63 protein-coding genes, 1 tRNA gene and 1 riboswitch (2 of these 65 cut by a window edge) are annotated in these 54,242 nt (G+C 57.1%); of the genes, 33 read left to right on the top strand and 31 right to left on the bottom strand.

Annotated features, from left to right (window positions below):
* Positions 1–373: the 3' portion of a hypothetical protein gene (locus ACXADZ_RS10780; protein ID WP_475196217.1), read on the top strand. Its footprint begins 305 nt before the window's first position; the window shows 373 of its 678 coding nt (coding positions 306–678); the start codon falls outside the window, past its left edge; the stop codon is at positions 371–373.
* Between the two features lie 356 nt (positions 374–729).
* Here the strand turns inward: ACXADZ_RS10780 and folE2 are convergent, their stop codons facing one another.
* Positions 730–1,833, bottom strand: coding sequence for a GTP cyclohydrolase FolE2 (gene folE2, locus ACXADZ_RS10785; protein ID WP_171669604.1), 1,104 nt, complete (start codon positions 1,831–1,833; stop codon positions 730–732).
* A 255-nt stretch (positions 1,834–2,088) separates the two neighbouring features.
* Positions 2,089–3,279, bottom strand: coding sequence for an O-succinylhomoserine sulfhydrylase (gene metZ / locus ACXADZ_RS10790; protein WP_475196219.1), 1,191 nt, complete (start codon positions 3,277–3,279; stop codon positions 2,089–2,091).
* Between the two features lie 61 nt (positions 3,280–3,340).
* Positions 3,341–3,418, bottom strand: a riboswitch (SAM riboswitch).
* A 196-nt stretch (positions 3,419–3,614) separates the two neighbouring features.
* On the opposite strand from metZ, the gene ACXADZ_RS10795 reads away from it, so the two are divergent.
* Positions 3,615–4,304 (top strand): glutathione S-transferase N-terminal domain-containing protein, encoded by a 690-nt coding sequence (locus ACXADZ_RS10795; RefSeq protein ID WP_171089352.1) that lies wholly within the window; start codon positions 3,615–3,617, stop codon positions 4,302–4,304.
* A 78-nt stretch (positions 4,305–4,382) separates the two neighbouring features.
* On the opposite strand, the gene ACXADZ_RS10800 is transcribed toward ACXADZ_RS10795, so the two are convergent.
* The 3 genes from ACXADZ_RS10800 to ACXADZ_RS10810 form a co-directional block, all read right to left on the bottom strand.
* Positions 4,383–4,859: a hypothetical protein gene (locus ACXADZ_RS10800; protein WP_475196223.1), complete on the bottom strand. Its 477-nt coding sequence runs from the start codon at positions 4,857–4,859 to the stop codon at positions 4,383–4,385.
* A gap of 265 nt (positions 4,860–5,124) precedes the next feature.
* Positions 5,125–6,153 carry a VOC family protein gene (locus tag ACXADZ_RS10805; protein ID WP_475196226.1) on the bottom strand — a complete coding sequence of 343 codons (1,029 nt, stop codon included), beginning with the start codon at positions 6,151–6,153 and terminating at the stop codon, positions 5,125–5,127.
* Between the two features lie 85 nt (positions 6,154–6,238).
* On the bottom strand, positions 6,239–6,613 hold the full coding sequence (locus ACXADZ_RS10810; RefSeq protein WP_171669609.1) for an OB-fold nucleic acid binding domain-containing protein: 375 nt from the start codon (positions 6,611–6,613) through the stop codon (positions 6,239–6,241).
* 126 nt (positions 6,614–6,739) lie between these two features.
* Here ACXADZ_RS10810 and ACXADZ_RS10815 point away from each other — a divergent pair, with 126 nt between their 5' ends.
* Together ACXADZ_RS10815 and ACXADZ_RS10820 are read left to right on the top strand one after the other, a co-directional pair.
* Positions 6,740–7,063 (top strand): 2Fe-2S iron-sulfur cluster-binding protein, encoded by a 324-nt coding sequence (locus ACXADZ_RS10815; protein ID WP_170715918.1) that lies wholly within the window; start codon positions 6,740–6,742, stop codon positions 7,061–7,063.
* Positions 7,063–7,824 (top strand): FG-GAP repeat domain-containing protein, encoded by a 762-nt coding sequence (locus tag ACXADZ_RS10820; protein ID WP_475196228.1) that lies wholly within the window; start codon positions 7,063–7,065, stop codon positions 7,822–7,824. The genes ACXADZ_RS10815 and ACXADZ_RS10820 overlap by 1 nt, the downstream gene beginning before the upstream one ends.
* Before the next feature lie 73 nt (positions 7,825–7,897).
* Here the strand turns inward: ACXADZ_RS10820 and purD are convergent, their stop codons facing one another.
* Complete coding sequence (gene purD, locus ACXADZ_RS10825; protein ID WP_475196229.1) at positions 7,898–9,166, bottom strand: phosphoribosylamine--glycine ligase; 1,269 nt, start codon at positions 9,164–9,166, stop codon at positions 7,898–7,900.
* 75 nt (positions 9,167–9,241) lie between these two features.
* On the opposite strand from purD, the gene xseA reads away from it, so the two are divergent.
* Entirely contained in the window at positions 9,242–10,726 is a 1,485-nt protein-coding gene (gene xseA, locus ACXADZ_RS10830; protein WP_475196230.1) for an exodeoxyribonuclease VII large subunit, read from the top strand.
* A 70-nt stretch (positions 10,727–10,796) separates the two neighbouring features.
* On the opposite strand, the gene ACXADZ_RS10835 is transcribed toward xseA, so the two are convergent.
* Positions 10,797–11,177, bottom strand: a complete 381-nt coding sequence (locus tag ACXADZ_RS10835) for a hypothetical protein (protein ID WP_475198561.1) — start codon at positions 11,175–11,177, stop codon at positions 10,797–10,799.
* Between the two features lie 155 nt (positions 11,178–11,332).
* Between ACXADZ_RS10835 and ACXADZ_RS10840 the strand changes: the two genes are divergently transcribed.
* From ACXADZ_RS10840 to ACXADZ_RS10860, 5 genes are all read left to right on the top strand, one after another.
* Positions 11,333–11,971 (top strand): lysoplasmalogenase, encoded by a 639-nt coding sequence (locus ACXADZ_RS10840; protein WP_475196232.1) that lies wholly within the window; start codon positions 11,333–11,335, stop codon positions 11,969–11,971.
* A 58-nt stretch (positions 11,972–12,029) separates the two neighbouring features.
* Entirely contained in the window at positions 12,030–13,172 is a 1,143-nt protein-coding gene (ftsY, locus tag ACXADZ_RS10845; protein ID WP_475196235.1) for a signal recognition particle-docking protein FtsY, read from the top strand.
* A gap of 87 nt (positions 13,173–13,259) precedes the next feature.
* Entirely contained in the window at positions 13,260–14,162 is a 903-nt protein-coding gene (locus ACXADZ_RS10850; RefSeq protein ID WP_171646774.1) for an EamA family transporter, read from the top strand.
* A 16-nt stretch (positions 14,163–14,178) separates the two neighbouring features.
* Positions 14,179–14,784: an inner membrane-spanning protein YciB gene (locus ACXADZ_RS10855; RefSeq protein ID WP_475196237.1), complete on the top strand. Its 606-nt coding sequence runs from the start codon at positions 14,179–14,181 to the stop codon at positions 14,782–14,784.
* Positions 14,785–14,899: 115 nt separating this feature from the next.
* The gene (locus ACXADZ_RS10860; protein WP_475196239.1) at positions 14,900–15,568 is read left to right on the top strand and encodes a Crp/Fnr family transcriptional regulator; all 669 of its coding nucleotides are present in this window, start codon (positions 14,900–14,902) and stop codon (positions 15,566–15,568) included.
* Positions 15,569–15,788: 220 nt separating this feature from the next.
* Here ACXADZ_RS10860 and ACXADZ_RS10865 read toward each other — a convergent pair whose 3' ends face one another.
* The 6 genes from ACXADZ_RS10865 to rpiA all read right to left on the bottom strand — a co-directional run bounded on the left by ACXADZ_RS10865 (position 15,789) and on the right by rpiA (position 21,974).
* Positions 15,789–17,279 (bottom strand): Do family serine endopeptidase, encoded by a 1,491-nt coding sequence (locus ACXADZ_RS10865; RefSeq protein ID WP_475196241.1) that lies wholly within the window; start codon positions 17,277–17,279, stop codon positions 15,789–15,791.
* 131 nt (positions 17,280–17,410) lie between these two features.
* Positions 17,411–17,605: a DUF2065 domain-containing protein gene (locus ACXADZ_RS10870; protein WP_171182673.1), complete on the bottom strand. Its 195-nt coding sequence runs from the start codon at positions 17,603–17,605 to the stop codon at positions 17,411–17,413.
* Positions 17,605–18,483 carry a protease modulator HflC gene (gene hflC / locus ACXADZ_RS10875; protein WP_171105184.1) on the bottom strand — a complete coding sequence of 293 codons (879 nt, stop codon included), beginning with the start codon at positions 18,481–18,483 and terminating at the stop codon, positions 17,605–17,607. The genes ACXADZ_RS10870 and hflC overlap by 1 nt, the downstream gene beginning before the upstream one ends.
* Positions 18,483–19,628 (bottom strand): FtsH protease activity modulator HflK, encoded by a 1,146-nt coding sequence (gene hflK / locus ACXADZ_RS10880; RefSeq protein WP_171182671.1) that lies wholly within the window; start codon positions 19,626–19,628, stop codon positions 18,483–18,485. Before hflK ends, hflC begins: the two co-directional genes overlap by 1 nt.
* Positions 19,629–19,700: 72 nt before the next feature.
* On the bottom strand, positions 19,701–21,059 hold the full coding sequence (gene gor, locus ACXADZ_RS10885; RefSeq protein ID WP_475196245.1) for a glutathione-disulfide reductase: 1,359 nt from the start codon (positions 21,057–21,059) through the stop codon (positions 19,701–19,703).
* 126 nt (positions 21,060–21,185) lie between these two features.
* Positions 21,186–21,974 (bottom strand): ribose-5-phosphate isomerase RpiA, encoded by a 789-nt coding sequence (rpiA, locus tag ACXADZ_RS10890; RefSeq protein WP_171089315.1) that lies wholly within the window; start codon positions 21,972–21,974, stop codon positions 21,186–21,188.
* Between the two features lie 167 nt (positions 21,975–22,141).
* Between rpiA and ACXADZ_RS10895 the strand changes: the two genes are divergently transcribed.
* From ACXADZ_RS10895 to ACXADZ_RS10910, 4 genes are read left to right on the top strand one after another with little or no spacing between them, the layout of a single operon-like run.
* A complete protein-coding gene (locus tag ACXADZ_RS10895; protein ID WP_475196250.1) occupies positions 22,142–22,843 on the top strand; it encodes a glutathione S-transferase family protein in 702 nt (233 codons plus the stop codon).
* A gap of 1 nt (position 22,844) precedes the next feature.
* A complete protein-coding gene (locus ACXADZ_RS10900; protein ID WP_475196252.1) occupies positions 22,845–24,218 on the top strand; it encodes an L-serine ammonia-lyase in 1,374 nt (457 codons plus the stop codon).
* Positions 24,219–24,239: 21 nt separating this feature from the next.
* Entirely contained in the window at positions 24,240–24,656 is a 417-nt protein-coding gene (locus ACXADZ_RS10905; protein WP_171669621.1) for a GFA family protein, read from the top strand.
* A gap of 45 nt (positions 24,657–24,701) precedes the next feature.
* Complete coding sequence (locus ACXADZ_RS10910; protein ID WP_475196255.1) at positions 24,702–25,616, top strand: DMT family transporter; 915 nt, start codon at positions 24,702–24,704, stop codon at positions 25,614–25,616.
* Here the strand turns inward: ACXADZ_RS10910 and ACXADZ_RS10915 are convergent.
* The gene (locus ACXADZ_RS10915; RefSeq protein WP_475196257.1) at positions 25,561–26,268 is read right to left on the bottom strand and encodes a thiamine diphosphokinase; all 708 of its coding nucleotides are present in this window, start codon (positions 26,266–26,268) and stop codon (positions 25,561–25,563) included. The genes ACXADZ_RS10910 and ACXADZ_RS10915 overlap by 56 nt on opposite strands.
* 123 nt (positions 26,269–26,391) lie before the next feature.
* Between ACXADZ_RS10915 and ACXADZ_RS10920 the strand changes: the two genes are divergently transcribed.
* Both ACXADZ_RS10920 and ACXADZ_RS10925 read left to right on the top strand, forming a co-directional pair.
* Entirely contained in the window at positions 26,392–28,134 is a 1,743-nt protein-coding gene (locus tag ACXADZ_RS10920; RefSeq protein ID WP_475196259.1) for a hypothetical protein, read from the top strand.
* Between the two features lie 184 nt (positions 28,135–28,318).
* Positions 28,319–28,891, top strand: coding sequence for an N-acetyltransferase family protein (locus ACXADZ_RS10925; RefSeq protein WP_475196261.1), 573 nt, complete (start codon positions 28,319–28,321; stop codon positions 28,889–28,891).
* Here ACXADZ_RS10925 and ACXADZ_RS10930 read toward each other — a convergent pair.
* From ACXADZ_RS10930 to nthA, 5 genes are all read right to left on the bottom strand, one after another.
* Positions 28,882–29,118, bottom strand: a complete 237-nt coding sequence (locus ACXADZ_RS10930) for a DUF2842 domain-containing protein (protein WP_171089298.1) — start codon at positions 29,116–29,118, stop codon at positions 28,882–28,884. The genes ACXADZ_RS10925 and ACXADZ_RS10930 overlap by 10 nt on opposite strands.
* Complete coding sequence (locus ACXADZ_RS10935; RefSeq protein ID WP_171669627.1) at positions 29,118–30,413, bottom strand: adenylosuccinate synthase; 1,296 nt, start codon at positions 30,411–30,413, stop codon at positions 29,118–29,120. The genes ACXADZ_RS10930 and ACXADZ_RS10935 overlap by 1 nt, the downstream gene beginning before the upstream one ends.
* A gap of 224 nt (positions 30,414–30,637) precedes the next feature.
* Complete coding sequence (locus tag ACXADZ_RS10940; protein WP_475196266.1) at positions 30,638–30,967, bottom strand: nitrile hydratase accessory protein; 330 nt, start codon at positions 30,965–30,967, stop codon at positions 30,638–30,640.
* A complete protein-coding gene (gene nthB / locus ACXADZ_RS10945) occupies positions 30,964–31,641 on the bottom strand; it encodes a nitrile hydratase subunit beta (RefSeq protein WP_475196269.1) in 678 nt (225 codons plus the stop codon). The genes ACXADZ_RS10940 and nthB overlap by 4 nt, the downstream gene beginning before the upstream one ends.
* Positions 31,638–32,252: a nitrile hydratase subunit alpha gene (gene nthA / locus ACXADZ_RS10950; RefSeq protein ID WP_475196272.1), complete on the bottom strand. Its 615-nt coding sequence runs from the start codon at positions 32,250–32,252 to the stop codon at positions 31,638–31,640. The genes nthB and nthA overlap by 4 nt, the downstream gene beginning before the upstream one ends.
* Before the next feature lie 151 nt (positions 32,253–32,403).
* Between nthA and secG the strand changes: the two genes are divergently transcribed.
* From secG to ACXADZ_RS11005, 11 genes are all read left to right on the top strand, one after another.
* Positions 32,404–32,769 (top strand): preprotein translocase subunit SecG, encoded by a 366-nt coding sequence (gene secG / locus ACXADZ_RS10955; protein ID WP_171174800.1) that lies wholly within the window; start codon positions 32,404–32,406, stop codon positions 32,767–32,769.
* Positions 32,770–32,929: 160 nt separating this feature from the next.
* The gene (locus tag ACXADZ_RS10960; RefSeq protein WP_475196275.1) at positions 32,930–34,573 is read left to right on the top strand and encodes a CTP synthase; all 1,644 of its coding nucleotides are present in this window, start codon (positions 32,930–32,932) and stop codon (positions 34,571–34,573) included.
* A 123-nt stretch (positions 34,574–34,696) separates the two neighbouring features.
* Positions 34,697–35,179 (top strand): bacterioferritin, encoded by a 483-nt coding sequence (locus ACXADZ_RS10965; protein WP_171089284.1) that lies wholly within the window; start codon positions 34,697–34,699, stop codon positions 35,177–35,179.
* Positions 35,180–35,343: 164 nt separating this feature from the next.
* Positions 35,344–36,120 (top strand): isocitrate lyase/PEP mutase family protein, encoded by a 777-nt coding sequence (locus tag ACXADZ_RS10970; protein WP_475196279.1) that lies wholly within the window; start codon positions 35,344–35,346, stop codon positions 36,118–36,120.
* Between the two features lie 181 nt (positions 36,121–36,301).
* A complete protein-coding gene (locus ACXADZ_RS10975; RefSeq protein WP_171089280.1) occupies positions 36,302–36,751 on the top strand; it encodes a tellurite resistance TerB family protein in 450 nt (149 codons plus the stop codon).
* A gap of 20 nt (positions 36,752–36,771) precedes the next feature.
* Positions 36,772–37,209 carry a tellurite resistance TerB family protein gene (locus ACXADZ_RS10980; RefSeq protein ID WP_475196283.1) on the top strand — a complete coding sequence of 146 codons (438 nt, stop codon included), beginning with the start codon at positions 36,772–36,774 and terminating at the stop codon, positions 37,207–37,209.
* Positions 37,206–37,958 carry a phosphate/phosphite/phosphonate ABC transporter substrate-binding protein gene (locus ACXADZ_RS10985; RefSeq protein ID WP_475196286.1) on the top strand — a complete coding sequence of 251 codons (753 nt, stop codon included), beginning with the start codon at positions 37,206–37,208 and terminating at the stop codon, positions 37,956–37,958. Before ACXADZ_RS10980 ends, ACXADZ_RS10985 begins: the two co-directional genes overlap by 4 nt.
* Before the next feature lie 125 nt (positions 37,959–38,083).
* Positions 38,084–38,860 carry an ABC transporter ATP-binding protein gene (locus ACXADZ_RS10990; RefSeq protein ID WP_475196288.1) on the top strand — a complete coding sequence of 259 codons (777 nt, stop codon included), beginning with the start codon at positions 38,084–38,086 and terminating at the stop codon, positions 38,858–38,860.
* A 33-nt stretch (positions 38,861–38,893) separates the two neighbouring features.
* Positions 38,894–39,643, top strand: a complete 750-nt coding sequence (locus tag ACXADZ_RS10995; protein ID WP_475196291.1) for a transporter substrate-binding domain-containing protein — start codon at positions 38,894–38,896, stop codon at positions 39,641–39,643.
* An 81-nt stretch (positions 39,644–39,724) separates the two neighbouring features.
* Entirely contained in the window at positions 39,725–40,612 is an 888-nt protein-coding gene (locus ACXADZ_RS11000; protein WP_171089270.1) for an ABC transporter permease, read from the top strand.
* Positions 40,609–41,415 (top strand): ABC transporter permease, encoded by an 807-nt coding sequence (locus ACXADZ_RS11005; protein WP_171619349.1) that lies wholly within the window; start codon positions 40,609–40,611, stop codon positions 41,413–41,415. The genes ACXADZ_RS11000 and ACXADZ_RS11005 overlap by 4 nt, the downstream gene beginning before the upstream one ends.
* Before the next feature lie 90 nt (positions 41,416–41,505).
* Here the strand turns inward: ACXADZ_RS11005 and ACXADZ_RS11010 are convergent.
* Together ACXADZ_RS11010 and ACXADZ_RS11015 are read right to left on the bottom strand one after the other, a co-directional pair.
* Positions 41,506–41,582: transfer RNA gene (locus ACXADZ_RS11010), tRNA-His, on the bottom strand.
* 47 nt (positions 41,583–41,629) lie between these two features.
* Positions 41,630–42,112 (bottom strand): N-acetyltransferase family protein, encoded by a 483-nt coding sequence (locus ACXADZ_RS11015; RefSeq protein WP_475196295.1) that lies wholly within the window; start codon positions 42,110–42,112, stop codon positions 41,630–41,632.
* A 77-nt stretch (positions 42,113–42,189) separates the two neighbouring features.
* Here ACXADZ_RS11015 and ACXADZ_RS11020 point away from each other — a divergent pair, with 77 nt between their 5' ends.
* Positions 42,190–42,378, top strand: a complete 189-nt coding sequence (locus ACXADZ_RS11020; protein WP_171089264.1) for a DUF6324 family protein — start codon at positions 42,190–42,192, stop codon at positions 42,376–42,378.
* A gap of 2 nt (positions 42,379–42,380) precedes the next feature.
* On the opposite strand, the gene ACXADZ_RS11025 is transcribed toward ACXADZ_RS11020, so the two are convergent.
* The gene (locus ACXADZ_RS11025; RefSeq protein WP_475196298.1) at positions 42,381–42,812 is read right to left on the bottom strand and encodes an MmcB family DNA repair protein; all 432 of its coding nucleotides are present in this window, start codon (positions 42,810–42,812) and stop codon (positions 42,381–42,383) included.
* A gap of 114 nt (positions 42,813–42,926) precedes the next feature.
* On the opposite strand from ACXADZ_RS11025, the gene ACXADZ_RS11030 reads away from it, so the two are divergent.
* Both ACXADZ_RS11030 and ACXADZ_RS11035 read left to right on the top strand, forming a co-directional pair.
* Entirely contained in the window at positions 42,927–43,247 is a 321-nt protein-coding gene (locus ACXADZ_RS11030) for an ArsR/SmtB family transcription factor (RefSeq protein ID WP_171174839.1), read from the top strand.
* Positions 43,244–43,669, top strand: coding sequence for an SRPBCC family protein (locus tag ACXADZ_RS11035; protein ID WP_171182631.1), 426 nt, complete (start codon positions 43,244–43,246; stop codon positions 43,667–43,669). Before ACXADZ_RS11030 ends, ACXADZ_RS11035 begins: the two co-directional genes overlap by 4 nt.
* 214 nt (positions 43,670–43,883) lie before the next feature.
* On the opposite strand, the gene ACXADZ_RS11040 is transcribed toward ACXADZ_RS11035, so the two are convergent.
* The 5 genes from ACXADZ_RS11040 to ACXADZ_RS11060 form a co-directional block, all read right to left on the bottom strand.
* Positions 43,884–44,189: a hypothetical protein gene (locus ACXADZ_RS11040; protein ID WP_171089256.1), complete on the bottom strand. Its 306-nt coding sequence runs from the start codon at positions 44,187–44,189 to the stop codon at positions 43,884–43,886.
* Positions 44,190–44,248: 59 nt separating this feature from the next.
* A complete protein-coding gene (gene nusB, locus ACXADZ_RS11045; protein ID WP_171089254.1) occupies positions 44,249–44,731 on the bottom strand; it encodes a transcription antitermination factor NusB in 483 nt (160 codons plus the stop codon).
* A complete protein-coding gene (locus tag ACXADZ_RS11050; protein WP_475196300.1) occupies positions 44,728–45,279 on the bottom strand; it encodes a 6,7-dimethyl-8-ribityllumazine synthase in 552 nt (183 codons plus the stop codon). Before ACXADZ_RS11050 ends, nusB begins: the two co-directional genes overlap by 4 nt.
* Before the next feature lie 2 nt (positions 45,280–45,281).
* Positions 45,282–46,403 (bottom strand): 3,4-dihydroxy-2-butanone-4-phosphate synthase, encoded by a 1,122-nt coding sequence (gene ribB, locus ACXADZ_RS11055; protein ID WP_171182626.1) that lies wholly within the window; start codon positions 46,401–46,403, stop codon positions 45,282–45,284.
* A gap of 99 nt (positions 46,404–46,502) precedes the next feature.
* Positions 46,503–47,090 (bottom strand): riboflavin synthase, encoded by a 588-nt coding sequence (locus ACXADZ_RS11060; protein ID WP_171089247.1) that lies wholly within the window; start codon positions 47,088–47,090, stop codon positions 46,503–46,505.
* A 140-nt stretch (positions 47,091–47,230) separates the two neighbouring features.
* On the opposite strand from ACXADZ_RS11060, the gene ACXADZ_RS11065 reads away from it, so the two are divergent.
* The 3 genes from ACXADZ_RS11065 to ACXADZ_RS11075 are packed head-to-tail and all read left to right on the top strand — an operon-like array spanning position 47,231 to position 51,748.
* Positions 47,231–48,556, top strand: a complete 1,326-nt coding sequence (locus tag ACXADZ_RS11065; RefSeq protein ID WP_475196304.1) for a capsule biosynthesis protein — start codon at positions 47,231–47,233, stop codon at positions 48,554–48,556.
* Positions 48,557–48,610: 54 nt separating this feature from the next.
* Positions 48,611–49,744, top strand: coding sequence for a polysaccharide biosynthesis/export family protein (locus ACXADZ_RS11070; RefSeq protein ID WP_475196307.1), 1,134 nt, complete (start codon positions 48,611–48,613; stop codon positions 49,742–49,744).
* 3 nt (positions 49,745–49,747) lie between these two features.
* Positions 49,748–51,748 carry a capsular polysaccharide biosynthesis protein gene (locus tag ACXADZ_RS11075; RefSeq protein ID WP_475196310.1) on the top strand — a complete coding sequence of 667 codons (2,001 nt, stop codon included), beginning with the start codon at positions 49,748–49,750 and terminating at the stop codon, positions 51,746–51,748.
* A gap of 2 nt (positions 51,749–51,750) precedes the next feature.
* Here the strand turns inward: ACXADZ_RS11075 and ribD are convergent, their stop codons facing one another.
* The 4 genes from ribD to ACXADZ_RS11095 all read right to left on the bottom strand — a co-directional run.
* The gene (gene ribD / locus ACXADZ_RS11080) at positions 51,751–52,851 is read right to left on the bottom strand and encodes a bifunctional diaminohydroxyphosphoribosylaminopyrimidine deaminase/5-amino-6-(5-phosphoribosylamino)uracil reductase RibD (protein WP_475196313.1); all 1,101 of its coding nucleotides are present in this window, start codon (positions 52,849–52,851) and stop codon (positions 51,751–51,753) included.
* Positions 52,848–53,318 carry a transcriptional regulator NrdR gene (nrdR, locus tag ACXADZ_RS11085; RefSeq protein WP_050602693.1) on the bottom strand — a complete coding sequence of 157 codons (471 nt, stop codon included), beginning with the start codon at positions 53,316–53,318 and terminating at the stop codon, positions 52,848–52,850. Before nrdR ends, ribD begins: the two co-directional genes overlap by 4 nt.
* 120 nt (positions 53,319–53,438) lie before the next feature.
* The gene (locus ACXADZ_RS11090) at positions 53,439–53,852 is read right to left on the bottom strand and encodes a secondary thiamine-phosphate synthase enzyme YjbQ (RefSeq protein ID WP_171089239.1); all 414 of its coding nucleotides are present in this window, start codon (positions 53,850–53,852) and stop codon (positions 53,439–53,441) included.
* Between the two features lie 156 nt (positions 53,853–54,008).
* On the bottom strand, positions 54,009–54,242 hold the 3' portion of the coding sequence (locus ACXADZ_RS11095; RefSeq protein WP_475196317.1) for a hypothetical protein. It continues 36 nt past the right edge of the window; only the last 234 of its 270 coding nucleotides appear in the window; its start codon lies off the right edge, out of view; it ends in the stop codon at positions 54,009–54,011.

A 54,242-nucleotide genomic window follows, 5' to 3' on the forward strand; every position in this document is an offset into this window, starting at 1 on the left:
GGCAGGTTTTTCTTCTGTTTTGGCCTGCGGGGCTGGTTTTGGCGCGGGCTTGGCCTTCACGACCGGCTCAACCTTTGCCACAGCGGCAGCGCGCGGCTTGGCGGAAAACTCAACCGGTTTTGTTTTGGGCGCAGCCGCCACAACCTTCTTTACTGGTTTTTTCGCAACCGTGGCCTTTTTGGTCGCTGGTTTTTGCACACGCGAAGCAGCAGGTTTGGCCTTAGAAGCAGCAGGTTCGGCCTTCACCGTCGGTTTTCTGACTGGCTTTTCAGCGACCGGCGCCGGAGCTGATGCGGCCGCATGCAGTGCTTGCACAGGTGCCATCGGCAATTCGAACGCTGAACGAGCTACGATTTGCATGATCTTCATTTGATTGACCACGGCATAGCCCGCCAATCGAAACGCCGCAGCCTGAAGCTCCAACGGTTGGGTAATCGGATTCATTACATGTTTCTCCTGTAATAACGATGCAGCCCGAATTTTTTGGGTAAGGTGCCCTGCCCGCACCGATGTATCGGGCGGTGATCTAGATCTTGCAGTCCAAGGCGTGTCACGTCTCGGTTTCCTTTCGGGGACGCACACCTTCCCGAAGGCAGGCATACGTCTGCTGCATTCCCTTCGAATATACAGGCAAAGAATGCGCAAGTGCAGCATTTTTGCTGCATTGCGGCGAAAGAACGCTTGCGGCCAGAAACTCTGATTAAATTCTAGCCGCTTACACGGCGCGATTCACCCAACATGAAACAGGGTTGTGAACAATCTGGGGTCCAGGCTGGATGCCTCAAACGTTGGGCCCTCGGTCAGAATCGACACGGCGTCATGGCTGTGCAAGCTTTCTTGGTGACTGGCGACAACGCGGAAATCGCCCACATGGTGATCCGCCAACAGCTCAGCGCAGAAAAGGCGCGCAGCGTCTTCGACAAAGATGGGGTTTGCGGCGTTCAGCTCGGCAAAGGCCTGTTCGTCCTCACGTTTGACCATGACTTGCGTCTCGGTCGGAACAGCACGACGACACAGCGCAATCAGATCTTCGAACCACAGGCAATCTGCATCGCAGTCCACCACAACGGAAACCCGCGCGACCGAGCGCTGAGAATGCGGCGTTGCAAGCTGCCCGCGCATCGAACGAGCGTGTTCGCTCAGTTCCAGCGAGCACGGACATGTCGAAGAATACACATAGTCCAGATGCATAATCTTCTGGCGCACACCGTTTTGCTCGACCAATTCCAGGGCAATATCGTAATATTGGTAGCCTTCCAAACCCGAGCGCAAGCTCATTACCTTGTCCGGGTAAGAAAACCGCATCTGAATCCGGGCATCGAAACTGTCCAGATCTGTCATGTAGTCATCAAGCGCCGCTTCCATGACCTCGAAGCTGAACGTACGTTCTGCATGTTTGTAAAACGACCGCATGATCCGGGACATGTTGATGCCCTTTTTCTCGGCCTCCAGACTGACAGTACCTGTGATCGAAGTCTCAAGCGTCAGGTCATCGCCCTCTTTCCGATGGAAACGGATCGGCAGGCGGAAGTTCGAAATGCCCACATGCTGGATTTGCTGCTTGGCCCCACGGATCAGGCTGGACGGGCCATTCTGCAAATCTGGCAGTGACGCGCGATACGCGGCATCGACTGCAAAATCCTCAGGATACTCGCGAGAAAGAGATGGGTAATTCACGGAGGTCAACCCGGGCACCAACCTGGCCACAGCCGGGTCCAATTGGCTGATCTCGGATGCAGACGCCGACTGAGCCCATTGCCGGAGAACTTTAAGTGCCTCGGCGGCCTTTTCCCGATCCGGAGTTTCATCAATGTCGCGCGGGTGAACGTTCATCGGCTGCGGTTCCTCGATTGATCGTCGGACTATATACGACTGATGTTCATTTTCCAGTCTACCCCGATACGTGGCCAATAGCAGTCCGGATCGAAAAAAGCGGTGCAAAACCGTCAATTCGCAACGATTTGCGCCCTTTGATGGTGCAATCAGCAGGAAACAGCGCAACAGGCAATCCGTACGGACACACAATCACGCTGCAGTTTGACGTCAAGTCACGCCCCGGCACGATAAAGACGCCCGGGGCGCGGCAGATTACTTTTGCGAGACCTCCAAAGCCTGCCGGATATCGGACAGCAGGTCATCAGCGTCTTCCAGACCAACAGAGAACCGAATGAGGCCGGGTGTGATACCCAATTCGTCTTTCTGCGCGTCACTCAGCCGTTGGTGCGTCGTTGTAGCCGGGTGCGTTGCGATGGATTTGGCATCGCCCAGATTGTTGGAAATCACTGGGATCGTCATCGCATTCAGGAACGCAAAGGCCGCATCCTTGCCACCCTTGATGTCCAGAGACAAAACCGTGCCGCCCTTGCCGCCAAGCTGCGTCTGAACCAGCGCGTTCTGCGCATGGGTTTTCAGGCCGGGATACAGGGTACGCTCAAGCGCCGGGTGCCCTTCCAGTGCCTCAGCAATCTTTTGCGCGCTTTCAGCCTGCGCATTGACCCGCAGAGCCATGGTTTCCAGACCTTTCAGCATGACCCAAGCGTTGAACGGGCTAAGCGCGCCGCCGGTGTGCTTCAGGTACGGCTCGACCGTTCCGCGGATGAAGTCACGAGTACTGATAATCACGCCGCCCAGCGCGCGACCTTGGCCGTCAATGTGCTTGGTCGCCGAATAGATCACAACATCTGCACCCTGCGCGATCGCGCGCGAAAACACCGGGGTCGAGAACACGTTGTCCACCACAACAAGGGCACCGACAGCGTGGGCCAGTTCGGCCACAGACGCGATATCGATCACCTCCAAAGTCGGGTTCGACATGGATTCGAAGAACACCGCTTTGGTGTCGGGCCGGATTGCGGCCTTCCATTGCTCAAGATCAGTGCCATCAACAAAGGTCACATCCACACCAAAGCGGGTCAGGATGTTTTCGACGATGTACAAACAGGATCCAAACAAGGCTTTGGCAGAGACGATATGATCGCCTGCCTTCAACATCGAGGTCAACGCACCGTTGACAGCGGCCATACCCGATGCCGTTGCAAAGGCGTCTTCGGCCCCTTCCAACGCTGCGATACGCTGTTCGAACATGGATACAGTTGGGTTGCCGTAACGGGCATAGATGAACTCGTCAGGTCCGCACTCCAGAAACCGGGCTTCGGCCTGTTCTGCGTTTTCGTAAACGAAGCCCTGCGTCAGGAAAATCGCCTCGCTCACCTCGTTATACTGACTACGGCGGATGCCGCCATGGACGGCTTGGGTGCGTTTGTTCCAGTTCTCGCTCATCTCAATCCTTTCAGCCTCTGGCAGAGGCAAACAAAAAACCCCAGACGCGGCCAAGCGAAAGGGGTCTTTCATCCTGACCTTTTAGCGGTGTTGTTTAGCGTGGCCCGCAATCCGGTAACAAATCGCCACGTGGTCTGTGATGTTGGCCTTACGCCGCACATGCAGAGTCGTCAACCCCGACAAACCCGCCGTCACAGATCTGTAATCAAAGGTTCGACGGGCCTTCCCCTGCGATGGCATCGCCCGAAGTCACAGCTTTTTGCGCTTCGCCTGCCGCAAGCCCTCTTGCCGATTGCTCAGAAACCCTCATGATCTCTTTAACCTGAGGAGAGACCATGATCGATCTGTATTTCTGGCCCACGCCAAACGGCTGGAAAGTGTCCATCGCCCTGGAAGAGATGGAGCTGCCCTACAAGACTCACCTGATCAATATCGGCAAAGGCGATCAGTTCGACCCGGAGTTCCTGAAGATCGCCCCCAACAACCGGATGCCAGCCATTGTTGATCCCGACGGTCCTGATGGTGAACCCGTTTCCGTGTTCGAAAGCGGTGCGATCCTGATGTATCTGGCCCGCAAGACCGGGCGGTTCTATGGCAAGACCGAGCGTGACCGGATTGCTGTTGAGGAATGGCTGATGTGGCAGATGGGCGGCGTCGGACCCATGGCCGGTCAAGCGCATCACTTTTTGAAATACGCCCCTCAACTGGACCCACCACAGGACCTGCCCTATGCAAAGGACCGCTATCGCACCGAGGTCGCCCGCCTTTATGGCGTGCTGGATCGTCGACTGGCGGATAATGAGTACGTTGCGGGCGATTTCTACTCCATCGCAGATATGTCGATTTGGGGTTGGGCCAGCCTTTGGGAAGGTCAGCAGCATGTACTGGACAACACACCCCATTTCGCGCGCTGGCTTGAAACCGTAAGCGCCCGTCCTGGCGTTCAGGCTGGTCGCGCATTACACGCCGAATTGCGTGGGGATCACAGGGACAAGCAGTCGCAAGGGGTTTTGTTCAAGCGATAAACCCCAATCACAGCAAGCACATGATTTCTTGGTGATGTTCGATGTTGGGCATGAACAAAATGGCCGCAGCACAGTGCATCAGCGAAACTTGAATTCTGGCTCTGCGGGAAAGCGCATTGGTTTGCCTGCCCATTGCTGACCACGCAACGCTGTAACCTTCCTGCTTTCGACACGCATCCCGGCTGTCAGGACAAAAGCTCTTTGCCCCTGCGGTTTAACTGATAGATGTGCAATGTCGGAATGGAAGCATTCCGGTTTCCTGGACCGCCTCGACCTAAAACTCGGACCTCCGCGTTGCTTCAAATCCAAGTTTTCCGGCGAGCGGGTCGTCTCAAAACCCGTCAAGTTCAGTAACTCGGTGCGGTATGCTTCAGCGGCTGCAAGATGCTGGCTCTCGAAAGCGTATGCTTTCTGAGCTTCTTCTATCATTCTTGCGGCATGCATATACCCTTTTGACCGGCTGAGCACTGAAAGCTCTGCAAGACGGTCTAATATTTGATCTTCATCCAGACCGACGTTTTTTTTGAACGATCCGTGCTGTGTAACGTTTGGCATCCCGATTGACTCTGAGAAGACGTTGAGTGATGCGCGACCAAGCCCACCCCCGGGGCCTCGGCTGACGCAAAAAGACATGAGCAAATACCCACCCGGTGTCGGAGAGTCGACCAACAGTCGCCAAATTGGCAGAAAAGCGCCTTTTGCTCACTCTTGGTTGATGCAAACATGTCCATGCGACGGTTCCCAAACGAGCGGAATCGGACACCAAGCTGCTGAAAAAACGTTTGATTTGTAATGAGCGCTTAGCTTCCTTCGCACAAAATCACCAGCCACCGAAAACCGACGCAATGATCACCCAAGAGCTAAGCACGATCCACGTTCCGGTGATAAGCCAGAACATCCAAGGTCGAGTCGCCCGATCAATCGGCTCCACAAAATCGGCGCGCCCGGATCTTAGTGCCAGCCATGTCCAGATCAGGAACAGCACGCCCCAAAACACCTGTAAATCCATGATCACGGCAAGCCATACGCAAACCAACGCGATCAGCGACTTCCAGGCCACTCCCACAGGCGTGCTTTTGGCGCTTGAATCCGATCTTTCGTCGACAGCAGTACCGTTTGGATCCACAGTCTGGATCATAAAATGAGCCCCTTGCCGGTCTGATACCAATACGCGGCCCTCCGGCAGGTCATTGTGGTGCTGCCCGGACCGCGCTTCGATTTGCCGTAGGGTATCGCCGACCGATTTGACGCCAAAACATGGCATCCAATAGCGAAACTTTCCACGTATCGCCTCGGGCACCTCTTCGGCCCAGGCAACAACTGTTCCGTCGGGATGGCGTATATCATAACGCGGCCATGGGCTTGCTGAGCTTTTCTCAAAGCGCCACCCGAACAGGTCCGCATAGAATGGCGCGATCAGCGCTATGTCAGGAACGTGGTGAAAGCGGCCTATGACCTTACCAGCGCCTGGGGCGCCGGTCTGGATGTCAGGTCCTTCGTACATCGTAAACCCTGCGCCGGACGGGTCCCGAACCAACGCGATACGGGCCGCTTCACTGAAGGGTTGGGGCTCAACTTCGATGATGACCCCCTCGTGTGTCCGAGCTTGTTCGACCTTCGCGTCCAGATCATCAACATGGATGTAGGACATCCAAAATGACGGCATGTTCATTTTCGCCAAACGATCCGGCATCGGGAAGATTGCTGCAACCTCCTGACCGCCGATGTTGGCAAAGTCATACGCCTGTTCTTTGCCAAAGGACCAATTGAAAAATTCAGCATAGTCCGTTCTGGCAGTGCGCATGTCGTAGGTGGACAGGTCCGTCCACAGAAAATGTCCGTTTGCCATCGCGCCCTCTGACCCGTTTCAATACCTATCCGAGCTATGACCGGGGCAGCGCCCTGTCCAGAGGCAGCACTATACGCAGATTGCTTTATTGCCCTTCCCCCCGCACCAGCACATCCAACATGCCCGAGATATCTTCGATCTCTTCCGCGATCACATGAGTCACCGAATGCGCCCGCTGCATCCGACCTGTCACCTTCAGCAAACGCCCTGAAATCACCGCGCGACGGAATTGTTCGTAGATTTTGCGCCACACCACCACATTCACGATCCCGGTCTCATCCTCAAGCGTCAGAAAGATCACCCCCTTGGCCGTCCCCGGCCTCTGTCGCAGGATCACCAGCCCGGCCACGGCCACCCGCGCGCCCTCGGGCGGTGCAGTTAACTGGTTTGAGGGCAAACAGGATGGCGGGCGCGGCCAGCCCTGGTTTGGCGCGACAGTGCGAACAGGAGCAACAAGCATGAGAACAAAAATAGAACAAACGCAAGGAAAGTCCAGACACGGCGCGATGAGTCGCAAATGAGGCTGGAAAGACCTAAATGCCTTGACTAAGGAAGATTCGAACATCGAAAAAGGAAGACGCACGCAATGGCAAAGATCACCTATGTCGAGCACGGCGGTACCGAACACACTGTCGAGGTCGCCAACGGACTGACCGTCATGGAAGGGGCCCGTGACAACAACATTCCCGGCATCGAGGCCGATTGCGGCGGCGCATGCGCCTGCTCGACCTGCCATGTCTATGTCCATCCCGACTGGGTCGAGAAAATCCCGGGCAAAGATGACATGGAAGAAGACATGCTGGACTTTGCCTATGAGCCCGACCCGGCGCGCTCGCGCCTGACCTGCCAGATCAAGGTCACAGACGCGCTGGACGGTCTGGTCGTACAGATGCCTGAAAAGCAGATCTGATGCATTCCAAAGCGCCGCGCACGCCCGCTCGCATTTGGCAAGGCCGGGCGCGCGGCGCACTGACATCTCTGTGCCTTTGGGGATCGACCTTTGGCGCAGCAACTGCTGCCGACCAAATTAAAGCGGCCAAGTTTACAGAACCCACTACACGCTATGCGCATGGGGTCTTGGGCGACGCTGTTGAATACGGTGCATTGGAACTCCGCGTTCAAAACGCCGACTCAAACCCAAAGACCGTGACCGTTCGTCTGCCCAAAGACCGCGTCTTCGAAGACCTCTCACCACGGCTTATCGATATTGATGCTGACGGAACTCTCGAAGCGATTGTCGTCGAATCTCAGGATCAACAAGGCGCACAGCTCGCCATTTATAACGCAAGCGGCACAAAAATCGCCGCCACACCATATATCGGCACCCGCTTCCGCTGGCTCGCCCCAATTGGCGCAGCCGACCTGGACAGTGACGGCCATATCGAAATCGCCTATATCGACCGCCCGCACCTTGCCAAAACACTGCGTGTCTGGCGCTACAAAGACAACGCCCTGGCAGAGATCGCTTCGATACCCGGCTTGACCAACCACAAGATCGGTGAAGATTTTATCTCAGGCGGCCTGCGCACCTGCGGCGACCGCCCAGAGCTGATCGTAGCCAGCGCCGACTGGTCACGGATCGTCAGCGTTTCCTACGACAATGGCTGGACCAAAACCGATCTCGGCCCATTCAAAGGCTCAAACAGCCTCGCCCAAGCCTTGAACTGCTGATCCGTCTCTTCATCTGGCTAAAAATACCTTGGGGGTGAGGCCGCAGGCCGAGGGGGCAAAGCCCCCTGCCCGATCAACCATCCAAAGCACGCCACCCGATATCGCGCCGGTAAAATCCTTCGGGCCATTCCACCCCATCAACCATCTGGTACGCCCGGTCCCGCGCCTCTTGCAACGAGTCTCCACGCGCCGTTACGTTCAACACACGCCCACCTGCGGCCTGCACCTGACCCTCGACAGCCTTGGTCCCCGCATGGAACACCATGTTGCTGCTGTCCTCGGGCAAGGCGTTCAACCCCTTGATGACTGAACCCTTTTCATAGGAACCTGGATAGCCCTTGGCCGCCATGACAACCGTCATCGCGTGATCATCCGCCCAATTCACTCGCATCTCGCCCAGTCGCCCCTCGGCAGCGGCATGCATCAAATCCATCGCCTGCGCACCAAGGCGCATCATCAGCACCTGACATTCAGGATCGCCAAAACGCACATTGTATTCCACCAGACGCGGCTGACCGTCCTTGATCATCAACCCAGCGTAGAGAACCCCCTGAAACGGCGTACCCCGACGCTTCATCTCGGCAATGGTCGGCCGCACAATTTCTTCCATCGCACGTGCTTCAACCTCTGCACTCAACACCGGTGCGGGAGAATACGCACCCATACCGCCCGTGTTCAGCCCGGTATCGCCCTCACCAACCCGTTTGTGGTCCTGAGCAGTCCCTATGGATAAGATGTCCTCACCATCACACAGAACAAAAAGCGAGGCTTCCTCGCCTTCCATGAACTCTTCGATGACAACTTCCGCGCCGGCACCGCCAAAAGCGCCGCCGAACATGTCGTCAATTGCGTCCAGTGCGGTCTGTTCGTCCATCGCGACGATCACGCCTTTGCCTGCAGCCAGACCGTCAGCCTTCACCACAATCGGCGCGCCTTGGTCGCGGATATAGGCCTTGGCAGGCTCGGCTTCGGTGAACCTGGCATAAGCTGCTGTGGGGGCTTTGGCTGCGTCGCAGATTTCCTTGGTGAAGCTTTTCGACGCTTCCAGCTTCGCCGCCTCGGCGGAGGGACCAAAAACCAGAACTCCGGCCTCGCACAAGCGATCAGCCACGCCAGCCGCCAAAGGTGCCTCGGGCCCGACAATCACAAAATCAATCGCGTTTTCTTCGGCAAAGCTGACTACAGCCCCGCCATTTTCAATATCCAGCGCCGCACAATCCGCGATTTGAGCGATCCCGGCATTGCCCGGAGCCACGATCAGACGGTCGCATTTTGGGTTTTGCAACACCGCCCAGGCGAGACTGTGTTCGCGCCCGCCGCTGCCGAGAATGAGGATGTTCATGAATGCTCTCCGATCTGCTTGGCCTTGCCTGCGCGGCGTTCTAAGCTGGCCCGGCATTTGAAACAAGGCGCTGAAATGTCCGATCTGCTCGATGACCCGATTCCGGGCCAAAATACCCCCGAATACACCGTTTCCGAGATCTCGGGAGAGGTGAAACGGACGCTCGAAGGCTCTTTCGGGCAAATCCGAGTGCGGGGTGAGGTCGGGCGCGTGTTCAAAGCGCGTTCGGGGCATTTGTACTATGACATCAAAGAGGACCGGAACGTTCTGGCCTGCACCACATGGAAAGGACAGATTTCCGGCCTTTCTGTTGTGCCGGAAGAAGGGTTGGAGGTTGTCGTCACGGGCCGCCTGACCGCATTTGGTGCGCAATCGAAATACAATCTGAATGTCGATGAGGTATCCGTCGCCGGTCAAGGCGCGCTGATGGCGTTGCTGGAAAAGCGCAAGAAACAACTTGAGGCCGAAGGTTTGTTCGCGGCAGAGCGAAAGAAGCCGCTGCCCTACCTGCCGCAGATCATTGGTGTCGTGACATCGCCTTCGGGTGCCGTGATCCGCGATATTCTGCACCGACTAAGGGATCGGTTCCCGCGCAAGGTGCTGATCTGGCCCGTAGCCGTTCAAGGTGCGAACTGTGCGCCCGAAGTGGCCCGTGCAATTGAAGGGTTCAACCAATTGACGCCTGGCGGAGCCTTGCCCCGCCCCGACTTGATCATCGTAGCCCGCGGTGGCGGGTCTATCGAAGACCTCTGGGGCTTTAACGAAGAGGTCGTCGCCCGCGCCGCAGCTGCATCAGAAATTCCGCTGATTTCAGCCGTCGGGCACGAAACCGATACAACGCTGATCGACTTTGTCTCGGATCGCCGCGCGCCCACACCCACTGCCGCAGCAGAGCTTGCCGTGCCGGTCCGCATGGAGCTGCTTGCATGGACCGGAGAGCAAGGTGCGCGGCTATCCCGTGCGGCAACGGATGCAGTTCAACGCCGAACGCAAAGGCTGCGCGATCTGTCCCGCGCCTTGCCGCGCCCAGACAGCTTGTTGAACTCCCCACGCCAACGTCTTGATTTGATTGCGGATCGCCTGACACCCGCCTTGACCCGCGGCGTGCAAAACCGCCGTCTGCAAGTTGTCGAACTGTCCGCCCACCTACGCCCCTCGACCCTACGTGGTTTGGTAACAACACGTCAGGAATCGCTGCGAAACCTGTCGTCGCGCCTGTCTCTGCGCCCGATTCAGCGCGAAATCGACCAGCAGCGGCAGAGCCTTGCCCGGCTCAACGATCGAATGAACACCGCTCAGACCACGCGTCTGGAACGCCTTCAGCAACAACTTGAGGCCACCGACCGCCTACGCGAAACGCTCAGTTACAAAGCAACTTTGGAACGGGGATATGCGGTCGTCCGTGCGGACGGTGACGTGATCACCACCAAAGCCCAGGCGGCCACACATGCGGCGCTTGAGATCGAGTTCGCAGATGGCGTTCTGAGCACTGGCACAGCCGCAAAACCGACGCCCAAAAAACCCAAACCGGACGCCCCGGATCAGGGATCACTGTTCTAATTGATACTGACAGTCTGCGGAGCAAAACATCATGAAATTAAAAAGTTATGAGGTGTTGCGCTTGCTTTGATCAAACGCCAACCTCTGGCCCGTAACACAACATTTCCTCGCCTAGTTCTTCGGCCTCATACAGCTCTGTCGCCTCTGGGTTGCCTTCAAACTGCGCAACCAGCCCGCCGCCAGATTGCGTAAAAACCCAGCATTGAGGGTCGAGCCTGTCTTCGTAGACAAAGCAGATCTGCTCGTCCCGCTGATACCAGACACCTTCCTTGCAATTGCCATCCAGAAAAGACCAGATCACACGCCGGTTCGGCAGATACCGCTCGACCCCGTAAACCTGCCCGTCGAACCCGTAGAACAAGGTTTTACCTTGCGTGTATCTGTCGAACTCCGTGCCAGATAAAGGCGTCTGGGCCGCAACGGTCTGCGCGGCAAAGCTTGCGAGAATCATCCAGTATCTAAGCATAAGTACATTCTGCCAGAAGCGCTTAAGCTGTGCCATTCACCCTTTGCCTGTGGGTTCATCACAGGACCCTTAACTCAACGTAAGCGCTTGATTTAAAATTCCACCTCGGATGAACTCGTTTGGAAACTGTCGGGGGACCCATGACCAACGTACTCTTTTGGATCGCTCTCGGCTGCGCCCTTGTCTATCTGCCGCTGACAGCGCGCCCGGCCTCGGCCTTGCGAACGGTATTCAAGACCACCTCGGTTGCCGCTTTGGCCGTTGCAGCCCTTGTACAAGGCGGGCCATGGTTACTTGTTGTTGCGCTCATTCTTTGTGCGACAGGCGATGCATTGTTGTCTCACGAAACGGATGCCACGTTTATGGTGGGGATTGCTTCCTTCGCTGGCGGACATCTGGCCTATATCGCGCTATTCCTGACCTATCCGACCAGTAACGCTGATCTGATTTGGAACGCGCCCGCGACGGTGTGGTCTCTGGTTATTCTGGGCATCGTCATGGCCACCTTGCTGGCGCCACGCGCGGCTGATCTGAAAGGCCCTGTTCTGGCCTACATACCCATCATCCTGGGAATGGGTATAGCTGTTATGGCACTGCCGGAAACAGGTGCATTGCGCTGGGCCTTTCCTGCCGCCATCGCCTTCATCGCGTCCGATCTGATCCTTGCGACCGAGAAATTTTTACTGCCTCCAAACCATCCGGCACTCAAGGCAACGCCCTATCTCGTCTGGCCCCTATACTGGGGCGCACAGCTTGGCTTTGTCCTTGCATTCGCGTGACCCTTTGCAACTGCCGCAAATCCGCATTAGGTGAAGGGAACACCTGCGGAGACACTACATGGCGTTTTTCTCAAAGCTAAAGGACAAGCTGTTCAAATCCTCCTCTCGTCTGGAAGAGGGGCTGGAAGCCATCGTCGAAGATGGCGGCGAGGAAACGGCCGCGCCTGACCCGGTGATCCCAGAACCACAGCCCAAACCGGAACCGGTCCCGGAAATCCCGGATCCAGCCCCGGCACCACTACCTACTGAACCGCCCGCCCCGATCCCCGCTGATCCAACTCCGGTCGCTCCTCCACCCGAAATCCATGAATCGAAGGGCATTCTGAACCGCCTGTTCAATCGCGGCGGCGGCACGACGGAAATGCGCCGCACCTTGGACGATGACATGCTGGAGCAACTCGAAGAGCTGCTGATCGCCTCCGACATGGGTGTCGACACGGCCTTGCGCGTCACCTCGAACATGGCCGAGGGGCGCTTTGGCCGCAAACTTTCAACACGTGAAATCAAGCAATTGCTGGCACAAGAGGTGGCCCGCGTGATGGAGCCGGTGGCCAAGCCCCTGCCGATCTATCCCAAACGCCCGCAAGTGGTGCTGGTCGTCGGGGTCAACGGCTCGGGCAAGACCACCACAATCGGTAAGCTAGCCAGCCAGTTCAAAGAAGCGGGCAAGAAAGTTGTCATCGCCGCCGGTGACACCTTCCGCGCCGCGGCCGTTGAACAACTGCAAGTCTGGGGCGATCGGGCCGGGGTTTCGGTGCTGACCGCGCCAGAAGGCTCGGACCCAGCGAGCCTGGCATTCGACGCCCTGACCCGCGCACAAGCCGAAGGTGCAGATCTACTAATGATCGACACCGCAGGCCGTTTGCAAAACCGTGCCGACCTGATGGAAGAGCTGGCCAAGATTGTCCGCGTCATCCGCAAAGTCGACGATACCGCCCCGCACAACACCCTGTTGGTCCTCGACGCAACAACAGGCCAGAACGCGCTTAGCCAGGTGGAAACCTTCCGCAAGCTGGCTGACGTCTCGGGCCTTGTCATGACCAAACTGGACGGCACCGCCAAAGGCGGCGTTCTGGTCGCTTTGGCGGACAAATTCGGCCTGCCCATCCACGCCATTGGTGTGGGCGAACAGATCGACGACCTCGCCCCCTTCGATCCCGAAGAATTCGCCGCCGCCCTGACCGGTCTCGACAAAGGCTAATCCGCTCCTTCATCTGGCTAAAAATACCTTCGGGGGTCTGGGGGTGGAAAACCCCCAGCCTCACCGCCCAGCAAAAGGTTGGCATCTTTGAGCAACTGGCTGATCTCATTGGAAGGAACCGAAGCGGGCCACCAACTTGCTCTCGGGTTGGCCCTGATGGCGGCTTTTCTTCATGCCGTGTTTGGGGCTCTGCAAAAGGGGCGCCATGATCCGTGGCTGTCTCGTGGGGCCATTGATGCCAGTTACTGCCTCATGGCCGCACCTTTCGCCCTTTTTGTTGTGCCCTGGCCCGAACCGCATATGTGGCCGATCTTCGCGCTCGTCTGGCTGATTCACATCGCGTACAAGACGCTTCAGGCCATGGCCTATACCAAAGGCTCCTACACAGTGGTCTATCCGGTTGTACGCGGTACTGGGCCACTCTTTACAGTCATCGGGGCTTATCTTCTGTTCGGAGAGACCTTTTCTGCCGTTCAATGGCTGGGCGTTGCGACCCTGCTGGCTGGTATCTTCGGGTTGGCTGCGTATAATTTCCGGTTTCTGGAAACCAATCGGGACACTCTGGGCATCGCGCTCACTCTGGCGATCATCACGGGCCTTTTTGTGGCCCTGTACACCACCTATGACGCCTACGGTATCCGCGCCACTGCCGACCCTTTCACCTTTCTGGCTTGGTTCTTCATGATCGATGGCGCGGCCATGCCTATCTACGCCTTCCTCAGGTGGCGTGCCATGATCGACCGCCCTGCCATTGGCCCTCTCATGCTGCGCGGTCTGGCGGGTGGAATTATTGCCCCTCTGTCATTTGGTGCGATCATGCTCGCCACCCGGCTGGACAAAGTGGGTGAGGCCGCCGTTCTTCGCGAAACCTCAACGGTCTTTGCGGCCCTGATCGGTTGGCTTGTGCTAAAGGAAACTGTAGGGCCCCGACGCATTGCCCTTATGGCATTGATTGCACTTGGCGCCGTAATAGTTGAAATGGGCGGGTAAACAGCAGGACGTACAGATGACAGCCAAAAAAGACATCAACCCGTTTTTGAAACAGGTGCTGGAACTTGGCCCCCCCTTGGCCTTCTTCTTCATCTACCTGCGTTTGCGTGACGACAGTTTTCTGATCGGTGGTATCGAGTATTCCGGCTTTATCGTTGCAACGATCATCTTTGTTCCCTTGATGCTCGGCGCGATGGGTATCTTGTGGTATCTGACCGGAAAACTCAGCCGAATGCAGATATTCACCGCCTTCATGGTCCTTTTCTTCGGTGGCCTCACCGCCTGGTTCAACGACGAGCGGTTCTTCAAGATGAAAACCACGCTGGTCTATGGTCTGTTTGCTTTGATCCTGGGCATTGGCCTGCTGCAAAAGAAATCTTATCTGGCCTATGTTCTGGAGGAACTGCTTCCGATGAAACAGGAAGGCTGGATGATCCTGACCCGCCGCTTGTGCGCCTGTTTTGCCATTCTGGCCGCCGCCAACGAATTTGTCTGGCGCACAATGTCGACGGACATGTGGGTCAAGATTGAGACCTTTGGCTTTCCCATAGCACTGATGGCCTTTTTGATGCTGCAATTCAGCATGTTGCAGCGCTACATGGAGGATCCGGAACAGAAATAATTCTCGTTGCGTCAGCCAGGTCTGCCGAAACAAACAAAATTCTTGGATAATGCGCCGAGCTATGTGAAGTTGTGTCACCACCCACACACTCTCCTTGCCCAAGATCGGTGCATACATGACGGCCTTTCCCAACAGCGGCTTCCTTTCTGAAGCCTCCGACGGGCTCAGAGAAATGCTTTCGGCCCAAGCGACCGAAATTTCCCTGACCCAAGGCGAAACACTTTTTGAACAAGGCGACGAGGGCGACGCGCTTTACGCCATATTGGACGGAACGCTGGAAGTGTCCTTTCTGGCCATGAGCGGACGCAAGCTGACCCTTACACTGATGCGTCCCGGCGAAGTCTTTGGCGAAATCGCCCTTTTCGACAACGGTCCCCGGACAGCAACCATTGCGGCGGCCGAAGCCTCGCGCGTTTTGCGAGTGCGCCGCAATGACGTCCTGAAACAGATCCGGCACTATCCTGATCTTGCAGAGGATTTAATCCGGCTGGCCGGATTGCGGATGCGGTACATGGGGTCTCAGTTGAACGAGCAGGTATTTTTGCCCATGCCCATTCGTCTTGCGCGAAGGCTGCTGCACCTGTCAGGTTTGCAGGACAACCCGTCCGAACGCATTACACTGTCGCAAAGCGAACTGGCCGAGTTTGTCGGGGCGACGCGCGAAGCGGTGTCCAAGACAATCTCAGGCTGGAAACGCGACAATGTTGTGGAAGCATCCCGCGGCGGACTGCTGATTCAGGACTTTGTGGCACTACGTGAGTTGGCCGAATCTGACCTGATCTGAGCGGATGTGATCTGGTTCACAGACCTGTTTCCAAACATAACCTAAGGTGAAGTTGTTACCGTAGGAGGTCAGAGAATCATCCCCGATATCTGTCCACTGACCTCTCCCTGTATCTGAGCCATACGCAATTTCTGCGTATGGCTCATTTTTTTTCAAATACTCTGCCCCTTAATCGGGTAGGCAAAGAAAAAGGCCGGGATTTTATCCCGGCCTCTTTCGTTTACTCTTCGAGGCTCAGCGCCACAAACCGCGGATCTCCGCCCCTGCGTACCAAGAGCAGCAAGGATTTCCTGCCGGCTTCGCGCGATTCTTCCATACGCTCTTCCAGATCACCGATGGTCTCAACTTTTTGCTGTCCTGCTTCGGTGATCAGATCACCGGCCCGCAACCCTTTGGCATAAGCTTCGGACGCCTGATCAACGTCGGAAACCACCAGACCTTCGGCATCTGCGTCCAGACCCAGATCCTCGCGCAGCGTGTCGGTCAGGGGCGAGATCGTCAGACCAAGAATATCCGCGTCCTCGTCGACCGGCGCCTCTTCAGGTTCCTGTTCGCCACTATCGGCACGCTCAGCATCTTCGCGACGCCCCAGTGTGACCAATACGGTCTGGGTTCCGCCGTCCCTATGCACGATGACACGCACAGATTTTCCAACTTCTGTTTCACCGACCTGACGCACCAGACCGCGCGTGTCTTCAACTTCAACGCCGTCAAAACTGGTGATCACATCACCCGCCTTCAAACCTGCTTCTTTTGCCGGACCTTCCGGGACATCACTGATCAGAGCACCGCCAGGCTTTTCAAGCCCCATTGCTTCTGCCATGTCCGGCGTCACGTCCTGAATACGCACGCCAAGCCATCCACGGCGCGTTTCCCCAAATTCACGCAATTGGTCGACAACTTTGACTACAACGTTGGACGCCATCGAAAATCCAATCCCGATTGACCCCCCGTTGGGAGACAGAATTGCCGTGTTCACGCCGATCACTTCGCCATCCATGTTGAACAAAGGACCACCCGAGTTACCTCGGTTGATCGCCGCATCGGTCTGAATGTAATCGTCATAGGATCCACTCAGCTCTCGATTACGGGCCGAAACGATCCCGGCGGAAACCGAAAAGCCCTGCCCCAGCGGGTTGCCCATGGCAATCACCCAATCGCCAACACGCGCAACGTCACTATCGCCGAAGGTCACGTATTTCAGCGGGCCCGACGCTTCGACCTTGAGCAATGCGATATCGGTCTTCTCATCCGTACCGATGACTTTGGCGACCAGTTCTTGCTTGGGCTGACCGTCGCCCGGGAAGAATTCCACAAGAATTTCATCGGCTTCGGCAATAACGTGATTGTTGGTGACGATAAATCCGTCTTCCGAAATCACAAAGCCCGAACCCAAAGCGTTGCTGCGGCGCGGCGCGTCGTCATCATCTCCGTTTCGGTCCTGAAACTCACGAAAGAAATCCTCAAACGGGGACCCTTCGGGAACAATCCCCTGTGGACCAGCCTGACTTTCGATCAGGGTACTTGTTGTGATGTTTACCACGGCCGGGCTGATCTTTTCCGCCAGCGGCGCAAGACTTTCACCCCGGGCCTGCACGGCAACTGTTTGCGCCAGCAAAAGCAGCATTCCGGCAAAAGCCAGCCACATCACCCGCATCCACTCACCCCTTTCGTCCCACCGGACGGACACACTGCGCGCTTTCGCCTGCACTTGAGCTCTCCTTGTCGACAGTCTTCCCCAGACCGCTAAGAAACAGTCTTGCTTATCGACCAATGTAGTCAGTTTGATCGGACGAGCAACTCAGGATCGCGGGGAATTCACTGCCAAGTGAAGGCATACCTTCAAAAACCCAACTGATACGCCCCCCAAAGCAGGATCAACCCACTTATGACGCAAAGCAGTCCCATCAACCGGCGCGCCTGTTCTGGCACTGAACGAAGCGCTTCGAGCATACGTTCAATAAGCGAAGGGGCCAGCGCATAGGCCAGCCCCTCGACAATAAGCACCAGCCCAAAGGCCAGAAGGATCATGCCCATTACTGGGTCGCCTGCCCTGTGGGCGATTTCAGGTAGTTGAAGAACTCGGAATCCGGGCTCAGCACCATCGAGCTGTTGCTGCCGCCCAGCGCGCGCTCATAGGCTGACAGCGAGCGATAGAACTCGAAGAACTCCGGGTCCTTGCCAAAGGCTTCGGCGAAGATTGCATTGCGCTCGGCGTCTGCTTCACCGCGAATGATCTCGGCTTCGCGGTTGGCGTCCGACACCAGTTCAACAACGGTCCGGTCGGCTTGCGCGCGCACACGCTGCGCGGCCTCGTTCCCTCGGGCGCGTTCGTCGGTCGCCTCACGTTCCCGTTCAGCCTTCATCCGGTCGAAAGTGGCCTCAAGGTTCGCCTGTGGCAGGTCGGTTGCCTTGAGACGCACGTCGATCACGTTGACACCCAGCGCGCGCGCTTCGGCTATCGCGCTGTTACGGATGCGCAGCATCAACGCCGCACGGTCTGAACTGAGGATGTCACGCGAGGACACCGAACCCAGAACTTCCCGCGTTTCCGCGCGCAGGATACGATCCAGACGGTCTTCGGCGACAGGAACGCCACCAACACCAACAGCCTGACGGAACTGCTCCAGATCAGAAATCCGGTAACGTGCGAACGCATCGACCACCAGACGACGGTCATCCAGAGGTGTTACCTCAAGCGGTTGAACGTCGATGGAAAGGATACGGTCGTCGTAGCGAACCACTTCCTGGATCAGAGGAATCTTGAAAGCCAGACCGGGCTCTTCCTTCACAGCCACAACGCGGCCGAATTGCAGCACCAACGCGCGTTCGCGCTCGTCCACGATAAAGATCGAGGACAGACCAACTACGCCCAGAATGGCAATGACGATAAGGATAATAGGCGACTTACGCATCAGTTGCTCTCCGCAGGTTGGTTGCGACGCAGTTCGTTCAACGGCAGATAGGGTACGACGCCCTGCCCCTGACCGGTCGAGTTCTCGTCCAAGATGATCTTGTCGACATCACCCAGAACCTGCTCCATCCGCTCCAGGTACAGACGCTTGCGGGTCACATCCGGCGCTTTAGAGTATTCTTCCAGAACCGCGCTGAAACGGCTCGCCTCACCCTGTGCACTGTTGATCTGCTGGGCGCGATACGCTTCGGCCTCTTCCAGTACCTGCGCGGCTTCACCACGGGCTTCCGCCAAAACGCGGTTTGCATAGGCGTCGGCCACATTTTGCAGACGGTCACGTTCCTGCGCAGCGGCCTGAACGTCACGGAATGCGGCAATCACATCCTGCGGCGGGTCCGCCTTGTCAAAGTTCACACGGACGATGTTCACGCCGGAATCATAGCTATCCATTGTTGCCTGAATCAGTTCCTGTAACCGGTCGGCAATAACACCACGATCCCGGTTCAGGATTGGAGCCAATTCGCTTTGCGCGATGATCTCGCGCATCGCCGATTCCGAAACCGCGCGGATCGTTTGGCGCGGGTCGCGCAGATTGAACAGGAACTTGGCCGGGTCGTTGATGTTCCAAACGACCTGATAGTCGATGTCGACCACGTTTTCGTCGCCGGTCAGCATCAGTCCATCGTCGCTGCCACGGGCACCGCCCATGTCTTCGTTCTGTTCGCGCGTAACCGGAATGACCTCGGCTGTAACAAAAGGCCACGGCGCGAAGTTCAGACCAGGATTTCCAACAGCGGAAAACTCGCCCAGAAACAGCTCAACGGACTGTTCTTCCGGCTTAACCGTGTAGAAACTTGCCGCAGCCCAAAGGCCAACAGCCACCAAGCCACCAATAATAACGGTGCCTTTGGTAAAGATCGGTCCGCCACCGCCTGAACCCTGACCATTGCTGCCACGGCCACCGCCGCCGCGACCGCCCATCAGGACGCGCAGCTGCTCCTGGCCTTTTTTCATCAGCTCGTCGATCTCGGGGATCTGCGGGCCGTCGCCTTCGGGTGGCTTGCGCCCGTCCCCGTTATTTCCCCGATTTCCTCCACCACCGGAAGAGCCTCCGCCCCCCCAGGGGCCACCGCTGTTGCCCGCCATATGTATATGTTCCCTTGTGTTTGACCGTGTGATCACGGCGTCCTTTGTAACTTGTGTGCGCGCGGTTGCAAATCAAGCCGTGCGCACAGGTTGCCGCATTGTCACCAGTTCTTCGGCCATCACCGGATGCACGGCGACAGTACGGTCAAAATCCTCTTTGGTCGCGCCCATCTTTACGGCGATGCCTGCAAGCTGGATCATCTCACCCGCACCGGGGGCGACAATGTGGCAACCCAGTACTTTTCGTGTGGCCTGGCTGACCAACAGCTTCATCAAAACCCGCTGCGTTCCGCCAGCGAATGACTTTTGCATCGGCTTGAACGACGTGGCATAGACTTCGATCGGTTCTTGCGCCGCCGCTTCTTCTTCGCTGAGGCCAACCGTGCCAAATTCCGGCTGCGTAAAGATCGCGGTTGGGATCAGTTCATGATCCACAGGTGTCGGATTACCTTTGAACACGGTTTCGACAAACGCCATTCCCTCGCGGATCGCAACGGGCGTCAGGTTCACCCGGTCCGTAACGTCGCCAATGGCATAGATCGAAGGCACGGCGGTCTGGCTGAATTCATTTACAACGATTTCACCCTTGCGGCCGCGCTCAACGCCCAAGTCCTCCAGCCCCAGATTATCCGCATTTGGCGTACGACCGGTGGCATACATGACAACGTCAAAGCGATCTTCGGTACCATCGGTTGCCTTGACACGGATCTGGTCCCCGTCTTGGGTCATTTCCAGCACATTTGTGCCCAGACGGACGTCGATGCCGTTTTGGCGCATCTCTTCACAGATCAGCCCCCGCGCCTCTTCATCAAAGCCGCGCAGGATTTGCGCGCCGCGATAGAATTGCGTGGTCTTGACGCCCAGCCCGTTCATGATCCCGGCGAATTCGCTGGCGATATAGCCACCTCCGACGATCAGAATACTCTGGGGCAGCTTATCCAGATGGAAAATCTCGTTCGAAGTGATCGCCAGGTCTGATCCCGGGAAATCAGGCACGACCGGACGGCCACCCGTGGCGATCAGGATGTGCTTGGCGGTTTTACGGGTACCGTCGGTCAACTCGACCGTGTGCGCATCCACCAAACGCGCGCGCTGATCAAAGCTTTCAACCCCATTGTTTTTCAGGATGTTACGATAGATCCCTTCCAGCCGATCCAGCTCCGTCACCAACTTGTCGTGAAAGGTGTTCCAGTTGAACGCACCAGGCTGAATGTCCCAACCATAAGCCTGCGCATCGCCGACCATACCCGAATATTCGCTGGCAAAGACCATCAGTTTCTTGGGCACACAGCCCCGGATCACACAGGTCCCGCCATAGCGGTCTTCTTCGGCAAGTGCGACTTTGGCTCCGGTCTCACCCGCTGCCACGCGCGCTGCGCGGACCCCGCCCGAGCCTCCGCCGATGACAAAAAGATCATAGTCAAAGCTCATGCCGGTTTCCTTCGTTCAACTTGCAAAAATTCTCTGGATATCTGGGCGCGAAAACCCCGGTGCCAACCCCCGGGCACTGAAATTTCGAACATTCACTGGCGCTTGTCGGGGATAAGGGCATTAAAGTCAGTCCGAAACATCGGAAAACAGGTTGTCACGAGAGCCCCCAAGCAACTGATCCAGTTGGATGGTCCCTGCATTTATATCCCTCAATTCGACACGACCGTCACCGTGGCCAATCACGACTTTGTCACAGATATCGATGAACAAGCCGTTTTCGACGACACCCGGCACCTGATTGAGGATCAGCGCCATCTGGCGCGGATTGCCGATGCGCTGCAGATGAAGGTCCAGAATATGATTTCCCTCATCCGTTACAAACGGGGCCTCGCCGTTCATACGCAGCACTGATGTCGTCCCGAGAACATCCATGGCATCCAGTGCCTCTTCGATCAGGGTGCGTGTGGTTTGCCATCCGAACGGAACGACTTCGACCGGCAAAGGGAAAGCCCCCAACGTTTCGACCTCTTTGCCGGAATCAGCGATGACGATCATCTGGTCGCTGGCAGTCGCTACGATCTTTTCCTGCAAATGCGCGCCACCGCCGCCCTTGATCAGGTTCAAGTCGCTGTCAAACTCGTCTGCTCCATCGATTGTCAGGTCCAGCCATCCGGCCTGGTCCAACGAAATCACCTCAATCCCGACTTCTCGGGCAAGTTGCGCGGTTCGTGTTGACGTTGGCACACCCTTGATCCGCAAGCCGTCCTGCTGAACCCTCTCGCCCAGGCGTCTCACCAGCCATGCAGCTGTGGAACCCGTGCCCAGGCCGACGCGCATTCCGTCCTCGACCATCTCGGCCGCGCGGCGCGCAGCCACGAATTTCGCAGTGTCAATAGGCGAAAGATCTCCGGTCATGGCAGCTGTCCTAAATTGGCTTGCCCGAGTTATAGGGAATGCGCAGCGTAACTGCGACCCCAATTCGCGGTGCGGCGAACCCAAAGATGGCTCGGGACTACGCGTTTCCTATCGGAAACGTCGCAATCATGTCTTACAAGTTCATCTTAGAGCTATAAGTTGCCGCCATGTTGACGCCCTACCGCCTGCACTATGCCCCTGATAACGCCTCGCTGGTGATCCGTCTGGCGCTGGAGGAGATGGGCGTGCCCTATGAAACCGTTCTGGTGGATCGCCGCCGCAACGAACAGGACAGTGCCGCATACCGTGTCTTGAACCCCAACGGGTTGATCCCGGTGCTGGAAACACCCCAAGGGCCGATCTTTGAAACCGCGGCGATCCTGCTGTGGCTGTCCGAGCATCACGGACAGCTTGCACCTGCGCCGGGTGACACAGCGCGTGCGGACTTTCTGAAGTGGTTGTTTTTTGCGTCCAATACGTTGCACGCGGACCTGCGCATCCTCTTTTACGCTGAGAAATACATCGACCCATCACAGGCCGACACATTGCGGACTGGCATTCGCCCGCGTCTGAGGCGCCACCTGCAACTGTTGGATACTGTAGCAAAACGCGCGCCGGACTGGTTCTGCGCTGACCAACCATCGGTGCTGACTTATTACGTTGCGTGCATGATGCGCTGGATGGCGCTGTACCCCGCTCAGGCAGACCGCAGTTGGTACCAGCTGGCCGATACACCTTGTCTGCAAACAATGCTGGCGCACCTTGAAACACGCCCCGCGACCCGTTCGGCCATAGCCGCAGAAGGACTTGGGGCCACCCCGTTCACATCCCCTGTTCACGCCAACCCTCCAGAAGGCTCAGCTATCTGATATGTTCCTCTCTGTCTTCGATATGTTCAAAGTGGGCATCGGCCCGTCCTCATCTCATACCATGGGCCCCATGGTCGCTGCCGCGCGCTTTCTGGACATGATGCGCGCGTCGCCGTTTGAGTTTTCCGGCCTCAAGGGGTCATTGCACGGCTCGCTGGCATTTACCGGCGTCGGCCACGCGACCGACCGGGCAACCATCCTTGGCCTGGCCGGGTTTGTGCCCGACACGTATGACAATGACAAAGCCGAGGCTGCGCTTGCTGCCATTGCCGATACGCATACCGTGTCGCCCGAAGGTCTGCCGACACTGACGTTCGACCCGAAAACCGATCTGGTCTTTGACTACGACAACAACCTGCCCGGGCATGCCAACGGGATGATCCTGATGGCAACGGATGCGCAGGGCGACGTGATCCTGAGGCAGGTATTCTATTCCATCGGTGGCGGCTTTGTTCTGACCGAAGAGGAACTGGCCGAAGGCAAAGCCACCGAAGAAGGCGACCCGGTCCCCTACCCGTTCAAATCGGCAGCCGAGATGCTGGAAATGGCAAAGTCCAGCGGCAAATCCATCGCCGAAATGAAGCGCGCCAACGAAATCGCGCGCGGCTGCGCGGATAGTTTTGCCAAGGGCTCAGCCCGCCTTTGGCAGGTGATGAACGACTGTATCGAGCGCGGCCTGCGGACCGATGGCATTCTGCCCGGCGGCCTGAGTGTGCGTCGCCGTGCCAAAGGCATCTATGACGCACTTATGGCCGAGCGCGGGATGAACCTGACCGCACCACACACAATCAACGACTGGATGAGCGTTTACGCGATGGCGGTCAACGAAGAAAATGCGGCCGGTGGGCAGGTTGTCACGGCCCCAACCAACGGCGCGGCGGGTGTGCTGCCTGCAGTGCTGCGGTATTACCTCGACCACGTGCCCGGGGCCTCGGAAAGCCATATCGAAGATTTCTTGCTGACCGCAGCTGCCATCGGCGGGCTGGTCAAGTTCAATGCTTCGATTTCAGGCGCTGAAGCCGGATGTCAGGCCGAAGTGGGCAGCGCCTCGGCGATGGCTGCAGCCGGGCTTTGCGCTGTTATGGGCGGCACACCAGAGCAGGTGGAAAACGCAGCCGAGATCGCGCTGGAGCATCATCTGGGCATGACCTGCGATCCCGTCGCTGGTCTGGTTCAAGTACCCTGTATCGAGCGTAACGGGTTGGGTGCCATCAAGGCAGTCTCTGCAGCGTCGCTCGCGCTGCGAGGCGATGGTCAGCATTTTGTGCCTTTGGATTCGGCGATTGAAACCATGCGACAAACCGGGCTTGATATGCACGAGAGGTACAAAGAAACTTCGCTGGGCGGGTTGGCTGTAAACATCCCGAACTGTTGAGGTCGGAAAGGAGTCGGCAGGATGCGCGGACATTGCCTGTGCGGAAAAATCAAATACGAGGTCGACTCTCCTGCTCTGTCATGTGTGACATGCCATTGCGACAGTTGCCGCCGCCAATGCGCAGCTCCGATGACAACCTATTTCGCGGTTCGCGACGGGCAATGGCGTTGGACCGGGGAAGAACCTAAGCGTTTCAACTCCTCACCCGGAGTTGAGCGCAGCTTTTGCCCGCATTGCGGCACACCGATCTCGTTCCGTTCGGCCAAGATGTCTGATGTACTGCATCTGTACGTGGCGACATTAGAGACACCAGAAGCGCTGCAACCAACACTTCATGTCTCTCATGAGGAAAAGCTGAGCTGGCTGCGCTTTGATGACGACTTACCAACCTGCGTTGGGCCAGATTACACCAAGGTTCAGCCTCTGCCGAAAGCCTGATGTCGGACCTTTCCACTCTTTCGCGAAACGGCTAGCGTCGCAGGCATGACTCAGGATCGTCCCGTCTTTGGCATTATTTTGATGCTTGGTTTCTGCGTGCTTGCGCCATTGGGTGATTCAATGGCCAAGCTGTTGGGCGAGACGACTCCGTTGGGATTGCTGGTTACAGTCCGCTTTGCCGTGCAAGCCTTGATCCTGATCCCGCTGGTTGCCTTGACCGGACGGCCATGGCGTATGCGCGGGCGTATTCTGCGCCTGACTGTGATCCGCACATTTCTGCATATCGTCGGCATCACGGCAATGTTTAGCGCGCTTCAGTTCCTACCACTGGCGGATGCTATCGCAATCGCTTTTGTCATGCCGTTCATCATGCTGTTGTTAGGAAAATACGTGCTGGGCGAAGAAGTTGGTGCCCGCCGTCTGATAGCCTGCATCGTCGGATTTATCGGCACACTTCTGGTCATCCAACCCAGCTTTGCCGAGGTCGGTGCTCCTGCATTATTGCCCCTGATTGTTGCGGTTGTCTTTGCCCTGTTCATGCTGGTCACGCGGCAGATCGCCAAAGAGACCGACCCTGTGTCGTTACAGGCGGTATCAGGCGTTCTTGCGACTCTGGTATTGGCCCCGGTTCTGGTGATCGGAACATATCTGGATGTGTGGGAGATTTCTGCGACCCTGCCAGCCCCGGACATGTACTGGCTTTTGCTGGCGATCGGGGTCTTGGGCACTGTCGCCCATCTGCTGATGACCTGGTCGTTGCGCTATGCGCCTTCGGCCACGTTGGCCCCGATGCAATATCTGGAAATTCCCGTTGCAACCCTGATCGGCTGGGTCATCTTCAGCGACTTGCCGGACGGGCTTGCAGCGATTGGCATTTTGATAACCATCGCCGCGGGCCTCTATGTCATTCTGCGCGAGCGGGCCAGCGCCCGGTCTGCCCCGACAGAAACACCTGCATAAGCCGATCCAGCGCGGAGTGCGGGATCATGACCAAAAGCCCCGGCCCATCCATCTGCAACTCAACCTCGGCCAGCGCCCGGTTGGAAGTGCCCACCTGACCGTTTGGCTCAAACTCCAACCCTTCGATTGGCCATTCCAGCCCGGTGCTGCGTCCTGTAACCGGGCACATTGGAAACAGCGAAACGACATCTCCGGGGTCAACGGGCAGGTGAATACGCGGCGGCGCGTGAAAGACCACCTCATGCTCACCCAATAGAATGCACGCCTGATCCTGCCGCCTGACCAAAGTATTCAAAACAGCCAGTTGATGATCCAGCCGCCCACCCAGAAACCCCACCCCTAGAACCAATGGGGTCTGCACACTACGCAGGGCTTTGTCGAAGTCTGTGCTGTCTTGTTCGCGGACCGGAAATAGACGCTCGGGCGGTATTTTCGCTTTTTCCACTGCGTCTAGCGAATCGAAATCACCTATGACCGCATCCGGGATCTGACCTGATTCTGTTAGAACAGCCGCACCACCATCGGCAGCTACAAGGGATTTGACGCGATTCAGCACCAGATTCAGGTCTTCTGCGCCGACAAATCCCCCGCCAAACAGTCCAATTGGATCCGTTGAGCGTACAATTGGCTCATTTTTCACAAGATTGGCCATTTTTCCCGGATTTGGACACATTAAGACCACAAAATGATAGGTTCATGCGAAGAGTTCCGAGCCAGTGTGTGCTCCCGTTTCCGGGTAAGCTGGCTCTCGTAGTTTGTAAAGGACGTGCGTCTGATGGTACAGAATAACAAGGTATTGACCGTTTCTTATGGAACCTTCTCCTGCACTTTGGAAGGATTTGACGATTCCTTTGAGACGATGAAAGCCATCGCCGAGTATTTTCGTGACCTCGCTGCGGATGACCGCTATTTCGGCTCTGAACCCCCTCAACCTGATGCCGAAATGCTGACCCGCATTGCCCGGCGCGATGCGTCGCAGCGGGTGGAAGCGAGCCAGAACGAATCCGGACTGCTGCTGCGCGCCACGCAGACACCCGAAGCCACGTACCAAGAACCGGTTTCGCACACCGCCGCTCCGCCTGTTGCACCCGCGCCTACTCACCAACAGCCGACACCAACCGCGTTTTCCGAGGTGGAACCCGTCAAAGATACTCCTCCTCCGGCAGCTGACAGCATCGCGTCTAAGCTGCAGCGTATTCGCGCGGTCGTCTCTCATTCGGACGTTCCCCCTTCAGCTTACTCCGAAGATGAAGACACATCTTTGCTGGCAGGCTCCACCCCCCAGGTGGACGCAGTCGCCGCAGCTTTTGAGGCCGGTGCGCTGAGCGCTGAAGACTTTGAAAAGCCCGCTGCTCCAGTGGCCGAAGAATCACTGGCACCTGCTGTGGAAGAGTTCGAGCCCGAAGAAACAGACGACTTGACCGTCGATGTAACGGCGGAGGCACAAGAGACTGAAGACAAAGACGAAGTCGAAACCGTCGAAACCGTCGAAACCGTCGAAACCGTCGAAACCGTCGAAACAGAAGCCCCAACGAGTGACGCTGACAACCTGCACGTGCCCATGACCCCCGAGCACGTGCAGGTCGACAGCCTCGAAGACGCCCCCGAAATGCAGCAACTTCCTGCCGAACCGCTTTTCGCGGATCTGGAAGATGACGTAGCAGACGAGGTCGAAGAAGAGGACGTTCCGAACATCCTGAATGTAGAGGACGTGGCGATTGAAACTTCGGATGAAGCATCCCAGGACTCACAGGACGATCAAACCCATGGTTTGTTGACGGCCGAATATGAAGAGAACCTGCTGAGCGAGATTTCCGAGATCGAGTCAGAGTTCTCTGAGCGTTCTGGCCAAAAACTGGCGGATGACGCCGATCCGGATCAGGATGTCCAGCGTTTGATGGCCAAAACCGGCGAACATATGGATGATCCGTCCAGTAGCGATGCGCGCGAAACCTATTCGCACCTGCGTACAGCTGTCGCTGCGACCGAGGCAGAGCTGGATGACGCAGACACTGCATCCGCAAAGGCCGACGAATACCGTGGCGACTTGGAATTTGTGGTCAGCCCCCGCCGCCCCGAAGTGAAGGTGACCAGTGCGCGTCCGGAAGCAGATGCTCCGGCCCCGCTAAAACTGGTGGCTGAACAGCGCGTTGACGATCAGAGCGAACCGACCGGCCCCGTGATGCCCCGTCGCGTCACCACTGAAATGGAAGACAGCGGTTCGGAAGAAGGCGGCTTTGCCCAGTTTGCACAGGATCAGGGCGCTCAATCACTGCCTGACCTTCTGGAAGCGGCCGCAGCTTATCTGTCCTTTATTGAAGGTCAGGAACAGTTCTCGCGCCCGCAACTGATGAACAAAGTCCGCTCTTTGAAGCAGGATGAGTTCAATCGCGAAGAAAGCCTGCGTTCATTCGGTCAGTTGCTGCGCGACGGCAAAATCGAGAAAGCCGGCGGTGGCCGTTTTGCGGCCTCCAATCTGATCGGCTTCCGCCCGGATGATGAACGCGCAGTGGGCTGACTGACGCGCCTATAGACAAGCAGGGCCGGGTAAATCCCGGCCCTTTTTTTTGCGAACTCAACTTTGCAAGGTGCACCGTTATTCAGGCAGCGCGTCAAAACGGTTTATGCTGCAGCGCAGAATTATGGTATAGTCTCACGGTAAAACTCTCGTCACGAGATCCGTTTCAGACTGAGGCAGTGCTATGCAAGACATCGTAATTCGCCGACTTCGAAGACATGATCACGCATTAATTTCAAGCCATTTCAACAGCTTGGATGAGGACGTATTGCTTTCGCGCTTTGGCACACCTGTTCAGCCGCAGGGGGTGCAAGACTACCTGTCCAATATGTTTGCCGACGCAGCATTTGTTTTCGGAGCTTTCCCGGATTCTTGTCTACGCGGCGTGGGAGAATTACGTCTGATACCTGACCACAAATACCATGTCGCCGAAGCGGCATTTACTGTTGAAAAAGCTTGGCAAGATCAGGGGATTGGAGATGCTTTGCTATCCCGACTTATTACGATCGCTCAAAACCGAGGGATCAGAGAAGTCCATATGTTATGCCTTGCGACCAATCAGAAAATGAGACGCCTGGCCGCAAAGCACAATGCAGAGCTAACCCTTGTACCGGGTCAAGTCGAGGCGACCCTGACCACCCCATGGCCCACCCCTTTCAGCATGGCCAAAGAAATCACAAGTGAGTACCGCGCGTTTGCACGCGCAATTCTCAGTTGGCCAAACCAGACACAGGCTTCTCAAGATGCTCAGGACTGATCCGGGTCTTCTTTCCCGACGCCGCGAAAAACGAACTTGAACGGCAAAGCCCAAAGAACGCCAAGTACGACATAGACCAGAAGTTCGACCCAGATCGGAGGGCGATCCAGCCAGTTTACAACTGTGACCACCGCCACAATGTAAAGCGGCAAGCCAATAACAAGGATCACCAGAGACCACCGCCGACGCGCCTTGTAACTCAGTCCCGGTTTCTTTTCTTCGGCCATCAGTCAGCAAACGGGTCTGTCACCAAAATGGTGTCGTCCCGCTCCGGGCTGGTGGACAAAAGCGCCACTGGGCATTCAATCAGTTCTTCCACACGACGTACGTATTTGATCGCGTTAGCTGGCAGATCGGCCCAGCTGCGCGCGCCTTCCGTCGATTCGCTCCACCCCGGCATTTCTTCATAAATGGGGGTGCACCGTGCTTGTTGATCGGCCGCGGTGGGCAGATAGTCCAGCCGTTCGCCATCCAGCTCATATCCGGTGCAGATTTTCAGCGTTTCAAACCCATCCAAAACATCCAGCTTTGTCAGAGAGATGCCGTTCACGCCGCTGGTCGCGCAGGTCTGGCGCACCAGACAGGCGTCGAACCAGCCGCAGCGACGTTTGCGGCCTGTCACCGTTCCAAATTCGTGACCCCGGGTTCCAAGGCGATGGCCGTCGTCGTCGTCCAGCTCTGTTGGGAACGGACCTTCGCCGACGCGGGTGGTGTAGGCCTTGACGATCCCCAGAACAAAATCAACCGAGCCAGGCCCGATTCCCACACCAGTGGCGGCCTGCCCGGCGATCACATTGGACGAGGTCACAAATGGATAGGTTCCGAAATCGATGTCCAACAGAGCACCTTGCGCCCCTTCGAACAAAATGCGTTTGCCCGCCTTGCGTTTTTCGTTCAGCACTTTCCAGACCGGAGCGGCAAAGGGAAGGATTTCCTGCGCGATCTCTTTTAGTTGTGCGATCAGGGCGTCCCTGTCGACAGGCTCAATGCCCAGACCTTTGCGCAACGGATCATGGTGCTGCAACGCACGATCCACCCGGGCCTCAAGCGTTGCCTCATCCGCCAGGTCAGCCACACGGACCGAACGGCGCCCGACCTTGTCTTCATAGGCAGGGCCAATCCCGCGACCGGTGGTTCCGATCTTTGTGCCTTTACTGGCTGCTTCTTCACGCGCACGGTCCAGTTCACCATGGATTGGCAGGATCAATGGCGTATTCTCGGCAATCATCAATGTCTCGGGCGTGATCTCAACGCCCTGCTGACGGATCGAGGCAATCTCGTTTACCAGATGCCAGGGGTCCAATACGACACCGTTGCCAATGACACTCAGTTTACCGCCGCGCACAACCCCCGACGGAAGGGCATTCAACTTGTAGACCTCACCATCGATCACCAGCGTATGACCGGCATTATGCCCGCCCTGAAAACGCGCGATCACGTCCGCCCGTTCGCTGAGCCAGTCGACAATCTTGCCTTTTCCTTCGTCGCCCCATTGAGCGCCGACAACAACCACGTTGGCCATATCCGGTCCTTTTCGTGCTGAGTAATCAAACTCGGCTCATATAGCCGGGCACAAACGGCAGGGAAACCGATATTTCGCCGCAGATTGAAATCGCGCAAATGCGCGATGCATCCGGCAGAGGTATTTGGGGCCAGATGAAGACGGATCCCCCGCTTCATCTGGCTAGAAATACCTCGGGGGAGTCGCCCGGAACGGGCGGCGGGGGCAGAGCCCCCGATCAATGGTCAACGCAAATGCACCGGATGCCCGTGGGGTGTCGTCAGATAAGCCTCTTCCCACGCCCGGTGCAGGTCAGACACATCCTGCGGCAGAGCAGCCCCCTGCTCGGCGAGCATGTCCTCAAGTGTTTCCAACCAAGCGTGAAAATAGTCGTCGCCACCATCCAGCTCCCGCGCAAGGCCATGACGCTTGAGTGTATTCGAAAACCGAGTCGCCCAGTCGGACCAACCGAACCGACCAGCCTCGTTCAGCGCAACGGTGACAGCAAAGACCTGAGCGTGCCAGGGTTCGGCAAAGACAGGTTCCGGGGCCGTATGGATGACGCATTCGCTCATGCCGGAACCAGATAGCTTTGCCACAAATCCAGCACCACTTCGTCTTTGGGATGTTCTGGGTTGATCCACAGTTCAGACGCCGGGAAGGCCACTGCGTATAGCGGTTCAGGGGCTTCGCCCAAACCATGGGCGTTTGCGTCGGGAAAAACGTGCGTCCCATGCAAACGCAGGATTTGCCCCTTGGCGCCAGATGCGTAGATCGGCAAACGCGTATGACCCCCATCCACAAGCCGGTTTGCAGCAGGTCGACTCGTGATGACTTCTTGCCCAACAAAGTACAGCACCGCGACGTTCGACGGTCTGTCCGCTGGTCCACCTTTGGCCAAAGCAGCAGAAACAGCTTCGGCTTTAAGCACTTCCTCGGTCAGCGGGTGTGCTCCCTCCTCACCGCCACCCCGCAGGTCATCCAAACTGAGAACACCTTTTTCAACCAGTAGGTCGGCCAGGCCGGAGATCCATTTTTCGTAATATGAAAATTGCGCGTAGTCTTTTGGAGACAGCCGCTCGCGCGCATGTCGCGACACATCGATGTTCCACTGCCCCAGAAACCCTGCGGCAAGAGTCACCGCCAATGCCCGAGCATGCCACTCTTCGGCAAAAACCGGCGCGCCCTCTGCTTCTGGATTAATCGGGCCATCTCCAAAACGGCCGCCCATGTCATGAACGCGGGTCATGAGGACACCATGGGAAGGCCGGTACCGATCATGCTGTCGCGTGTCACCAGCGCGGCAAGTTCGTCTTCGCTCATCCCGTCTGTGCCTTCAGGTCGCATGGGCAGAACGAGGTAGCGAATCTCGGCGGTCGAATCCCATACCCTCACAGATGTACCCTCGGGCAGAGTGACGCCGAATTCGGCTAGCACTTTACGCGGTTCGCGCACGGCGCGGGCACGGTAGGCGTCGGACTTATACCAGCCGGGCGGGATACCCAGCAATGGCCACGGGTAGCAACTGCACAAGGTGCAGACGACCATGTTGTGCTGGTCGGGTGAGTTCTCAACCACAACCATGTGCTCGCCTTGCCGACCGTAATAACCAAGATCCGCCACAACGGGTGTGGCATCTTCCAATAAAGCCGCCTTAAACACAGGATCGTTCCATGCTTTGGCAACAACCCGCGCGCCATTTTGCGGGCCAATCTTGTTTTGATACGTGTCGATGATTTCATCCAACGCAGCCGGATCGATCAGCCCTTTACGGGTCAGAATCGTTTCCAGCGCCTTGACGCGCAAAGCGGGTTCCGGTGGTAACAATGCGTGCGGGTGGTCGTGGTCGTCATGTGGCATAAGGCGCAGCCTGCGTCACGCATTGGTGTTCTGTCCAGTCCCGTTGCCGTGATATGATGTATCACGTGTGGTGATGTGAACTCCTGACTTGCCCCCGCGGACAAACTTGCATAAGTACCACGCGATACACGCCACGCTGTACAGGACCACCATGGAAAACGTCGTTCTCATCATCCACCTTCTGTTGGCCTTGGGCCTGATTGCCGTTGTTCTGATGCAGCGGTCCGAAGGCGGTGGCCTGGGCATGGGCGGCGGCGGTGGCGGCGCCATGACGGGTCGCGCAGCGGCAACCGCCTTGGGCAAGCTGACCTGGATCCTGGCGGCCTGCTTTATCGTGACCTCGATTACACTGACCATCCTCGCGGCTCAGAAATCCTCGGGCAGTTCGGTGATCGACCGTCTGGGCGTTCCGGCTCCGGCTTCCACCGAAGAAAGCACTCCGGCGATTCCGTCGGCAGATGATCTTCTGCCACCGGCACAGGGCGACAACGCGCCACTGATCCCGCAAGCGGACTGATCCACAAAACCTAGAAACCTGAAAGAGGACTGCAACAGCATCTTGCGGTTCTCTTGCGCTTTTGGCGCGAATCCTTTATACGTGAAGTCCCGTGATGCAGCGGTTTTTCGGAACCGTCGGGCAGCTGATTTTGACGTCTCACGGGAGCAGCCGAAAAACTATGGCGCGTTTTATTTTCATCACTGGTGGTGTGGTTTCGTCCTTGGGCAAAGGACTGGCTTCGGCGGCTTTGGGATCGCTGCTGCAAGCGCGGGGGTACTCCGTTCGCCTGCGCAAGCTGGACCCCTATCTGAATGTCGACCCCGGCACGATGTCGCCTTTTGAACACGGCGAGGTTTTTGTCACCGACGATGGGGCCGAAACCGATCTGGACCTTGGCCACTATGAACGCTTCACCGGCGTAGCAGCGCGGAAAACCAACTCGGTCAGTTCGGGGCGGATTTATTCGAATGTGCTCGAGAAAGAGCGCCGTGGCGATTACCTTGGCAAAACCATTCAGGTCATCCCGCACGTCACCAATGAGATCAAGGATTTCATCGCCATCGGCGAGGATGAGGTCGATTTTATGCTGTGTGAGATCGGCGGAACCGTCGGTGACATCGAGGGCCTGCCCTTTTTTGAAGCCATCCGTCAGTTCAGCCAAGACAAGCCGCGCGGCCAGTGTATCTTTATGCACCTCACATTGCTGCCCTACATCAAAGCGTCTGGTGAGTTGAAAACCAAGCCGACTCAGCACTCGGTGAAAGAGCTGCGGTCGATCGGTCTGGCACCCGATATTCTGGTCTGCCGGTCCGAAGGTCCGATTCCGACCAAAGAACGCGAGAAACTGGCGCTGTTCTGTAATGTCCGCCCCGACAGCGTGATTGCAGCTCAGGACCTGAGCACCATCTATGATGCACCGCTGGCCTATCACCGGGAAGGTCTGGATCAGGCGGTGCTGGACGCGTTCCAGATCAGCCCTGCCCCGAAACCGGATTTGGCCAAGTGGGAAGACGTCAGCGACCGCATCCACAATGCCGAAGGGGAGGTCAAAGTTGCCATCGTCGGCAAATACACTCAGCTTGAGGATGCCTATAAGTCGATCGCCGAGGCGCTGACCCATGGTGGCATGGCCAACCGGGTTAAGGTGAAAATCGAGTGGGTTGATGCCGAGGTGTTCGACACAGAAGACGCAGCCCCGCATCTGGAAGGCTTCCACGCGATCCTTGTCCCCGGCGGATTTGGCGAACGCGGCACCGAAGGCAAGATCAAGGCTGCTCAGTATGCGCGCGAACACAAGGTCCCCTATCTGGGCATTTGTTTGGGCATGCAGATGGCGGTGATCGAAGCGGCGCGGAATGCTGCTGGCATCACCGAGGCGGGTTCAGAGGAATTCGACCACGAGGCAGGGAAGAAACGTTTCGAGCCAGTCGTTTACCACCTGAAAGAGTGGGTACAGGGCAACCACAAGGTTGAACGCAAAGTCGGCGACGACAAAGGCGGCACCATGCGGTTGGGCGCGTACAACGCAGTTCTGGCCGAAGGATCCAAAGTTGCCGGCGTCTATGGCGGCACACAGATCGAGGAACGCCACCGTCACCGCTATGAGGTTGATATCAAGTATCGCGAACAGCTTGAGAAGGCGGGACTAAACTTTTCAGGCATGTCGCCGGACGGTCGTTTGCCCGAAATCGTGGAATGGTCAGATCATCCCTGGTTCATTGGCGTTCAATACCATCCGGAACTGAAGTCCAAGCCCTTTGACCCGCACCCACTGTTCCGCGATTTTGTGCGCGCTGCAAAAGACACCTCGCGTCTGGTGTAACCCCCCGCTGTGTCGGTCTGTCACCCCCACGTTGTTTTGTGGGGGCTGACCTCTTAACTGTATGAGGATGCGAAGTTTCTGCTTCGCGCCTTGGATACAGTTCAGAGATTCAGGAGATTTCCGATGAGCAACGCAACAACGATCACCAACCTTCAACAAGCACTGCATATGGAGCTGACGGCGGCGCATCAGTATCAGCTGCACGCCCATGTGCTAGAAGACTGGGGCCTTGATATTCTGGCCGAAAAGATGCGGGGCGAAATGCAGGAAGAGTTGGGCCACTCTGACGCGTTTATCGAGCGCATCCTGTTTCTGGGTGGCGTGCCCGAGCTTTCGTTTCAGAAAAGCCCGGCGGCAGCAGGTTCTTTGGAAGAGATGTTCTCTGCCGATCTGAAAGACGAAACCGAAGCTGTCGATTTCTATACCCAAGCCGCGCTGCAGGCAGCTGAAGTCGGCGATGTCGGTTCACGCACGCTGTTCGAACGCATTTTGTTGGAAGAGGAAGGTCACAAGGACTGGCTGGACACTCAACTGAGCTTGCTGAAGCGTCTGGGCGAAGCCAATTTCAGTGCGAAATTCGTATCTGGGGCAGCGGACGAGGCATAGACCGCTTACATTCGGCTTGCCGCAAATCACCCGCATAGCTCAGTCCGATAGGAATTGAGCGATGCAGGGCCCGTCACCTCAAAGTGACGTATCAAAGCAAAAAAACCTACTCGGTCGGACATCGTAACGTTAACTGTTGGTCACGTTACAACAGGAGAGTTCCGATGGCCGACCAGATCCAGAACGCGAAAACCTTCACCAGCCTTCACAAAAAGGGCGATCCGGTCATCCTTTTCAACATCTGGGACGCAGGCAGCGCCGGTGCGGTTCGGGATGCCGGTGCGCAGGCAATTGCAACTGGCAGCGCCCCGGTTGCCATGGCTCAGGGGTTCAGCGACGGACAGAACATCCCGCTTGAGGCTGCCTTGGACAACGCTCGCCGCATTGTGGCAGCAGTCGATCTGCCGGTGACACTGGATTTCGAAGGCGCTTATGCCGAAGACGCGCAGGGTATTTCAGAAAACGTGAAACGCGCTCTGGATTGCGGTGTGGTTGGTTTCAACTTCGAAGATCAGATTATTGGTGGCGCGGGGCTTTATGATGTGGCGGTTCAGGCCAAGCGCGTCGAAGCCATGCGAGAGGCGTGCGACAGCACGGGCATCCCCGCTTATGTCAATGCGCGCACCGATATCTTTCTCAAAGCTCCTGCAGAGACCCACAGCGAGGCAATGCTGGAAGAAACCATCACGCGGGCTGCGTCCTATGAAGCGGCCGGTGCCAGCGGCTTTTTTGCACCGGGCCTGAAAGACGAAGCTTTGATTGGTCGTTTGTGCGAAGCAACTAACTTGCCGGTCAACATCATCGCCCTGCCCGGCACGCCTGCTACGTCCAAGCTGGCTGAACTGGGCGTTGCTCGTGTCAGTTACGGGCCTGTGCCCTATCGTCAGATGATCAAATGGCTGACCGAGCAGGCGCAGGCGGCTTTGAACTATGAAGGCTAAGCGCCGTTGGTGGGATGGCATTGCCTTCGGTCAGTATTTCCCTCATCTCTTGGTTGAACGCATCAAACGATGAATGCAAGTTCATGGCGGCCTGCTGTCGATCGGCAATCTTGTGATCATTCAGGGCTATGGCAGGTAGTCTTCGCTTGGCGGACCACAAAATATGGAATAACCTGACCTTATGTTGAAAAAGTTCTTTCAGGCGCTCAGACCGCCTCAACATAAACACCTGCCCGATCCGGATGCCGAGCTTGCCCTGGGCGCGCTCATGGTGCGTGTGGCGCAGGCGGACCGGGACTACAAACTGGAAGAGATCAGTTTGATCGACAAGATTCTGGCCCGCCTTTACCAGCATAACGCGATTGAAGCCGCTAAAGTGCGTGCGACTTGCGAAAAGCTTCACGCAGCTGCGCCGGAAACGGATACCTTTGGCAAGCTGATCCGCGAAACGACCGACTTGAAGGAACGTCTGGCCGCGCTGGATGCGCTTTGGGAAGTTGTCCTGGCTGATGGCAGCACGGATGAAGGCGAAATGAAAATCGTCGAAGAAGCCCGCGTCGCCATGGGGTTGAGCTTCAACGACAGTAAAGCCGCACGTGAACGCGTTCAAAGCCGCTTGGATGTGAGTTAGGCGCTCGCTATATCTAACCCATGTTCAGTGACTTTCTTTCCAGGCTCACGCAGCCTCAGCCCGACCCGCTTGTCGAAGACGACGCCCGCCTTGCCCTGACGGCCCTGCTGGTGCGTCTGGCCCGTTCCGACAATGATTATTCCGATACCGAGATGGCGCGGATCGACCGCATTTCGGCGGAACGCTTTGGCCTGTCCCCGTTCGAAAGCGCTGCATTGCGCGCGCAGGCCGAGGATTTGGAGGCCGAAGCCCCCGACACGGTCCGCTTTACCCGTGCCATCAAAGAGGCTGTCGACTATGAGGACCGGCTGGCCGTGGTACAGGCCCTGTGGTCCGTAGCGCTTGCTGACGGTCATCGCACTGGCGAAGAAGATTCTCTGCTGCGTCTCGTGGTCAGCCTGTTGGGTGTAAGCGACGTGGATTCGGCCTTGGCGCGCCAAAGGGCTGCAAAATCGTGATTGCAATGCTTGGCATGTACGACATGCCTGCGCTTCAAGCTGCAAATGACCGGTTCTGGGATCTGATACGCAATCATCTGGGTTTCGGCCCGGATCACCTGACCCGAGATCAGGACATGTGGGAGGTCTGGCAGGACCCGAATCTGATATTGGCTCAGACCTGTGGGATGCCGTATCGAACCCGACTACATGGTCATGTGCAATTGGTTGGAACGCCAGATTATGGCCTGCCCGATTGTCCGGTTGGCCATTACTGCTCGGTTTTTGTCAAACGTCGGGATGACGCCCGCGATCTGCCAGATCTGGCGAACGGGACCTTTGCCTATAACGAGGCCCTGTCTCAGTCCGGTTGGGCGGCCCCAATCACGCATTTGGCGCGGATGAATCTTCGTCCTACATTTGCATTGGAAACAGGTGGCCATGCGCTTTCGGCGCAAGCCGTGGCTGAAGGCAAAGCCGATTTTGCCGCTTTGGATGCGCTGACATGGCGCCTACTGCAAGATCACACCGACCAGAATGACCGCGTGCAAGAGGTGACGAGGACCGCGCCGACACCAACATTGCCCTACATTGCCGCACAAGGGCAAAACGCTGCGCAAATCGCGCATGCCGTACGCGCTGCCATTGAAGGCCTAGAGGACACGGATCGACAACAGCTGTACCTGCGGGGCCTGGTGGACATTCCGGCGTCCGATTACCTGTCTGTTCCCAACCCACCGACCCCAAACGCCTTACTTTCGAACAGCTGACCAAATTGTCGAATGCTTTTGGTCATTTTGGGCGTTTGAGGTCTTGATTCTGTCATTTGCGCATTGCATTGACCTATTTTTTCGGTCCTAGTACCGCACCAACACCACCAACCACTGGACTGCCCGTGACAGAAACCGCTCCCGTCATCGAAATCAAAAACCTTCACAAAAGCTTCGGCAATCTCGAGGTGTTGAAAGGGGTGGATATCACGGCTCATCGGGGCGACGTGGTCTCGCTGATCGGATCATCGGGATCCGGAAAATCGACGCTGCTGCGCTGCTGCAACCTTTTGGAAGACAGTCAGCAGGGTGAAATTCTTTTCAAGGGTGAACCAGTCAAATGGTCTGGTGAAGGCCATTCGCGCCGTCCGGCGGACCCCAAGCAAGTCATGCGCATTCGCACCAATCTGTCGATGGTGTTTCAGCAATTCAATCTTTGGGCGCATATGACCATCCTACAAAATGTGATGGAGGCCCCAGTGACCGTTTTGGGCCGTGACCGGGCCGAAGTGGAAGACAGCGCACGAAAGTACCTGGACAAAGTGGGCATTGGTGACAAATGCGATGTCTACCCGGCCCAATTGTCCGGTGGTCAGCAACAGCGTGCTGCCATTGCGCGTGGTCTGTGTATGGAACCCGAGGCGCTGCTGTTCGACGAACCAACCTCGGCACTGGATCCCGAACTTGAACAAGAGGTCATCAAGGTGATTAAGGATCTGGCCGCCGAAGGGCGCACCATGATCATCGTGACCCACGACATGAAAATGGCCGCCGACATCTCAAGCCACGTGGTGTTTCTGCACCAGGGCCTGATCGAGGAAGAAGGCACGCCCGAAGATATCTTTACGTCACCCGAATCCGAACGGCTTCGGGGCTTTCTCTCCGCCACTCAGGCGGCTTAACTTCAAATACAGAACCAAACTGGGGAGTAACCAATGAAAAACCTGATTCTGTCCACCGCAGCACTGGCGCTGACTGCCGGTATCGCCATGGCCGACACCGTCCGCATGGGCACCGAGGGCGCCTACCCTCCGTATAACTTCATCAACGACGCCGGTGAGATCGACGGTTTCGAGCGTGAGGTCGGCGACGAGCTGTGCAAACGCGCAAACCTGGAGTGTGAGTGGGTTAAGAACGACTGGGATTCGATCATTCCGAACCTGGTGTCGGGCAACTACGACACCATCATCGCTGGCATGTCGATCACCGACGAGCGTGACGAGGTTATCGATTTCACCCAGAACTACTTCCCGCCTGCGGCTTCGGCCTACGTCGGTGCAGCGGAAGGCGTTGATGTTGCCGGTGGTATCGTCGCCGCGCAAACCGCAACCATTCAGGCCGGTCACGTAGCCGAATCCGGCGCGACTTTGGTTGAATTCGCAACCCCGGAAGAAACCATCGCAGCCGTACGTAACGGTGAAGCCGACGCGGTCTTTGCTGACAAGGACTTCCTGGTGCCGATCGTTGAGGAGTCGGCCGGTGAGCTGGTTTTCGTAGGCGATGACGTGCCTCTGGGCGGCGGTATTGGCCTGGGCATCCGTGAATTGGATGGCGAACTGCGTGGTAAGTTCGACGAAGCAATCACGTCGATGAAAGCAGACGGTTCGCTGAACGAACTGATCGTCAAGTGGTTCGGCGAAGGCGTGCCGACCTACAACGCTGACGGTTCGGTCGTTACAAACTAATCCGTATCAAGCGGTTCGGCGCGTTTGTCGCGCCGAACCTGGCCCGTCAGAAACGCGGGCACGACGTTCGAAAGACGCTACATGTTTTCCTTTTGCGCTGATCCAGACACGCTCGGAACATTCCGTTGGTTTTCTTGTTACCTGACCAACGGTGTCCACTGGTCCTTCTACTTATCTTTCCTCAAAGTATTGGGATTGCTGGCCGTGACTGCGCCTGTTGCGTTGGCGTTTGGCTTTATGGGTGCAATGGCAGCCCGGTCGCATTTCCCACCACTAAGCTGGCTGGGAAAAGGGTACATCGCCATTGTGCGCGGCGTCCCCGACATCGCATTCTTCCTGTTCTTTGTCATTGCCCTGGATCAGGCGTTCGAATGGACGCGGCATAAAATCCTGTGCCCCGAATGGACCGACCCGATTCGTCAGGGAAATGACTTCATCGTGTGTCAGGCGGCCAAACTGCCATTAGGGACAGCGCCGGAATGGGTGCATGAAACTTATGGGTTCTTTCTGGCAATCATCACTTTCTCAATCGTTTTCGGAGCCTTTGCCGCAAACGTTCTGTTTGGCGGCATGCGGGCAGTACCGCACGCACAACTGGAAACAGCCGAAGCTTATGGCATGACCCGTCGTCAGACTTTCTGGCGCATCCTTGTGCCGCAGATGTGGGTCTATGCCCTGCCCGGCCTGTCGAACCTGTGGATGGTACTGATCAAGGCGACGCCGCTTCTGTTCCTGCTGGGGATCGAGGATATCGTTTATTGGGCGCGCGAGCTTGGTGGCACCAAGACCTCCAGATTCACACAATATCCCCACGGCGACTGGCGCATGTGGTACTTCCTGTTCCTGCTGATTTTCTATTTGGGTATGACCCGTGTATCCGAGATTGGATTGGAAAAACTGATGCGCAAGCTGTCGCACGGACAAGCCACCTCGGGCGGTGAACTGCTACGCAAGGAGACCACGGCATGAGCTGCTTGCAGACCATTCAGGACTATGGCCTCCGTTCTCTTGGCATTGGCGAGCGCCTGCTGCCCAAGAACGATTTCACCCTGTGCGAGCAGTTTACTCTGATCGGGTCAGGTATGATCTGGAATGTGTATTTCGGGATCATGGCACTGGCGACCGGTTTCTTTCTGGCCACCGCCCTGGCCGTCGGCAAAGCCTCGACGAACAAGTGGCTGCGCAAACCTTCGGAATGGTTCATCTTCCTGTTCCGTGGCTCGCCCTTGTTTATCCAGTTCTTTTTTGCCTACTTCTTCTTCCTGTCGCTGAAGAAATCCTACCCCATGTTTGACGCGTTCACCTCGGCCTGGCTGGGGGCGCTGATCGTGCTCTTCCTGAACACCGCTGCCTATTCGGGCGAGATTTTCTATGGTGCGCTCAGATCCATTCCCAAAGGCGACATCGAAGCTGCTGATGCTTACGGCATGACCGGTTGGGCCCGTTTCCGCCGGATCGTCTGGCCCACTATGCTGCGCCTGGCATGGCCAGCTTATACGAACGAGGCGATCTTTCTGTTCCACGCCACAACGCTGGTTTTCTTCTCGGCCTTCCCAGCCTGGCAACAACGCGGAGATGCGCTGTATTACGCCAGCTACTTTGCCGACAAGACGTTCAACCCGTTCGTTCCATATCCGATTCTGGCGTTCTATTTCATTCTGCTGACACTGGTGATCGTCTGGGGTTTTGGCATGATCAACAAGCGCTTGAACCGACATCTTCCAGCTGCCAGACAAACCAAGATGCGCTTCAAACTGAACCTCGCGCGCTGATCTTCAGCGCGCGCATCGCATCGACTTTCAAGGCCATTCCAATGGCGTAACACGCGCAGTCGCGTGAAAACAAACCTGTTTTGAGAGAAGTGGTACCGCCTCCCTGGCTTGAACAGGGGACCTCTGGATCCACAATCCAGCGCTCTAACCAACTGAGCTAAGGCGGCACTCGTGAGGGGCGATGTACCGAACGCGCCGGGGGAATGCAAGAGGATTAAAGCCGAAATTTCCAGCTTTGTTCGACAAGATCGACCCCAAAGGAATGCACCGGTTTGCTGTCTGTCAGTTCCCACCCAAAAGCCTTGTAAAGCGCACATGCCGCCTTGTGGCTTTCATGGGTCCACAGAACCATTTCCTGATACCCTGCGTCCCTTGCAAAGCCTGTACAGGCTTCCAGCAGCCGTTTCCCAACCCCATGACCACGAGCCTCGGGGACAAGCAGAAACAAGCGCAGTTTTGCCGTGTGCTGATCCAGGCCTACACAAAAAATGCTGCCCAGCCGTTGCCTGCCCTGCTCTGCAATCCACCCCTTTTCGCGGGTGGGATCGTGGGATGCGATGAACTCGTCAAGGATACGTGCAACCAACGGCCCAAAACTGTCGTCAAATCCTTCATCGCGCGCATAGAGCGTACCGTGCTGTTCGACCAGCCAGGCGGCGTCGTCAGGTTGAAAGGTTCTGAGTATGACATCATCCATGATTTATCTGACCGCAAAGGTGACTTGATTCTCAACCCCGTGCGCGCTAGCAGGAATGCTCAGTCTCGGAGGCACAGATGGGCATCAACACCGAACGCGACATTCAGGCGAATCTGCAAATCGGCCCAACCGATCAGGGTATGGTGCGCTTGTTCATCGAAGCTGACGGCGTGGAAATTCCGATGGATTTCGACCCGGAAGAAGCCGAAGAAATCGCCGATGAAATCCGCGCGGCTGTCCAAGCCGCTCTGGCCGTCAAAGGCTGACGCTAAAGCCGCGGATCGCGCAACGCGTGCAGACGGCGTGCCGCATCTGTTGCAAACTTCTGAATCATTTTCTTCCGCCGTGCCGGAGCCAGTTTGTCCTCAGGCGACATGCGCACAATTTCTGCGTCATATGCGTCGGCGATGATCAAACCGGTTTCTGCGGGCAGCAGTTCAACCGGAAAATCAGTATCGACGGCCCAGAAAAACCGATCACACCACTCCAAATAGCCCTGCCATTTCGAATCTGACTGATAATCGGCCCGGCTGGATTTGCATTCGATCACCCAAAGCTCACCCTTGGGGCCTAACCCCATCACATCGACGCGCAAGCCGCGTGCCGGGACAAATTCCTCAACAGATACAAAACCATGCGTCGCAAGGTGTCGCGCGACACCTCGCGCCAGTTTCTGTCCAGGCTGCAAATCCAAAACCATTTCTCAAATGTGAACAATTAGTGAACAAAAGTAAAGCGCGCCTTCAGGCTTGACATGATACCTTTTGGTACCGCATTAATATGATACCAAATGGTATCTCATTTGAGGGTGCTTATGGAAAACCAAACTCAAAACGCGTTTCGTGCGCTGGCTGATCCAACCCGCAGGGACATCGTGCAACTGCTTGCAGTTCAGGACATGACAATCGGGCAATTGACCGACCGGTTCGACATGACCCGAGCTGCGGTCAAGAAACACCTGACTGTTCTTTCTGACGGTGGCTTGATCTCGGTCGAAGTGCGCGGTCGGGAACGCATTAATCGACTTGAACCACTGGGGATGGCCCCTGTTCTGGATTGGCTCAGCTATTTTGACCAGTTCTGGGACGACCGCCTCAACTCTCTCAAGGAAGCTGTTGAAAGGAAATCAAAATGACCGATTCTGTATTGAAGAAATCAATATTCCTCAGGGCCGAACCGGAAACCGTATGGGCTTATCTTACAGACCCTGGCCATTTGGCGGAATGGTTTCACAAACCGGAACGGCCGTTGGTCGAAGGTCAAAAGCTTGAGATGTTTGGCACCACAAGCGGCGACTTGCTGATCTGGGGCGAAGTTCGCGTCGCTAAGCCTCCCAAATATCTTGAATACACGTTCACAGTGAAACCTATGGGCGATGCTGTAAGCACCGTGAAATGGACCTTGGAGCCTGTGGCCGGTGGTACGCGTCTTGATCTGCTGCACGAAGGCTTGCCGCAGGGTGCCGATGCCTTCGAACTGATCCTGGCCTTGGACAAAGGGTGGGACGAACACTTTGGCAAGATGCGCGTGGCATTGCACGAAACTGTTGATGCCTGACCCCTTGTGCGAACCCGCCAGACACCCTAGTTAAACGCGTGGCGGGTTCTGCCCTTCTTGTGACAGGTAGCATTCTGGTGGCCTTAAGCAATTCCGAGGGGGCTGGCTCTGTTCAGGTCCTGGCCTGATTACCTGGCGCCCACCTGTACATACAGGTCCTCGGGAATCACACCGCACGGTTGACTGGTGGTCCCGCCGCAATTTTCCTTGAATTTCAGCGCTCTGCGCGGGCTTCCTGCTTGGCGAGTGCAGGCTTGAAGCTGTGCACGACAGGCGATCCACGCCGTGGACCACCGGGCTTTTCTGCCATGCTCATGATCTTGTAGGCAAATTGCACCCCGGCAAAGACGATGCCATTCATGAACCAGATCATGACCAGCGCGATCAGGCCGATTTCCGAGCCGGTGATCAGGTGGCGCAGGTTCGCCACGTTCAGCGCCAATAGTACGCCGACAAACACCGCCGAGATGACAAAACCCCAAGCGACTTGCGTGATATACAGACGGATCAGTTTCGGCATCGCATCTCTCCTTGCGCTGATATCAGAAGTCTAGCGCTTAGAGGGCGACGGTAAAGGCGTCAGAACGCCTCGGGCTGAGCCTCACGTGCCATGTGATCCAGAACGGCGTTGACGAATTTAGGCTCTTTGCCTTCGGGGAAGAAAGCGCGCGCAACGTCGACGAATTCAGTGATGACCACCTTGGGCGGCGTATCGCTTTGGGTCAGCTCTGCCCCAGCTGCGCGGAACAAGGCACGCAATGTCGGGTCAATGCGCGCAATCGGCCATTTGGCAACCAGAGCGCGGTCGGTCATCTGATCGATCGGCGCCTGATAGTTCACCGCGTTGTCGACCAGCGATCGGAAGACGCTGATATCGCCATCCAGCATTTCTTCACCCTCATAGACGGCGCCAAAACGGTGATCCAGAAACTCATTCACGACGGCTTCCGTCGTCTGGCCCGACTGCTCCATCTGGAACAGCGCCTGCACAGCATAAAGCCGGGCGGCGGATTTCATCAGGCGTTTCTGGTTGGCCGGCTTTGGCGCGTCTGTCTGGGTCATGCTGTCGTGGGTCCGTTGTTGTCGCCCGCCACAAGGATGGACTCGGACGGCGGCTTGAATCCGACGCCCTTTTTGGAAGAGCCCCACTTACGGCTGAGTGCGATCAGATGCAAGGCCGCAGCGGCCGCCCCGCCACCTTTATTCATCTTTTCTGGATTGGCGCGGACTTCGGCCTGTTCGTCATTCTCAACCGTCAGGATGCCATTGCCGATGCACAGCCCTTGCAGCCCCATCAATTGGATCGCGCGGCTCGAGTCGTTGCAGACGGTCTCATAATGCGTGGTCTCGCCACGAATGACGCAGCCCAGCGCGACATAGCCGTCGAAATTGCACTGGCGATCGGCCATCGCGATGGCGGTCGGGATCTCCAGCGCGCCCGGAACCTCAACCACCTCGCAGGTACCGCCGGCCGCTTCGATCTCGGCCTTGGCTCCGGCGATCAGGTTGTCGGCAATCGCGCGATAGAACGGGGCCGCCACGATCAACAGCTTCACCGGCTTGTCGAAACTGGGTGTCGTCAGAATGCCGTGTTTGTCTTGTTCAGCCATAATCAGTCTTCCTTCAGGATCGAACGGGTGCCCACGATGGACAGGCCAAACGCGTCGAGCCCCAAATACACGGTTTCAGGCGAGTCGGTCAGCAGCACCAGCTCTTGAATGCCCATCTTGGACAGGATCTGCGCGCCCAGACCAGTTTGCTTGATAGTGCGTGGGCCATCATCATCGATGGCATAAAGCGAGTTGCGAGGTTGCCGGAACAGGCAGACGACACCGCGCCCTTCTTCGGCGATCTTTTCCATCGCACGGGGCAACTCGCGCGAAGATTTCGGCCCGAGGCCCAGGATATCCGGCGCTTCGTGCAGCGCGTGCGTGCGGGTCAGAACCGGTTCGGGCGTGGCGATGTCGCCTTTGATCATCACGACATGTTCGATGCCATGAGTCTGGTCCGTGAAAATCCGCATTTCCCATTCGCCGCCATACTCAGACGTAACAGTCTGACGCGATGTTTCCACCACCAGATTGTCGTTGCGCGAACGATAGCTGATCAGGTCGCTGATCGTGCCGATCTTCATGTTGTGCTCTTGCGCAAACTCAACCAGGTCAGGCAGACGCGCCATGGTGCCGTCGGGCTTCATGATCTCGCAGATTACGCCGGACGGGTTCAACCCTGCCAGACGCGAGATATCAACGGCTGCCTCTGTATGGCCCGCGCGCACTAGCACCCCACCCCGCTTGGCCCGCAATGGGAAGATATGGCCGGGCGTCGCGATATGCGCCATTGTGTTCTGCTCATTGATCGCGGTGGCCACGGTCAGCGCACGATCAGCAGCGGAAATTCCAGTGCTGACGCCTTCGCGCGCTTCAATCGATACGGTGAAGGCCGTCTCGTGCCGGGACGAGTTGTTGACGGCCATCATCGGCAGCCCCAGCGCATCCACGCGTTCGGCTGTCATCGGCAGACAGATCAGGCCGCGCCCATGGGTCGCCATGAAGTTGATTGCCTCGGCATCGGCGAATTCAGCGGCAATGACCAGATCACCTTCATTCTCACGATCTTCGTGGTCGACGAGGATATACATCCGGCCGGCACGCGCTTCTTCGATGATGTCTTCGATCGGGCTGATCGCGTCGCGCAGCTGGGCCTCGACCGGTCCTGGGGTTTCAAAGCTCATGGGGCAGCCTTTCAGATGGCATGTTTGCACGGCGGCATAGACCACTCAGACCCCAAAGGCCAGCCTGCAAACGGCGCAGATCGGGCGCGACGCGACGTATCAGGACATCTCGGCCAAACGCGCGACGTAGCGGGCCAGCGTATCGATCTCAAGGTTGACACGATCACCTACATGAACGTCGCCCCAGGTGGTCACCTCTTTGGTGTGCGGAATGAAGTTGATACCAAAATCGCAATCATTCACATCGTTGACCGTCAGAGAGGTTCCGTTCAGCGCAACCGATCCTTTTGGGGCGATAAACCGCGCCAAGTCTTTGGGCGCACGCAGAGTCACACGGGTGCTGTCGCCTTCATCTTCGACGGCAACAACCTCGGCCACCCCGTCCACGTGACCGGACACGATATGGCCACCCAACTCGTCGCCGACCTTCAGCGCACGTTCAAGATTGACGCGTTTGCCAACAGTCCACGTATCCAGGTTGGTTTTCGACACAGTTTCGGCGCTGATCTGAACATCATACCAATCGTCCCCCAGTGCGATCACGGTCAGGCACACGCCATCACTGGCAATCGAAGCCCCGATATCAATACCGGACGTGTCATAGGCTGTTTTGATCCGGGCGCGCAGGTCTCCCTTCTGCTCCAATTCGGTGACGGTGCCCATGTCGGTTACGATCCCTGTAAACATTCCGTTAACCCTCAGTCCCTACGCTGTACGTGTCTATCACCGCCGAGGTAAGCCTATCAGACCGCGCGAGCAAGCCCTGCCTTGCCGTGCCTCGCCCAAACGGGCATAGTTTCGACAATAAAACCAAACGAGCAGTCCATATGCAGCATACGCCCTTAGATCCAAAAGATCGCGTATTCCTGTTTCTGCAGGGACCACATGGGCCGTTTTTCTCGGCGCTGGGAAAAATGCTGCGCGCCGCTGGGGCTCAGGTCTGGCGCGTTGGGTTCAATGCCGGTGATCAGGCATTCTGGTTCGAAAAGGCAAGCTTTTTACCATTCCTTGAACGACAAGAAAACTGGCCTGATACCCTTTGCCGGATCATGGAGGATAAGGGCGTTACCGATATCGTCCTGTACGGGGACACCCGCCCGGTCCACGCTCAGGCAGTCCAAATTGCGCAGGCGCGCGGCATTATCGTTCATGTGTTCGAGGAGGGCTATCTGCGCCCATGGTGGATCACTTATGAGCGCAACGGGTCAAACGGGAACTCTCGGCTCATGTCCCTGGATGCCCAGCAAATGCAGCAGGCTTTGGAAGTCGCGGACAGCAAATCGCCTCCGCCGCCCTCACATTGGGGGGATATGCGGCAGCATATCTTCTACGGCGCCCTCTATCATTGGTTCGTAATGTTTCGGAACGGGCGATACAAAAACTTCCGCCGACATAGGGAACTGCCCGTATCACAAGAGTTCAGACTTTACTTCAAACGCCTGATTTTGATGCCTTTTCACCGGATGCGCCGCAGTATTGCAACGGCTCATGTCAGATGGAGCGGTTATCCTTATCACCTTGCCCTGCTACAACTGGGGCATGACAGCTCAGTCCAGGCACACTCTGGCTATTCTGGTATGTGCGAATTTTTGGATCACGTGATCGAAGGCTTCGCGCAAGGCGCACCAGCCCATCACAGGTTGGTCATCAAAGAACACCCGCTGGAAAACCACCGTGAACCATTGCGCCGTCACGCGATGGAAAGCGCCAGAAGAAATGGCATCCGAGACAGAATTCACTATGTGCCCGGCGGTAAGCTTGCCAAGCTTCTGGACGATGCGAACTCGGCCGTCACAGTAAACTCAACAGCAGGTCAGCAGGTTCTGTGGCGTGGCATTCCGCTGCGAACATTCGGGCGGTCGGTTTATGAGAAGCCAGAATTTGTGTCGCAGCAACCTATCGCTGCCTTTTTCGCGGCCCCCAAGCACCCGGACAGCGATGCCTACAGGTGTTACCGACAGTTCCTTCGGGAGACCAGTCAAGTGCCCGGCGGGTTCTATTCGCGACGTGGTCGACGGCAGGCTTTGCGACGTGCCGCAGATATGATGTTGACGGCCACCGACCCCTATCAATCGATCCTCAACAAGAACGCGGCCCGGACGCCACAGTTGAAAATCGTTAAAGGACACGGCCACTCTGTGACTGGAAGTTGAGCGCCTGACCCGCTAATCTGCGCCCAAGTATAAAAAGACTGAGGATATTCGGCAGTGAACATCTCTCCTATGCGTTGGATGCGGGGGGTTTCCCTTGTGGCCGCAATCGGCCTTCTGGCGGCGTGCCAGCTTCCGAAATCCGGACCGAACAAAACCGAAATTCTGGCCGGAGCCGTTCAAAACGGTGGCAATGCATTTGTTGTCGAGGTCGATGACCGGGTAACCCGTGCCACGTCCTCGGTCCCGCAATACGGCTTTTCCTCGTCGTTTAGCAGCGCCCAGACGTTGACTGCTGATACCGTGCGACCCGGCGACGTCCTTAGCTTGACCATCTGGGAAAACGTTGATGATGGCCTTCTGTCCAGCGAAACGGGTGCAGCAACGGCGTTGGACGAGGTGCAGGTCGACAGCGAGGGTTTCATCTTTGTGCCCTATGCAGGTCGTTTGCGGGCCGCCGGAAACACACCGGAACAACTGCGTGTTCTGATCACAAACAAGTTGCAGGAACAGACGCCAGACCCTCAGGTCGAAGTACGACGCGCTGCTGGCGACGGGTCTACTGTCTCGCTGACCGGCACAGTCGCAGCACCCGGCATCTATCCAATCGAGCGGCCGACCCGGTCCTTGCTGGGCATGTTGTCTCAGGCGGGTGGCGTCTCGGTGGCGTCTGACATTGCACTGGTGACCCTGATCCGTGGAGGCCAAAAGGGCACCGTCTGGTACGAAGATTTGTACCGGAACCCCAAGCTGGACGTAGCCTTGCGCGGTGGTGACAGGATCCTCGTGGAAGAAGACAGCAGGTCTTACATCGCCCTCGGCGCCACTGGCGGCCAATCCCGCGTGGCATTTGAAAGCCAGGACTTGTCCGCGCTCGAAGCCCTTGCCCAGGTGGGCGGCCTCCTAACTCTGTCGTCGGATCCAACAGGCATCTTCATACTGCGCAAGGAACGCGAGAGCGTGGCCCGGAGCATCACAGGCCGTGCTGATCTGAAGGGTGATCAGCGCATGATTTACCTGCTGAACCTGACCTCACCCAACGGTCTGTTCATCGCGCGCGACTTCGTAATCCGCGACGATGACACGATCTATGTGACTGAAGCGCCCTACGCACAGTGGAGCAAATCGATCTCGCTTATTGCAGGTGGCCTGACGCCAATTGCGAATGTTGCCACGCTGACTGGCAACTGATGCATGATACCTGACACCGACAACGCAGCCGGGGCCAGTCGCACCCGGTTGTTTGTCTATAACGGCGGGTTTTTGTCGCAAAAGCGTCTCAAGAGAATACTGTCTCTGGCTGGCTTTGATATTCGTTTGGGCATCCCCCAAAGCGAAGATTGCGTGGGCGTCTGGGGCAACAGCCCCACGGCTCATCGAGGCTTGAGGGTCGCCGAAAAGCACGAAGTTCCAGTTCTGCGCATCGAAGATGCGCTTCTCAGGTCACTGCATCCCGGACGCGAAGGCGAACCGCCGCTGGGTCTGCTTCTGGATCGCTCGGGCTTGCATTTCGATGCGTCACGACCGTCCGATCTTGAGAAGATTCTGATCAACGATCCGTTGGACAACACCGCTCTGCTCAATCGCGCGCGCGCAGCAATCGAACGGATCAAGGAATTGCACCTCAGCAAATATTCCGCATTTGATCTGGACGAGGCTCCTCCAGATCCCGGCTACGTACTGGTCGTCGATCAAACGGTGGGAGACGCTGCAGTCACAGCCAGCGGAGCGGACCGGGCTCGTTTCCTTGAAATGCTGTTTGTCGCGCAAAAAGAAAACCCTGGCGCACAGATACTAATCAAGACACATCCGGAAACGCAGGCGGGTCATCGCCAAGGGCATTTCACCGATCAGGATCTTTCAGATCGGATCTCGCTGTTCGACGCCCCGATCAGCCCTTGGCCACTGTTGGAAGGTGCTGTCGCCGTTTATACAGTGTCCTCTCAACTGGGGTTCGAAGCCATCCTGGCCGGGCACAAACCGCTTGTGTTTGGTCAACCCTTCTATGCTGGTTGGGGCCTGACGCAGGACGAAAACCCGATTGCGCGTCGCCAACGCAACCTCACCCGCGCGCAACTTTTCGCTGCAGCTATGCTGCTGTACCCCACATGGTACGATCCATACCGGGACGAGATCTGCGATCTGGAGATGGCGCTGGACACGCTTGAAGCTCAAACCCGCGCCTGGCGTCAGGACCATAAAGGCTGGACTGCCTCGGGCATGCGTCTGTGGAAACGCAAACACATGCAGCAGATTTTTGGGCGGCACGGAAAACTAAGATTCACATCCGCGCAGCCAGAACACTCAGATCGCCCGCATATGGTCTGGGCCAGTCAGGCAAGAAACACCGAAGGAGCGGTGCGGGTTGAAGACGGGTTCCTCAGGTCGCGCGGATTGGGGGCGGAACTGGTGCCTCCACTGTCATTGGTCACGGACGAAATCGGCATCTATTACGACCCCACAAAACCCAGCCGGTTGGAGGACCTGATCAGCCTGCGCGAAACACTGCGCCCAGATCAGGAGATGCGTGCCGAACGCCTGCTAGAGCGGCTATTGGCTGAGGGATTGAGCAAGTACAACACGGGCCAACCCGCCCCTACCTTGCCTGAAGGGCACCGCATCCTGGTTCCCGGACAGGTCGAGGATGATGCTTCGATCCTGTTGGGCACAGGCGCAGTGCGCAGCAATATGGATTTGCTGCAAGCTGCTCGCGACGCCAACCCAAACGCGATCCTGATCTACAAGCCACATCCCGACGTCGAGGCCGGATTGCGTGAAGGCAAGATTGACGCAACGGTCTTGGCAGACGTTGTCGTACCCCACACGGATCCCGCTGCGTTGCTGACCCAAGTTCAGGAAGTTTGGACAATGACCTCGCTTTTGGGGTTCGAAGCTTTGTTGCGCAGGGTAAAGGTGACAACCCTTGGCGCACCTTTCTATGCCGGGTGGGGCTTGACCACAGACCTTGGGGTCGTTCCAGCCCGTCGGGGCGCAAGACCGTCATTGTTGGGTTTGGTCCACGCCACGCTGATCGACTATCCCCGCTATTTCGATCCTGTTACCGGTCAAGCCTGCCCTGTCGAAGTAGCAGTCGAGCGTCTGTCACAGGAAAACGCCGCTGCGACAGGTCCGATCAATCGATTGCTTTCAAAACTCCAGGGTGCGTTCGCAACGCATGCTCATATTTGGCGCTAGTCTTACGCAGGGGGTTTGCGCCAACGGTGCAGGATATCGTCCCCCACAACCTGCGTTTCTATAAGCTCGAACCGCGGCGCGGCTTCAAGTGTTTCAAACGCCAAGGTTCCAACGGATGAAAGCCCGTCGGCCCCGATTGTCAGACCGGCCGTAAAGCCAACCAGCTCATCCACCAAATCCTCGGCCAGAAGCGAAGCCGCAAGTGCTGCTCCGCCTTCACAGAACACACTTGTCAGCCCGGCCTGCCCCAATTGCTGAAGCAGATCCAGCGCGTCGATATGGTGATCTTTCAAGGCGCACGGGATGAGCTTTGCGCCAAGGCCCTCCCAGGCGCGTGCACGCTCGGCATCGGGGTGATGCGCATGGCAGAGCCAGACCGGTGTTTTCGAAGCTGTGCGCGCCAACTGCCCCATCAGGGATATATCCATGTGGCGCGATACCACTACGCGCACCGGCTGATGCGCGACACCCAGATCCCGCACCGTCAACGACGGGTCATCTGCGCGCGCCGTCCCTGCCCCTACCATCACCGCATCGTGGCGGGCGCGCATCGCATGAACGACACGGCGCGCCTGAGGTCCGGTGATCCATTGACTGTGTCCGGTCGAGGTAGCAATCCGTCCATCAAAACTGCTGGCCAGTTTGAGCGTGACAAACGGCCTGCACTGTTCGGTCTTTAAGAAAAAACCTTCCAAATCCCGTTCTGCTTGTTCTGCCAGAATACCGGTTTGAACCTCAATTCCGGCCTCACGCAGCATTGCAAAGCCCTGTCCGGCCACGCGTGGATCGCTGTCCTCAACGGCAGCAACAACACGAGATACACCTGCTGCGATCAAAGCCTCGGCACAGGGCGGGGTTTTTCCATGATGGGAACAGGGCTCTAGTGTCACGTAGGCGGTGGCGCCACCCGCAGCGGCTCCGGCTTGGGCCAAAGCCTCGGTCTCGGCATGAGGACGCCCTCCGGGCTGTGTCCAGCCACGCCCCACAATGCGGCCTTCACGCACAACAACACACCCGACAGCCGGGTTTGGCCAGCACGTCCCTTGACCGCGCCGCCCTAACGACAGGGCCAGCGCCATAAATCGCTTATCTGTTTCGGTCACTCGTCCGTCGGAGGCTGCGGCGGGCGCAGTTCGTGGACAAACTCCTCGAAATCATCGGCCGCCTGGAAATTCTTGTACACACTCGCAAAGCGAACATAGGCGACGGTATCGATCCGCGCCAGAGCTTCCATGACAATCTCACCGATCTTGTTGGACGGAATATCCGTGTCGCCCATGCTTTCCAGCCGGCGCACGATGCCCGAGATCATCTGATCGATCCGTTCCGGATCAACAGGCCGTTTCTGCATCGAGATGCGGATCGAACGCTCCAGCTTGTCGCGGTCGAAATCCTCGCGCTTACCGTTGGTTTTAATCACTACCAGATCGCGCAGTTGCACACGCTCATACGTCGTGAACCGCCCCCCACAGGCTGGACAGAACCGGCGTCGGCGAATTGCCACATGGTCCTCTGCCGGACGTGAGTCTTTTACCTGAGTGTCGATATTTCCGCAAAACGGGCAGCGCATCCGCCGTCTCCTCGTCCCATGTTCGGCCTCTTTTTGTAAGCGATGCGGCTTACTTATCCACAACTATAGGGCAGCCGCTAGGGTTTGGGTAGTCGGAATTTTCAACCGCAAGATAAAGGGTCAGGCCAAATGTGCAGCGACATGTCTTTGATGAGGCGCAGTGCGGTGTTCAAACAGGTAAATCCCCTGCCAGGTTCCAAGAACCATTCGGCCCTTCGACACTGGGATCGACAATGACACAGGCATGAGTGCTGCCTTGATATGTGCTGGCATGTCATCCGGCCCTTCATAAGTATGGCGCAGATAGGACATAGCAGGATGGTCAGACGGAGGCACAAGGCGTTCGAAAAAGGCCTGAAGATCAGTTTGAACCTCGGGGTCGGCGTTTTCCTGGATCAGTAGTGAGCACGAGGTATGGCGGACAAACAGAGTCAGAACGCCGTCGGCAGCCCCCTGATCCACCCAGTGACGGACGTCAGACGTGAATTCGTATAGCCCCGGACCTTGGGTGTGCACTACGAATTCAGTCTGCATCGTGACGATCCTGTTGGTTTATCAGTCGTTGAAGAACGGCCGATAATTACACTGGGCGTTTGCACCTTGTACAGATTCACTATTGCCGGGCTGAAACCCGAACGAGATAAAGCTGCTGGGTTGCACATCAGCGGACTGGGGTTGCTTGATCGAAAACTAAATCGCCGTTCTGCGTCCGGTGGTGACACTGGGCCCATAACCGCGCAAGACATAGATCCGGTCCATCCAGCCCAGTCCCAGGGTTCGGCGCGCATAATCCGCCGCTGCGCACCAGTACCCTTCCGTACGCTGATCGCCTCGCGGGATAACCTCGAAGTCCGTGGCGTTGATCGGTTCAGTTCGATACCCGTTTCGCGCAGCATCCGCAGTCAAGGGAACACTGAAGGCAAC

The organism is Ruegeria sp. ABM4_193 (genome assembly GCF_056158705.1).

What these genes read in the sequence shown, in the direction of transcription:
- folE2 (WP_171669604.1), bottom strand. Translation starts at nt 1,833, where the DNA reads ATGAACGTTCACCCGCGCGACATTGATGAAACTCCGGATCGGGAAAAG.
- metZ (WP_475196219.1), bottom strand. Translation starts at nt 3,279, where the DNA reads ATGAGCGAGAACTGGAACAAACGCACCCAAGCCGTCCATGGCGGCATC.
- ACXADZ_RS10795 (WP_171089352.1), top strand. Translation starts at nt 3,615, where the DNA reads ATGATCGATCTGTATTTCTGGCCCACGCCAAACGGCTGGAAAGTGTCC.
- ACXADZ_RS10800 (WP_475196223.1), bottom strand. Translation starts at nt 4,859, where the DNA reads ATGCCAAACGTTACACAGCACGGATCGTTCAAAAAAAACGTCGGTCTG.
- ACXADZ_RS10805 (WP_475196226.1), bottom strand. Translation starts at nt 6,153, where the DNA reads ATGGCAAACGGACATTTTCTGTGGACGGACCTGTCCACCTACGACATG.
- ACXADZ_RS10810 (WP_171669609.1), bottom strand. Translation starts at nt 6,613, where the DNA reads ATGCTTGTTGCTCCTGTTCGCACTGTCGCGCCAAACCAGGGCTGGCCG.
- ACXADZ_RS10815 (WP_170715918.1), top strand. Translation starts at nt 6,740, where the DNA reads ATGGCAAAGATCACCTATGTCGAGCACGGCGGTACCGAACACACTGTC.
- ACXADZ_RS10820 (WP_475196228.1), top strand. Translation starts at nt 7,063, where the DNA reads ATGCATTCCAAAGCGCCGCGCACGCCCGCTCGCATTTGGCAAGGCCGG.
- purD (WP_475196229.1), bottom strand. Translation starts at nt 9,166, where the DNA reads ATGAACATCCTCATTCTCGGCAGCGGCGGGCGCGAACACAGTCTCGCC.
- xseA (WP_475196230.1), top strand. Translation starts at nt 9,242, where the DNA reads ATGTCCGATCTGCTCGATGACCCGATTCCGGGCCAAAATACCCCCGAA.
- ACXADZ_RS10835 (WP_475198561.1), bottom strand. Translation starts at nt 11,177, where the DNA reads ATGATTCTCGCAAGCTTTGCCGCGCAGACCGTTGCGGCCCAGACGCCT.
- ACXADZ_RS10840 (WP_475196232.1), top strand. Translation starts at nt 11,333, where the DNA reads ATGACCAACGTACTCTTTTGGATCGCTCTCGGCTGCGCCCTTGTCTAT.
- ftsY (WP_475196235.1), top strand. Translation starts at nt 12,030, where the DNA reads ATGGCGTTTTTCTCAAAGCTAAAGGACAAGCTGTTCAAATCCTCCTCT.
- ACXADZ_RS10855 (WP_475196237.1), top strand. Translation starts at nt 14,179, where the DNA reads ATGACAGCCAAAAAAGACATCAACCCGTTTTTGAAACAGGTGCTGGAA.
- ACXADZ_RS10860 (WP_475196239.1), top strand. Translation starts at nt 14,900, where the DNA reads ATGACGGCCTTTCCCAACAGCGGCTTCCTTTCTGAAGCCTCCGACGGG.
- ACXADZ_RS10870 (WP_171182673.1), bottom strand. Translation starts at nt 17,605, where the DNA reads ATGGGCATGATCCTTCTGGCCTTTGGGCTGGTGCTTATTGTCGAGGGG.
- hflC (WP_171105184.1), bottom strand. Translation starts at nt 18,483, where the DNA reads ATGCGTAAGTCGCCTATTATCCTTATCGTCATTGCCATTCTGGGCGTA.
- hflK (WP_171182671.1), bottom strand. Translation starts at nt 19,628, where the DNA reads ATGGCGGGCAACAGCGGTGGCCCCTGGGGGGGCGGAGGCTCTTCCGGT.
- gor (WP_475196245.1), bottom strand. Translation starts at nt 21,059, where the DNA reads ATGAGCTTTGACTATGATCTTTTTGTCATCGGCGGAGGCTCGGGCGGG.
- rpiA (WP_171089315.1), bottom strand. Translation starts at nt 21,974, where the DNA reads ATGACCGGAGATCTTTCGCCTATTGACACTGCGAAATTCGTGGCTGCG.
- ACXADZ_RS10895 (WP_475196250.1), top strand. Translation starts at nt 22,142, where the DNA reads ATGTTGACGCCCTACCGCCTGCACTATGCCCCTGATAACGCCTCGCTG.
- ACXADZ_RS10900 (WP_475196252.1), top strand. Translation starts at nt 22,845, where the DNA reads ATGTTCCTCTCTGTCTTCGATATGTTCAAAGTGGGCATCGGCCCGTCC.
- ACXADZ_RS10905 (WP_171669621.1), top strand. Translation starts at nt 24,240, where the DNA reads ATGCGCGGACATTGCCTGTGCGGAAAAATCAAATACGAGGTCGACTCT.
- ACXADZ_RS10910 (WP_475196255.1), top strand. Translation starts at nt 24,702, where the DNA reads ATGACTCAGGATCGTCCCGTCTTTGGCATTATTTTGATGCTTGGTTTC.
- ACXADZ_RS10915 (WP_475196257.1), bottom strand. Translation starts at nt 26,268, where the DNA reads ATGGCCAATCTTGTGAAAAATGAGCCAATTGTACGCTCAACGGATCCA.
- ACXADZ_RS10920 (WP_475196259.1), top strand. Translation starts at nt 26,392, where the DNA reads ATGGTACAGAATAACAAGGTATTGACCGTTTCTTATGGAACCTTCTCC.
- ACXADZ_RS10925 (WP_475196261.1), top strand. Translation starts at nt 28,319, where the DNA reads ATGCAAGACATCGTAATTCGCCGACTTCGAAGACATGATCACGCATTA.
- ACXADZ_RS10930 (WP_171089298.1), bottom strand. Translation starts at nt 29,118, where the DNA reads ATGGCCGAAGAAAAGAAACCGGGACTGAGTTACAAGGCGCGTCGGCGG.
- ACXADZ_RS10935 (WP_171669627.1), bottom strand. Translation starts at nt 30,413, where the DNA reads ATGGCCAACGTGGTTGTTGTCGGCGCTCAATGGGGCGACGAAGGAAAA.
- ACXADZ_RS10940 (WP_475196266.1), bottom strand. Translation starts at nt 30,967, where the DNA reads ATGAGCGAATGCGTCATCCATACGGCCCCGGAACCTGTCTTTGCCGAA.
- nthB (WP_475196269.1), bottom strand. Translation starts at nt 31,641, where the DNA reads ATGACCCGCGTTCATGACATGGGCGGCCGTTTTGGAGATGGCCCGATT.
- nthA (WP_475196272.1), bottom strand. Translation starts at nt 32,252, where the DNA reads ATGCCACATGACGACCACGACCACCCGCACGCATTGTTACCACCGGAA.
- secG (WP_171174800.1), top strand. Translation starts at nt 32,404, where the DNA reads ATGGAAAACGTCGTTCTCATCATCCACCTTCTGTTGGCCTTGGGCCTG.
- ACXADZ_RS10960 (WP_475196275.1), top strand. Translation starts at nt 32,930, where the DNA reads ATGGCGCGTTTTATTTTCATCACTGGTGGTGTGGTTTCGTCCTTGGGC.
- ACXADZ_RS10965 (WP_171089284.1), top strand. Translation starts at nt 34,697, where the DNA reads ATGAGCAACGCAACAACGATCACCAACCTTCAACAAGCACTGCATATG.
- ACXADZ_RS10970 (WP_475196279.1), top strand. Translation starts at nt 35,344, where the DNA reads ATGGCCGACCAGATCCAGAACGCGAAAACCTTCACCAGCCTTCACAAA.
- ACXADZ_RS10975 (WP_171089280.1), top strand. Translation starts at nt 36,302, where the DNA reads ATGTTGAAAAAGTTCTTTCAGGCGCTCAGACCGCCTCAACATAAACAC.
- ACXADZ_RS10980 (WP_475196283.1), top strand. Translation starts at nt 36,772, where the DNA reads ATGTTCAGTGACTTTCTTTCCAGGCTCACGCAGCCTCAGCCCGACCCG.
- ACXADZ_RS10995 (WP_475196291.1), top strand. Translation starts at nt 38,894, where the DNA reads ATGAAAAACCTGATTCTGTCCACCGCAGCACTGGCGCTGACTGCCGGT.
- ACXADZ_RS11000 (WP_171089270.1), top strand. Translation starts at nt 39,725, where the DNA reads ATGTTTTCCTTTTGCGCTGATCCAGACACGCTCGGAACATTCCGTTGG.
- ACXADZ_RS11005 (WP_171619349.1), top strand. Translation starts at nt 40,609, where the DNA reads ATGAGCTGCTTGCAGACCATTCAGGACTATGGCCTCCGTTCTCTTGGC.
- ACXADZ_RS11015 (WP_475196295.1), bottom strand. Translation starts at nt 42,112, where the DNA reads ATGGATGATGTCATACTCAGAACCTTTCAACCTGACGACGCCGCCTGG.
- ACXADZ_RS11020 (WP_171089264.1), top strand. Translation starts at nt 42,190, where the DNA reads ATGGGCATCAACACCGAACGCGACATTCAGGCGAATCTGCAAATCGGC.
- ACXADZ_RS11025 (WP_475196298.1), bottom strand. Translation starts at nt 42,812, where the DNA reads ATGGTTTTGGATTTGCAGCCTGGACAGAAACTGGCGCGAGGTGTCGCG.
- ACXADZ_RS11030 (WP_171174839.1), top strand. Translation starts at nt 42,927, where the DNA reads ATGGAAAACCAAACTCAAAACGCGTTTCGTGCGCTGGCTGATCCAACC.
- ACXADZ_RS11035 (WP_171182631.1), top strand. Translation starts at nt 43,244, where the DNA reads ATGACCGATTCTGTATTGAAGAAATCAATATTCCTCAGGGCCGAACCG.
- ACXADZ_RS11040 (WP_171089256.1), bottom strand. Translation starts at nt 44,189, where the DNA reads ATGCCGAAACTGATCCGTCTGTATATCACGCAAGTCGCTTGGGGTTTT.
- nusB (WP_171089254.1), bottom strand. Translation starts at nt 44,731, where the DNA reads ATGACCCAGACAGACGCGCCAAAGCCGGCCAACCAGAAACGCCTGATG.
- ACXADZ_RS11050 (WP_475196300.1), bottom strand. Translation starts at nt 45,279, where the DNA reads ATGGCTGAACAAGACAAACACGGCATTCTGACGACACCCAGTTTCGAC.
- ribB (WP_171182626.1), bottom strand. Translation starts at nt 46,403, where the DNA reads ATGAGCTTTGAAACCCCAGGACCGGTCGAGGCCCAGCTGCGCGACGCG.
- ACXADZ_RS11060 (WP_171089247.1), bottom strand. Translation starts at nt 47,090, where the DNA reads ATGTTTACAGGGATCGTAACCGACATGGGCACCGTCACCGAATTGGAG.
- ACXADZ_RS11065 (WP_475196304.1), top strand. Translation starts at nt 47,231, where the DNA reads ATGCAGCATACGCCCTTAGATCCAAAAGATCGCGTATTCCTGTTTCTG.
- ACXADZ_RS11075 (WP_475196310.1), top strand. Translation starts at nt 49,748, where the DNA reads ATGATACCTGACACCGACAACGCAGCCGGGGCCAGTCGCACCCGGTTG.
- nrdR (WP_050602693.1), bottom strand. Translation starts at nt 53,318, where the DNA reads ATGCGCTGCCCGTTTTGCGGAAATATCGACACTCAGGTAAAAGACTCA.
- ACXADZ_RS11090 (WP_171089239.1), bottom strand. Translation starts at nt 53,852, where the DNA reads ATGCAGACTGAATTCGTAGTGCACACCCAAGGTCCGGGGCTATACGAA.